This is a genomic window from Streptomyces sp. NPDC098781 (assembly GCF_044759995.1).
Classification (GTDB): Bacteria; Actinomycetota; Actinomycetes; order Streptomycetales; family Streptomycetaceae; genus Streptomyces.
In genome coordinates this window covers 396,228-453,898 of sequence record NZ_JBIWAK010000001.1, presented here as the reverse complement: position 1 = coordinate 453,898, position 57,671 = coordinate 396,228, and the positions used below count along the sequence as shown (strand labels likewise).

Below are 57,671 nucleotides of genomic sequence, written 5' to 3'. Positions count from 1 at the left end.
CGTGACGAATGGAGTCCGCCGTGAGCGCGCTCTTCGAGCCCTGCACCCTGCGCGATGTGACGATCCCGAACCGGGTGTGGATGCCCCCGATGTGCCAGTACTCGGCCGCCCCCGACGGCCCCGCGGCGGGCGTCCCCGACGACTGGCACTTCGCGCACTACGCCGCCCGCGCGGCCGGCGGCACGGGGCTGATCGTCGTCGAGGCCACGGGAGTCAGCCCCGAGGGCCGGATCTCGCCGTACGACCTGGGCATCTGGAACGACACGCAGGTCGAGGCGTTCCGCCGGATCACGCGTTTCCTCCAGTCGCAGGGCACGGTCCCGGGCATCCAGCTGGCCCACGCCGGCCGCAAGGCGTCGACCGACCGGCCCTGGACCGGCGGTGCGCCGGTGGGGCCGGACGCGCACGGATGGCAGCCGGTGGCGCCGAGCCCGATCGCGTTCGCCGACGGGCACCCGGTGCCGACCGAGCTGACGGTCGCCGGGATCCAGGAGATCGTGGGGCAGTTCGCGGACGCCGCGCGCCGCGCCCTCGCCGCCGGGTTCGAGGTCGCCGAGATCCATGGCGCCCACGGCTACCTGATCAACGAGTTCCTCTCGCCGTACTCCAACCACCGCACCGACGAGTACGGCGGCTCGTACGAGAACCGCACCCGCTTCGCCCTCCAGGTCGTGGACGCCGTACGGGAGGTCTGGCCGCAGGGCAAGCCGCTGTTCTTCCGTATCTCGGCGACGGACTGGCTGGAGGAGGGCGGCTGGAGCGCCGACGACACCGTCCGTTTCGCCGCCGACCTCAAGGCCCATGGCATCGACCTGCTGGACGTCTCCACCGGCGGCAACGCCTCCGGTGCCCGCATCCCGGTCGGTCCCGGCTACCAGGTGCCGTTCGCCGCGCGGGTGAAGGCCGAGACCTCGCTGGCCGTCGCCGCGGTGGGCCTGATCACCGAGGCCGAACAGGCCGAGAAGATCATCGCGAACGGCGAGGCGGACGCCGTGCTGCTCGGCCGTGAACTCCTGCGCAACCCGTCCTGGGCGCGGCACGCGGCACGGGAGCTGGGTGCGGACGTGCATGTGCCGCACCAGTACCACCGGTCGGTCTGACCACCCGGCCGGGCGGGCCGTCACCCGCCTCCGCGTCACCCGGCGGTGGCCGGCAGCCGCCCGGCCACCAGCCGCTCCAGCTGCGGCAGGAAGCGCTGGCCGGCCACCGCGAGCGCGATCGACGCCGCCACGCCCGTCCATGCGAGGGGGCCGAGCGGGGTGCAGCCGAAGACGTTGCTGACGCCGGGTGTCTGGACGAGGATCGCGAGGACCGCCGCGGAGCCGAGGGCCGTGGCGCGGACCAAGGGGCTGCCCTGGCGGTCGGCCAGGGTCTGGGCGAGTTGTGTGCCCACCACCGCACACAGCGCCATCGTGGTGGAGCGGCGGGCGGTGCCCGGGGTGAAGCGGCCGAACAACCAGGCCGACGTGGCACCCAGGGTGGTGGTCAGGGCGCGGTGCCGGATCTTGCGGATCAGGGGCGCGCCGAGGGGTTCGGTGGCCCGGACGTCGGCGTCCGGCGACTCGGCCGCGTCCGCCTCGGACTCCTCCGCGGGCTTGGGCGTCACCGCCACCGCCATCGCCGGGAACAGGTCCGTGAACAGGTTCACCAGCAGCATCTGACGGGTGGACAGCGGCGAGGCGCCCGACAGCAGTGTGCCGAGGAGACCGAAGCCCACCTCGCCCGCGTTGCCGCCGATCAGGATGGCGATGGCGTCGGCGACGCTGTGCCACAGGGCCCGGCCCTCGGCGACCGCGTCGATGAGGACCGTCAGATCGCCGTCGGTGAGCACCAGGTCGGCCGCGTTGCGGGCGGCGGCCGAACCGCGGGCGCTGATGCCGACGCCGATGTCCGCGGCGCGGATCGCCGCGGCGTCGTTGGCTCCGTCGCCGACCATGGCCACGACCCTTCCGGCGTCCCGCAGCGCCTCGACGACCTGGAGCTTCTGCTCGGGCGCGACCCGGGCCACGACGCCCACGTCGCGCAGGATCCGCACGCGCTCCTCCCGGTCCGCGGACGCCAGTTCGTCACCCGTGATCACACCGGTGTCCTCGGGCCAGCCCAGCTCCGCGGCGATGGCCCGCGCGGTCTGCGGATGGTCGCCGGTCAGCATGACGGGGCGTACGCCTTCCTCGCGCAGGCCCTCGACCAGCGCCGTGGAGGTGTCGCGGGCCACGTCGGCGAGGGCCAGCAGTCCGGTGAACTCCAGTTCCTCCAGGGGCTGTTCCAGGACGTCCGCGGCCTTGTCGGACGGATCGAGTCGGCGCCGGGCGACGGCCAGGACCCGCAGTCCGTCGCCGGCCAGCTCGTGTGCCTGGTCCGATGCCGACGAGGACAGGCCGGCGCAGGCGGGCAGCACCGTCTCGGGGGCGCCCTTGACCACCAGTACCGGTGAGCCGTCCTCGGCCCGGCCGACGGCGGCGGCGTAGCCCCGGCCCGCCTCGAAGGGCAGGCCCTCGGTCTGGGTCCACTCGGGGTCGGGGGCGGCCGCGTCCAGGACGGCCTCGTCGGTGGCGTGCACGGGCCGGTCGGTGCCGCCGTTGAGCTGGGGGCAGGCGCGTGCCGCGACGCGCAGCGTGCCGTCGGCCTCCGAGGCGTCCGCCGGATGGACCGCGCCGTCGGCGTCGGTGACCCGCACCAGGCGCAGCCGGTTCTCGGTGAGCGTGCCGGTCTTGTCGAAGCAGATGGTGTCCATGCGGCCGAGCGCCTCAAGGGTGCGCGGGGCCCGGACGAGCACACCGCGCCGGCTCAGCCGCCGGGCAGCGGCCAGCTGGGCCACGGTCGCGACCAGCGGCAGTCCTTCGGGGACCGCGGCCACGGCCACCGCGACCCCGCCGCTCACCGCGCGGCGGATCGGTGTGCCGCGCAGCAGCGACAGGGCGGTCACCCCGGCGCCGCCCGCGAGGGTCCACGGCAGGGCCTTGTCGGTGAGTTCCCGCAGCCTGGCCTGCACCCCGGCGGAGGGCGGCTTGCGGGAGGCGAGAGCCACCGCCCGGGCGGCCTCAGTGCGGTCCCCGGTCTCCACCACGACGGCCCGGGCGTGCCCGGCCACCACGGTGGTGCCCTCGAACACCATGCAGTCACGGTCCGGTACCGCCGCGTCCGGTGTCGGATCGGTGTCCTTGGCGGCCGCCAGGGACTCGCCGGTCAGCGCGGACTCGTCCACCTCCAGGCCGTCCGTCCACACCAGGCGGGCGTCGGCGGGCACCACGTCGTCGGCCCGGAGCTCGATCAGGTCACCGGGACCGAGCTTGGCGGCGTCGACCACGCGCGGCTCGGCCGACTCCTCGTCGTCGGTGATGCGCGCCTTCTGTTTCTGCTTGGCCAGCAGCCCGGACAGCGCCCGCTCGGCGCGCATCCGCTGCACGCCGCCGACCAGCGCGTTCAGGTCGAGCGCGCCGACGACCAGCAGGGCGTCCAGGACCGAGCCGAGGATCGCCTCGGCGGCCGAGCCGACGGCCAGCACCGGGGTGAGGGGGTCGTCGAGTTCCCCGCGCATGGCGCGGGCCAGCTGAAGCGGCCCGCTCAGCGGCGCGAACACACGCTGCCGGCCCATCGTCCGGAGCGTCTCCCGTGCGCGGTCGGTGAGTTGCTCACGCACGGTCGGCTCGGGGCCGGTCTCCTCGTCCAGCAGTTCGCGGACCTCGGTGGGCTCCAGTTCGTGCCAGGCCACGCGCGGCCTGGGATGCGGGGCGCGGGCCAGCGCCACGCCGAGGGCCGCACGGGTGCCCGTCAGCAGGGCCCAGGTCGCGCTGGCGTCGACCGGCGTGTGGCGCAGACCGGGCCAGGGCGTGGGGCGGCCCCGCTGCGACTTCCCGATGGCCACCAGCAGCCCGGAGAGCGCGGCACCGGAGCGTGCCAGTACCTGCGAGCGGCGGCCGACCCCGCGCGCGGCCGGGACCGCCCGCAGCAGCCGCCAGACGTCGGCGAGCCCGTGCGGCGCCAGCACGTCCGCGCCCCAGACGACGGCGCCCTCCTGGTCGGTGAGGGCGACGGCCACATCGCCGGCGAGCAGCCCGGCGAGCACGTCCTCGTCGGCCTCCCCCGGACGCGCGATCGTGACGACGACGCCGTCGTCTTCGCGCAGGGCGTTCACCACGTCGCTCAGCGACCGCTCGTCGCGCACGACCTGGTCGGCGAGGGTCGTGAAGTCGGCCAGGGCCGGATCGTCCACCATCACGACCCGCAGCCCCGCCCGGCGGGCCGCGTCCAGCACCACCTCCGCCCACGGGTCCGCGTCCGCGCCCGGGGTGCGCAGCGCGCTCGGATGCAGAACGACCGTGTCGGCCATCTCCAGCTGCCGCAGCCGCTCGGTGTCACGGACCAGGACGCCGGTGCGGGACAGCGCGGAACTCAGTACGGCGTGGAAGGCGGCGGGCCCGTAGCGCGCGGCCTTGGGAGAGCCGGCGAGCACCGCTTCCGCCGCCTCGTTGCCGTCGTGCTTGACCAGCAGCATCGCCGCCGCGCCGACCAGACTGCCGGTCTCGGCGTGCGCGGCGTACTCCTGGGCCGGTGAGGTGCGCAGCGGCGGGCGCGGGAACCGGTCCCCGGCCACGCTGCTTCGCTGCGGCACGCAGACCTCGTCGTGGACCTGGTCGAAGGCGGCCGCGCGCGCCACCGTCTCCGCCAGTTGGAGGCTGCGCAGCGCACCGTCGAGCACCAGCGCGGTCGGGGTCCGGCCGGCGCCGTGCACGGCCGCGTTCGCGATGGCCAGGACCATGTCCATGTTGGAGCGGCCGATCCGCTCGCGCAGCCAGCCGCGGAAGCTCGGGTTCTCCCTCAGCAGCGTCACCAGCGCGGTGACCGCCCGGGGTGTGGTGGGCAGGCGCAGCGCGTATCCGGCGAACGCCGCCGCGATGCCGACCCCGTCGGCGGTGAGCGTGGTGGCGGCGGCCCGTACGCCGGTCGGGTCGGCCGGGTGGGGGACGCCGTCCACCGCATCGTCCGTGCGGGCCAGGCCGTGCCGGGCGGCGATCTCGGACGCCTTCCGTACGACCCGGTCGCCGGCCGACTCCTCCACGGCGGTCACCACGAGCCGCCGCAGACCGCCGTCCCAGTAGGCGAGGGCCACGTCCGGCCGCTGGGCCAGCTCCGCGGCGACCCGGCGTGCCACACGTGCCGTCCCGCCCTCCCGGCGTACGCGTTCCGGCTCCTCGGGCCGCAGTGCGAGGTGCGCCCGGGCGCCCGATCGCCAGGGCCGTGGTCGGCCGGGCAGGGTGTGGCGGGTGACCCGGACGACACGGGCGGCGGAGTCCACGCCCCGCACTCCCGCCCGCGCGGTACCCGCCACCGCGCCCGCGGCCATCCCCACGGCAGGGGCGGCTCCCTTGGCCAGCAGTCGTGGACCGGCCGCGACGATTCCGGCCGCGGCGGCTGTCGGACGGGTGAGCAGTCCCAGAACCATTGCGTGACCTCAGCTGACGTGAGTCCTCGATCGTTCTCGCCTTGCGTGCGGCTCCGGGTTCCCGCAAATCGACGGGTCACCCACCAGCGCGGACGCTGATCGCGCAAGCCGAGCGGCGTGCGGTCGAGCTGATCGCGCAAGCCGAGCGGCGTGCGGTCGAGGCCGTGTCCCTGGTCGCCGTCGGCGGGTACGGCCGGGGCGAGCTGTCCCCGCGCAGCGACCTGGATCTGCGCCGTACACCCCGTCGCGAGGCAGGACCCGGACAGCCCTTGCTTCTCCCCCGCTCCCCCACCGGCGCGGACTGGATTCTTCAGCGGAAAGCGTTGACCAGAAAGCGCTTACCCTCTACGTTCCGTTCAGCAGGCTGACCGAGCCGCCCCACAGCACTCCATCACCGCCAGCCTGCTCGCACATGGAGTTCCAGATCACGCACACCGTTCAGGTACATGATCGTGTCGCTCCTCCCGAAGGGACGCACCCGCATGCGAACTCTCCCCCCACGTGCACGCCCGCAACGAATCGCCCTGGCGACTGCGGCCGCCCTCGCCACCGCGGCCGTCCTCACCCTGCCGGAGCCCGCCGAAGCCGCCGAGACCTCGCCGATCGGGTTCGGGGCGGGCACGACCGGCGGCGGCAGCGCCCCGGCGGTCACCGTCTCCACCCTGGACGCCTTCAGGGCGGCGGTGACCGGCGGTTCGGCCAAGGTCGTCCGGGTCGACGGCCTGATTCCGCTGAGCGGCCAGGTCGACGTCGGTTCCAACACGACAGTGCTGGGCGTGGGTTCGTCGTCCGGGTTCACCGGCGGCGGCCTGCGGCTGAAGAACGTCAGCAACGTCGTCGTACGCAACCTGAACATCAGCAAGCCGGTGGCACCGTCCGACGGCATCACGGTCCAGGCGTCGACGAAGGTGTGGATCGACCACAACTCCTTCTCGGCCGACCGCGATCACGACAAGGACCACTACGACGGCCTGCTGGACATCAACCACGGCTCGGACGGCGTCACCGTGTCCTGGAACACCTTCAAGGACCACTTCAAGGGCTCGCTCGTCGGCCACAGCGACAACAACGCGAGCGAGGACACCGGACACCTGAAGGTGACGTACCACCACAACCACTTCAGCGATGTCCACTCGCGCATCCCCAGCCTGCGCTTCGGCACCGGGCACTTCTACAACAACTACGTGGCCGGCGCGGACACCGCCTGCCACTCGCGCATGGGCGCCCAGTTGCTCGTGGAGAACAACGTCTTCCGCGACACCAAGATCGCCGTCACCACGAACCGCAGCAGCGACGTGGACGGTCACGCCAATCTGCGCGGCAACGACCTCGGCGGAGCCGCGACCGAGATCTCCCAGGCCGGCACCTTCACCACGCCGCCCTACAGCTACACCGCGGAGCCCGCGTCCACCGTCGTCGCCTCGGTGACGTCCGGCGCGGGCGCCGGAAAGATCTGACCACCCCAACCCAACAGAAGGCATCGGGACATGACTTCACCAGCGAAGCCCCGCGCCCGTCGGCGCGCACTGACCGGCGGCCTGGCCGCACTCGGCCTCTCGTCTGTCATGGTCACGACACTCGCACCTCCGGCGAGCGCCGCCACCTGGCCGACACCCACCGGCAGCCAGCCGGTGAGCTCGACCATCCAGGTGTCCGGCGTCCGGGACGGCGGCATGGTCCGCTACTACGGCAGCGGCGACCTGGCCGGCGACGGACAGGAGGAGGGCCAGGACCCGATCTTCGAGCTCGCCGCAGGCGCGACGCTGAAGAACGTCATCATCGGGGCGCCCGGCGCCGACGGCATCCACTGCGAGGGCAACTGCACCCTCCAGAACGTGTGGTGGGAGGACGTCGGTGAGGACGCGGCCACCTTCCGGGGCGGCTCGACCTACACGGTGACCGGCGGTGGCGCGAAGAAGGCCGCCGACAAGGTCTTCCAGCACAACGGGCCCGGCACTTTGAACATCTCCGACTTCGCGGTCAGCGAGTTCAAGACGCTGTACCGCTCGTGCGGCGACTGCTCCACGCAGTACACCCGCAAGGTCAACCTCAGCAACATCGAGGTGACCGGCACCGGCTCCACCGCGCGCCTCGTCGGCATCAACGTCAACCGCAACGACGTGGCGACCCTGCGCGGCATCACGATCCTCAACGACTCCGGCCGCAAGGTCATCCCCTGCCAGAAGTACAACAACAACACGGCGGTCGGTACGGGGCCGGACAGCACGAACTGCCTGTACTCCAGCTCGGACATCACCTATCGGTAGCGCCCGCCCGCCAGTGTTCCCCCCACGGTGAACGCGGCCGTCCGAAGCGTCCCCGCGCGGCGCTTCGGGCGGCCGTCACGTCATTCCCGAAGGCCACGCGCGCGTGCCTCGTCCGCCAACTCCCGCCGGTAGTCCGCGTACGCGGCCCGCAGCGGCTCACCCGGCCAGTCGGCGGGCAGGAGTTCGGGGGGCAGCACCGGATCGGCCAGCAGGTGCCGTACGACGGCCGTGAAGGCGGTGAAGCGGTCGGGCGGGCGGTGGGCGCGGTCGACATGGGCCAGCAGGGCGCGGCCCGTTCCGGCCCAGGTGTCCAACGGCCACAGGGAGGCGGCCAGTTCACGGGCCGGGGCGTCGGGGCGGGCCGTGTAGCCCTGAGCCACCTCACCGAGGTCGTCCGGCAGGGGGCGTTGCAGGTTGGCCGGTCGCAGCCAGACGCCCTCGCGCAGTTCGGCGAGGCGGAGCCGGCTCAGCCCGGTGCGCAGTTCGGCGCGTTCGGCGGGGCCCCGGCCCGTGGCCGTGACCACGACCATCTCCCAGTCGCCGGCCCAGGGCCGGGGCTCGGGGTGGACGGCGTCGTCCTGGCGACGCTGGCGTTCCAGCAGCCGGTCGCTGAGCCGATGGACGGTGTCCGTGCGCCGCAGGTCGCCGGCCGCCACCATCCGGCTGAGCGCGGCCCGCACGGTGGACCCCGCGATCCCGAACGGCTCCACGCCGCGCACCAGCTCCTTCACCGGCAGCTCGGGCGGATGCAGACCCAGCAGCAGGCTCAGGACGACCGAGCGGGCGGACAGCGGGCGCAGCTCCACCTCGTCCGCCCGCAGTGACGCGTTGTTCCGCATGGCCAGGTACCTTACGTGCCGGCTCGACGTATTACAGGATTGCTACACCCGCAGCCGTGGTGCAACACTGGCGGCATGGTCTCGATACTCGCGCAGGAGCAGTCCGGGCAGTACGCCACGCACGACGTAACCAACCAGCCCCCACCGCTGACGCCGTACGACGCGTCGCAGGACACGGCCCTGCTCGAAGGGCTGCGCCGGGAGGGCGCCGGATGGGCCGAGGAGGACATCCGAAGGCTGGGCCTGCGGGCCGGCAGCGCGGAGGCGCAGGAGTGGGGCGAGCAGGCCAACCTGCACGAACCCGAGCTGCGTACGCACGACCGGTACGGCCATCGCGTCGACGAGGTCGACTTCCATCCGAGCTGGCACCACCTGATGCGGGTCGCGGTCGGCGAGGGCCTCGCGGCGGCGCCCTGGGCGGACGAGCGGCCCGGAGCACATGTCGCCCGGACCGCCGGCGGGCTGGTGTGGGGGCACACCGAGGCCGGGCACGGCTGTCCGACGTCGATGACGTACGCCGCCGTGCCCGTGCTGCGCCGCCAGCCCGAGCTCGCGAAGGTGTACGAACCCCTGCTGACCAGCCGGGAGTACGACCCGGGGCTGCGCGTGCCCACCGAGAAGCGGGGTCTGCTCGCGGGCATGGGGATGACCGAGAAGCAGGGCGGCTCGGACGTCCGTACGAACACGACCACGGCCGCGCCGACGGCCGAGCCCGGCGTGTACACGCTGCGCGGGCACAAGTGGTTCACGTCGGCGCCCATGTGCGACGTCTTCCTCGTGCTGGCCCAGGCGCCCGGCGGTCTGTCCTGCTTCCTCGTGCCGCGCGTGCTGCCCGACGGCAGCCGCAACACCTTCCGCATCCAGCGCCTGAAGGACAAGCTGGGCAACCGCTCCAACGCCTCCTCCGAGCCCGAGTTCGACGGCACGGTCGCCTGGCTGGTCGGGCCCGAGGGCCGGGGCGTGAAGACGATCATCGAGATGGTCAACTGCACGCGCCTCGACTGCGTGATGTCGTCGGCGGTCCTGATGCGCAAGACGCTCGTCGAGGCGGGGCACCATGTGCGCCACCGCAGCGCCTTCGGCGCCCGGCTCATCGACCAGCCGCTGATGCGCAACGTGCTCGCCGACCTCGCGCTGGAGTCCGAGGCGGCGACGACGCTCACGCTACGACTGGCCGGGGCCGCGGACCGTGCCGTGCGCGGGGACGACGCGGACGGCACCGAGGCGGCGTTCCGGCGGATCGCCACCGCCGTCGGCAAGTACTGGGTCACCAAGCGGGGCCCGGCCTTCACCGCCGAGGCCCTGGAGTGCCTGGGAGGCAACGGATACGTCGAGGAGTCGGGCATGCCCCGCCACTACCGCGAGGCGCCGCTGCTGTCGATCTGGGAGGGCTCGGGGAACGTCAACGCCCTCGACGTGCTGCGCGCGTTGAGCCGGGAGCCGGAGACCGCCGAGGCGCTGTTCGCCGAACTCGGGACGGCACGCGGGGCGGACACCCGGCTGGACGCCGCCGTCACCCGCCTCAAGACCATGCTCGCCGCCGGTTCGGAGGCCGCCGCCCGACGCCTCGTCGAGCAGATGGCACTGACCCTCCAGGCCTCCCTGCTGGTCCAATACGCCCCCACGGCGGTCGCCGACGCCTTCTGCGCGAGCCGCCTCGGCGGCGACTGGGGCCACGCCTTCGGAACGCTGCCCGATGCCGCCGACATGGACGCGATTCTGGGACGGGCGTTGCCGGGCGGGGTGTGAGGCGGGGAGTGAGGCAGGGCCGGGGACGGGGTGGCACAGGGGTGCGTCGGAGGGGTGCGTCGGCATGACGTACGGCAGCACGCGCGATGCGGCCTCCGGTGGCCGGGCGGCTCCCCGTCACCCCGTGGTGGCCGGGCGGCTCCCCGTCACCTCGTGACAGCCGGGCGGCTCCTCGTCACCCCGTGGTCCGCCCGCCCCACAACGGCCCGAACCGCGCCCACTCGTAGCCCCACCGATCGATGCGCCGGCTCTCCAGCCGGTTGCGGAGTGCCCGGCCCGCGACGAACGGGACGCACGCCGCGCAGACTCCCGCGAGGCCGCCGACGAGGCCGGCCCTGGTGCGCGCCTCGGCGGGGGTGGCGGGCCTGGTCACCAGACGGCCCTGGGGGTCCGTCCAGACGGTGACCGGCGTGCCGACACCGCTGCCGGGGTGGACGCGGGCCTGACCGGCGTGGGCGGAGCCGTCCCGCGCGCTCCAGTGGACCTTCGCCCACACCTGCTCGCCGCTCGACGTGCCGGAGCGCGAGTCGGACCTGCCGGGTGCCTGCTCGCTGAGCAGGGCCACGACGGGCCGCCACTCGACGCGTTCCCTCGCCATCCCTTGCTCCACCGTGCGGGCCGTCGCGAGGCCCGCGAGCACTCCGACGAGGACGGTGAGCACCCAGGCGGCGAGCAGCACCCAGGCATCCACCGCGTCGGCCCGGCGCCGGAGCGGATTGCGCCGCCAACGCCACAGCCACACCTTCGGACCTCGGAACGCCATCGAAGGCTTCCTCCTCATGAGCGCAAGGACATGCCGGACCGACCTCCCTCCCATACGGGAGACGGCGGACGGATGCTCACGGCACCTGCCGGGAGTCGACCGTGGCACGGGTCACCCGGTGCCCGCCGAGGTCTTGGCGAAAGCGCCCCGCGGATCGCGGCCGCGGTCTATCATCGCCGCGCTGACCTGCGACGTCAGCGTTTCCGGGGGTGGCTGTCAGTGGCGGGGTGCAGACTGGCCCGTGTCTGAGACAAAGGCGTCGCGGAGGTGATCGGCATGACCGAGGTATTGCTCGCCGTGGGCACACGCAAAGGCTTGTTCATCGGGCGCAGGCGTGGTGGCACCTGGGAGTTCGACGAGAGTCCCTACTTCAACGCCCAGGCCGTGTACTCGGTCGCCGTCGACACCCGGGGCGAGCGGCCGCGGCTGCTGGCGGGCGGCGACAGCGCGCACTGGGGGCCGTCCGTGTTCCACTCCGACGACCTGGGCCGCACCTGGACCGAACCGGCGCAGCCCGCGGTCAAGTTCCCCAAGGACACCGAGGCTTCGCTGGAGCGGGTGTGGCAGCTGCACCCGGCGGCGGCGGAGCCGGACGTGGTGTACGCGGGCACGGAACCGGCGGCGCTGTACCGCTCGGAGGACCGCGGCGAGACCTTCGACCTGGTCCGGCCCCTGTGGGAGCACCCGACCCGGTCGAAGTGGGTGCCGGGCGGCGGCGGTGAGGGGCTGCACACCGTGGTCACCGACAAGCGGGACCCGAAGGCCGTGACGGTGGCCGTCTCGACCGCCGGGGTGTTCAAGACCACCGACGGCGGCGCGAGCTGGGCGCCGTCCAACTCCGGTGTCTCCGCGGTGTTCCTGCCGGATCCGAATCCGGAGTTCGGCCAGTGCGTGCACAAGGTCGCGCAGGACGCGGCGAGTTCGGACCGGCTGTATCTCCAGAACCACTGGGGTGTGTACCGCAGTGACGACGCGGGCGCCCACTGGACCGACATCGGCGAGGGCCTGCCGTCCACGTTCGGCTTCGCGGCGGCCGCCCACCCGCACCGCGGCGAGACGGCGTACGTCTTCCCGATCAACGCCGACTCCGACCGCGTCCCCGCCGACCGGCGCTGCCGCGTCTTCCGTACGGCGGACGCGGGCCGGAGCTGGGAGCCGCTGTCGGCGGGGCTGCCGCAGGACGACCACTACGGCACGGTGCTGCGCGACGCGATGTGCACGGACGACGCGGACCCGGCGGGCGTGTACTTCGGCAATCGCAACGGCGAGGTGTTCGCGTCGGCCGACGACGGTGACAGCTGGCAGCAGCTGGCGTCGCACCTGCCGGACGTGCTGTGCGTCAGGGCCGCGGTGATCGCGTGAGCCGTCACGGCTTACCGGCCGGCCTTGGCCACTGGTTGATCACCGCTGCCCGTGCGGCAGTAGGGTGACGCCCGTGGCACCACGACCCTTGCATGAAATCGTCGAAGCGGGCTGGGCACAGGCCCTGGAACCCGTTGCCGAACGGATCGCCGCGATGGGCGACTTCCTGCGCGCCGAGATCGCCGCGGGACGCACCTATCTGCCGGCCGGGCCGAACGTCCTGCGGGCCTTCCAGCAGCCCTTCGACGACGTACGGGTCCTGATCGTCGGTCAGGACCCGTATCCGACCCCCGGGCACGCCGTGGGGCTGTCGTTCTCGGTGGCGCCCGAGGTGCGTCCGCTGCCCGGCAGCCTCATCAACATCTACCGGGAGCTGAACACCGACCTCGGGCTGCCGCAGCCGTCCGACGGCGATCTGACGCCCTGGACCCAGCAGGGCGTGCTGCTGCTCAACAGGGCGCTGACGACGGCCCCGCGCAAGCCGGGTGCCCACCGCGGCAAGGGCTGGGAGGAGGTCACCGAGCAGGCCATTCGCGCACTCGCCGCCCGCGGCAAGCCGCTGGTGTCCATCCTCTGGGGCCGCGACGCCCGCAACCTGCGTCCGCTCCTCGGCGATCTGCCGTCGGTGGAGTCCGCGCACCCCTCCCCCATGTCCGCCGACCGCGGCTTCTTCGGCTCCCGTCCATTCAGCCGCGCCAACGACCTGTTGATGAGACAGGGCGGACAGCCGGTGGACTGGCGCCTGCCGTGACCGACGCCGACGGCTTCCTCGCGGTCGACTCCGGCGGGTCCGGGATGCGGGTCGTCGTGGGCACCGTCGACCGCGGGGCCCTGGCCCGGCACGAGTCCCATGAGCCCGTGCGTACCGGGGACCGGGGCATCGACCCCGGGCATTTCCTGGAGCAACTGGTGCCCATGGTGCGGGCGTCGATGGCGCGGAACGGTGTCGGCCGGATCGGTGCGGCGGCGATCGGGGCCGCCGGGCTCGCCAGCCTCGGCGACGGGCTGCGGGCCGAACTGCCGGGCGCGCTGCGGCGGGAGTTCGGCACCGGGCGGGTCGCGCTGGTCGCGGACGCCGTCACCGCGTATGTCGGTGCCCTCGGGGCTCGTGCCGGGGCCGTGGTCGCCGCCGGTACGGGGTTGATCGCGATCGGCACGGACCTGACGCGCTGGCGCCGCGCGGACGGCTGGGGGCATCTGCTGGGCGACTGCGGCGGCGGTGCCTGGATCGGGCGGGCCGGGCTGGAGGCGGCGCTGCGGGCGCACGACGGCCGGTCCGACGGGTCTGCCGCGCTGCTGGCGCGAGCCGAGCAGGTGTTCGGGCCGGTGCGGGAGTTGCCGGGCAGGCTCTACCCGCGTCCGGACCGTCCCGCCGTGCTCGCCTCCTTCGCTCCCGAGGTGGCCGCGTGTGCCCCCGACGACCCGGTGGCCGGGCACATCCTGCGGGCCGCGGCACGGCACATGGCCGACTCCGCGGCGGCCGTCTGCCCCGCCTCCGGAGAGCCCCAGGTGGCGCTCACCGGTGGCCTGTTCAAAATGGGCGACCCGCTCGTCGTGCCGCTGGCACAGGAGTTGGCGAAGCGACTCCCGCACGCACGGCGGGTGCCGGCCGCGGGGGATCCGCTGGACGGGTCGGTGCGTATCGCGACCGATCTCGCGACGGACGCGCTCACTCTGCCGAGCGATGAGGCGATGCTCCGCGTGGTGACCGAAAAGGGGGACTGATCCTCCCGGGCCGTCCCGTTCCACTCTGCACGTCACTCAATCAGACAAAAGCGGACGGATACCGCTCACCTGCACCCTCCCCGAACAGGGGAGCCCAGGAAGCCAGTAACATGCGTCGCCATGAGCTCCCCCACTGGGCCCGCGTCCGGCCTGCCAGTACGAATGCCGCGACCTCGTCAGCCCGGGCGGCACCGCCGACCCGAGCCGTTGGCGGCTCCCGAGGGCGCGCCCGCGCTCGTCCTCGCGGTGCCGGGCACGCCTAGTGCCGCCACCCGCGGCCTCGCCGAGGAGGTCGTGAGCATCGCCCGCTCCGAGCTCCCCGGCCTCGACGCCCGGATCGGGTACGTCGACGGTGACGACGCGGAGTTCCCCACCCTCCAGACGGTGCTGGTGCACACCGCGGAGGAGCGCACCGCCCGCTATGAGCAGGCGCTCGCCGCGGGTGTGGAGGCCAAGGAGCCGGAGGGCCCCGTCGCCGTCGTCGTGCCGCTGCTCGCCGGCCCGGACAACGCGCTGCTGCGTGTCATCCGCCAGGCCGTGATGGACAGCCGTGTCGCGGCCGATCTGACCGATGTGCTGGGCCCGCACCCGCTGCTCGCCGAGGCGCTGCACGTGCGGCTGTCGGAGGCCGGTCTGGCCCGCGCCGACCGTGCCCGGCTGTTCACCGTGGCCACCGCCGCGGACGGCATCATCCTGGCCTCCGTGGGCGGCGAGGAGGCCGTGCAGGCGGCCGGGATCACCGGCATGCTGCTCGCCGCGCGCCTGGCCGTGCCGGTGATGGCGGCGGCCCTGGACCAGGACGGCGCGATCACGGCCGTGGCCGAGCAGCTGCGCTCCTCGGGCTCGCAGCAGCTCGCGCTCGCGCCCTACCTGATAGGGCCGGAGATCGAGCCCAGCCTGATCGCGGAGGCGGCGCAGGAGGCGGGCTGCTCCGCCGCCGAGGCGCTCGGCCCGTACCCGGCGATCGGCAAGCTCGCCCTGTCGAAGTACACGACGGCGCTGGGCATCGCCCCGCAGCAGCCGCAGGGCACGCCGGTCCGCTGACACGCACGTCCGTCGCGCATCGCACAGCTGTGACGCCGTAGGGCCCGCTCCTCACCGGAGCGGGCCCTTCGTCATCCGGTCAGGCGACGGCGGCGGGGTCGGGGCCGATGACCACGCAGGATGCCGCGGGCACCTCGATGGAGCCCTCGTGGCGCGGCAGGCCGGTGTCCGGGTCGACGGCGAACCAGGCCACATCGCCGGAGCGCTCGTTCGCGGCGTACAGCACCCCTCCGGCCTCGGTGAGCGCGCGCGGCCAGTGCCCCGCGCAGGGCACCGTGCCGACCAGGCGCAGTTCCTCGCCCTGGACGGCGAACGTGGACAGCACGTCCTCGCCGCGGGTGGCGGTCCACACGAAGCGGCCGTCGGGCGAGGCGACGATCCCCGAGGGGTAGGCGTCGCCGGCCGGGGCGCCCGGGAGCACGGGCGTCTCCGTCAGCGGCTTCAGCGTGCCGTCGTCGGCGTCCCAGTGGCAGACGGTGACGGTGGGGCTGAGCTCGTTGACCACGTAGGCGTACGCGCGGTGCGGGTGGAAGGCCAGGTGGCGCGGTCCCGAGCCCGGGCGCAGGGCGATCTCCCGGTGCACCTCGAAGGTGCCGTCACTCAGCGTGCACACCCGTACCGAGTCGGTGCCGAGGTCGACGCTGACGGCCCAGCGGCCGCTCGGGTCGGGCTGCACCTGGTGCGCGTGCGGGCCCTGCTGGCGGGGCGTGTACGGCCCCGAGCCGGTGTGCTGGAGGACCACGGGAGGGGCGTCGGAGACGGTGCCGTCGGGGCGCAGGGGGAGCGCGGTGACGCTGCCCGAGCCGTAGTTGGCGGTCAGGACGTGACCGGCGAACAGGCTGAGATGCGTGGGGCCGCCGGCGCCGACCGGGACCGGTGATCCCGCGAGTTCCGGCTTGCCCCTGGTCACGCGGTAGGCGGCGACCGCTCCCTCGGCCGTCTCGCTGACCGCGTACAACGTGTCGCCGCTCGGCGACAAGGCCAGGTACGCGGGGTCGGGCACGTCCCGCACTCCGCTCAGCACGCTCAGCGCGCCGTTGTCCGCGGCCACGGACGCCGTGGTGATGCCGTGGCCTCCGGCCGCCGTGAATGATCCGATGTAGGCCCGTCTCCCCCGCCTGCCGACGTCTGCCAACGCTGTCCCCTTCCGGTCGGATGCCGTCCGGGCTGACGGTAGCAGCGGAACATCATCGGTCTAGACCAAGGTCGCCTGATCGTCGGCGAGTTCGATCGCGTCCAGCGGCGCGTGTGGGGGACGCGCCGCGTGCCCACCCCCGCCGGGTACGCCCGCGGGCCGCTCCCGCGCGGCTCGCGGGCTGGTGGGTCCGATGGCTGCGGAGGTACCCGACGAATGGCCTGATCCACCCTCTGGATGGCCGATGAACATGACTCGCTCGGCGACCTCGGCGGAGACCCGCCGATCTCAAGGAGGTCCGTCGGCCTCTACGAGGCTCCGGCCGAGCGGCTACCGCACCCGCCGGACCCTCAGGCCCCCACCAGCGGCGACCCCGACGGCGTACGCAGCGGCTGCGCGAGTTCCGCGAGGGCGCGCTCCAGGCCGTGCAGATGGGTCAGCGCGGGGTCGAGTGCCGTTTGCTGCGCGGGGACGGCCGTGACGTGCGTGCCGCCGGTCAGGGACTCCACCGCCGCCTCGACGCGCCAGCACGCGGCGGCCAGGCGGGCGTCGTGGGAGGCCTCGGGGTCGGCGGCGACGGCGGCGAGGCCCCGGATCTCCCGGGCGCAGTCGTCGAGGAGGGCCAGGACGCGGCGGGCGCGGCGCTTGCGGGCCGGCATCGGGTTGAGCGGGTGCACGAGCGGTGCGACCGAGAGCCGTACCCGGGCGAGCAGCTGTTCCAGTTCGGCCACGCGCGAGGCGGGGTCGGCGCTCTCGTCGCCGGCCAGGCGCGCGGCGGCCTCGGCGGTGGCCGCGTGGACGCAGCGCAGCGCCCGCTGGATCCAGGTGTCGGTGATGGCGTGGGTGGTGACCGGCAGGACGAACAGCACGGCGAGCACGGCGCCGATCGCGCCGACGCCGGTCTCGGCGAGCCGCAGGGCCAGCAGGGCGGGGTCGAGGACGCCCAGCAGGCCGTAGAGGAGCTCGGCGAGCACCGTGACGCAGAGCATCATCCAGGTGTAGGAGACGGCGGCCGTGTAGAAGATGCCGAAGACGCACAGGGCGAGCAGTACCGCCGTCGGCAGGCCGGCGCCCTCCAGCGGGACGGCGACGAGCAGGCCGAGGCCGATACCGATCACCGTGCCGAGGACCCGGCGGAAGCCGCGGACCAGGGTCTCGCCGCGCGAGGTGGTGTTGACGAAGATCCACCAGGTGGCACCGACGGCCCAGTACCAGCGCTGGCCGGACACCAGCTGCCCCAGGACCAGGGCGAAGCCGGCGCCCGCGGTGGCCTGGATCGCCTGGCGTGTGGTCACCCGGGCCAGCCCGCTGCCGCCCGGGGGCGCCGGGACGGGCGCGGGCGGCATCCGGCGCTCGTAGCACCACAGCCCGAAGCGCACCGCGGACGCGGTGAGCAGGGACAGCAGTACGGCGGCGTACAGCTCGGGCAGCTGTCCCGGGGTCGCGTGCAGGAACTGCGCCACGAAGAAGGTCATGAACGCGAACACGCCGAGGCTGTGCCCGCGCGGCCCCCAGCGGCGGGCATACACCCCGGCGCCGACGACGGCCAGGAAGGTGAGGTCGCGGGCGACCGGCTGGTCGTGCAGCTCGGCCGCCGCCGCGAGGACGGGGAGGCCGACCAGCGGCAGCAGCGCGGTGGTGACCGCCTGCCCGCGGACCGTGGCATCGGTGACGGTGAACAGGGCGAGCAGCGCGGCGAGCCCGCCGGTGACGGCGCCGACGAGGGAGTGACCGGTCAGCGCGCTCACGACGACCGCGAGCCCGATGCCGAGCACGGCCCGCGCGGCGAAGCGCAGCCGCGCCCGCCCCGGGTCCGGCGCCACGAACACCCTCTTCAGCACTCCTACCGTCCCTCCGAATCGGCATGAAAAAGGCGCCGCGGAGGTCCGCAGCGCCATCGACTCCTTCATTGCAGCATCTAGGCGCCACCTGGCTCAAGCGCCTCCTAGAATGGTGGGCCATTGGCACAGACATAGCGGATCCCCTACGTCCATCGGCGAGCCATCGGACCATTGAGGGCGAGGTGCGGACCTCGACGGACGGGAGACCGAGGAGGCAGGCACCATGCCCGTGGACGAGCTCGACACCCGCATCCTGCGGCTCCTGCTGGAGCAGCCCCGCACCAGCGTGCGCGAGTACGCCCGCATCCTCGGCGTCGCGCGCGGCACACTCCAGGCCCGGCTCGACCGGCTGGAGCGGGACGGCGTGATCACCGGCACCGGGCCCACACTGTCGCCCGCCGCCCTCGGCCATCCGGTGCTGGCGTTCGTGCACATCGAGGTCACCCAGGGCCATCTCGACGACGTGGGCGACGCGCTCGCCGCCGTGCCGGAGATCGTCGAGGCCTTCTCGATCACGGGCGGCGGGGATCTGCTGACCCGGGTGGTGGCCCGCGACAACGCCCATCTGGAGGACGTGATCCAGAAGCTGATCAGCCTGCCCGGCGTGGTCCGCACCCGCTCCGAGGTGGCCCTGCGCGAGCGTGTCACGTACCGGCTGCTGCCGCTGGTGGAGTCGATCGGGCGGGCGGCGGCCCGGAAATGACCTTTGACATCCTGGGGCCATGAGCGGACTCGACGGCACCTCGGTCATCTTCGATCTCGACGGAACACTCGTGGACAGCGAGCCCAACTACTTCGAGGCCGGCCGACAGCTCCTCGCCGAGCACGGGATCGCCGACTTCACCTGGGCGGACCACGAGCGCTACGTCGGCATCAGCACGCTCGAGACGGTCACGCTCTGGAAGGACGAGTACGGCCTCGGCGCCTCCGTCGAGAACCTGCTGGCCGCCAAGAACCGCCGCTATCTGGAGCTCGCCCGCACGGCCACGCGCGCGTACCCCGAGATGCGGAAGTTCGTGGAGTTGCTGGCGACCGAGGGCGTCCCGATGGCCGTGGCCTCGGGTTCCTCCCTGGAGGCCATCACGGCGATCCTGTCCGGCACGGGTCTCGACGCCCATCTGCGGACCGTCGTCTCGGCCGACGAGGTCGCCCACGGCAAGCCCGCCCCCGACGTCTTCCTGGAGGCGGCCCGCCGGCTCGGCGCGGCACCGGCCGACTGCGTGGTCGTCGAGGACGCCGCCCCGGGAGCCGCCGCCGCGCACGCGGCCGGCATGCGGTGCATCGCCGTCCCGTACGTGTCCGCCCAGGCGGACGCACCGGAGTTCGCGACGACGGGTCTGCTCTTGCGCGGCGGACAGCGGGAGTTCACCGCGCGAGCGGCGTACGAATGGTTGTGCCGGACGCGGTAAAGCCAGCCCCTGCCCGCAGTGAGGCCCCGGAGGCGGTAAGACCGCTGGCCGCGCAACAAAGCGCCGCTGCGCAGCAATTGGCCGCCACGCACCAAATCGCTCCCGGCCCGTTGACCGTCTCCCGTCCCCTCCCTATCGTCTGGTCGACTGTTCGTACGTCGTTCGCAATACCGAACGCCAGCGCTTCGAGCAAGCCGCCCCCTCATGGAGGAGCACCCATGGCACCGCCCCTCTCCAGACGATCCCTTCTCCAGGCCGCCGCCCTCGCCGTGGCGACCCCCGCGATCAGCTACCCGGCAACCGGCCGCGCGGCGGCGGCCGTTCAGGAGGCGCAGGCCGTGACCGTCACCCCGGCCGCCTGGACCGTACGGCCCTTCGCCCTGGCCGACGTGGCTCTGCGGCCCGGACTCTTCGCCGACAAGCGGCAGTTGATGCTCGACCACGCCCGCGGCTACGACGTCGACCGGCTGCTCCAGGTGTTCCGCGCCAACGCCGGACTCGCCACGGGCGGCGCAGTCGCGCCCGGCGGGTGGGAGGGACTGGACGGTGAGGCGAACGGCAATCTGCGGGGCCACTACACCGGGCACTTCCTGACCATGCTGGCGCAGGCGTATGCCGGCACCGGTGAGCAGGTGTTCGGCGACAGGATCCGCACGATGATCGGGGCGCTGACCGAGGTGCGCGCGGCGCTGCGGAAGGATCCCGCCGTGCTGAGTGTGCGCGGGAGGTTCGGCACCGCCGCCGAGAACGTCCGCGGGTCGTACCAGTACGTGGACCTCCCCGCCGCCGTCCTCGCGGGTGCCTCCGCGATCACCCTGTCCGCCTGGGTGAAACCCACCCACGACGGCAATTGGGCCCGGGTCTTCGACTTCGGGAACGACACCACCCGGTACCTGTACCTCGCCGCCCGCAACGCCGCCGGCGTCCCCCGCTTCGCCATCACGACCTCCGGACCCGGCGGCGAGCAGGGCCTCGACGGCACCGCCGAGCTGCCGCTGGACCGGTGGAGCCACCTCGCCGTCACGATCGCGGGCGGCACCGGAACGCTGTACATCGACGGCACCGCCGTCGCCCGGAACACGGCGATGACCCTCACCCCGGCCGCCCTCGGCACCCTCACCAACAACTGGCTCGGCCGCTCCAACTTCCCGGGCGACCCCGTCTTCGGGGGCGCCTACGACGAGTTCGACGTGTGGTCGCGCGTCCTGAGCGCCGCCGAGATCGGCGAGTTGCAGGGCGGTGGCGCGGCGGGGACGTCGGCCGGGCGCGGCGACCTGGCGTCGTACGCCTTCGACGAGACCTCCGGCGGGGCCTTCGCCGACGCCTCCGGCCGCGGACTCACGGCCACCCTGCGCCGCACCTGGGGCGGGCCCAGTCATCCCGGGTTCCTGGCGGCGTACCCGGAGACACAGTTCATCGATCTGGAATCGAGGACCACCAGCGACTACACGAAGGTCTGGGCGCCGTACTACACCGCGCACAAGATCCTCCGAGGCGTGCTGGACGCCTACCTCGCCACCGGCGACGAGCGTGCCCTCGACCTCGCGTCCGGCATGTGCGACTGGATGTACGCACGGCTGTCCAAGCTGCCCGGGGCCACCCTGCAACGCATGTGGGGGCTGTTCTCCAGCGGCGAGTTCGGCGGCATCGTCGAGGCGATCTGCGAGCTGCACACCATCACCGGAAAGGCCGAACACCTGGCACTGGCCCGGCTGTTCGACCTCGACCGGCTGATCGACAACTGCGCCGCCGACACCGACGTCCTCGACGGGCTGCACGCCAACCAGCACATACCGATCTTCACCGGGTATCTGCGGCTGTACGACGCGACGGGGGAGGCCCGCTATCTCGACGCCGCCCGGAACTTCTGGGACATGGTCGTGCCGCACCGGATGTACGGCATCGGGGGCACCAGCACCGCCGAGTTCTGGAAGGCGCGGGACGTGATCGCGGGCACGATCGGCGACACCACCGCGGAGACGTGCTGCGCCTACAACATGCTGAAACTGAGCCGGACGCTGTTCTTCCACGACCAGCGTCCGCAGTACATGGACTACTACGAGCGGGCCCTCTACAACCAGGTCCTCGGCTCCAAGCAGGACCGGGCGGACGCCGAGAAGCCGCTGGTCACGTACTTCATCGGGCTGACGCCGGGGCATGTGCGGGACTACACGCCGAAGCAGGGGACGACCTGCTGCGAGGGAACGGGCATGGAGAGCGCCACCAAGTACCAGGACTCGGTGTACTTCGCGGCCGCCGACGGCAGCGCGCTGTTCGTCAACCTGTACAGCGCGTCCCAAGTGACATGGACAGAAAAGGGCGTGACGATCATTCAGACCACCGACTTCCCGCGAGAACAGGGCACCACGCTCACCGTCGGCGGCGCCGGCGGGGCCTTCGACCTGCGGCTCCGGGTGCCGTCGTGGGCGACCGCCGGGTTCCGGGTGACGGTCAACGGCCGGGCGGTGAGCGGTACTCCGACGCCGGGCGGCTACTTCTCCGTGTCGCGGACCTGGCGGAGCGGGGACATCGTGCGGATCTCCATGCCGTTCCGGCTCCGCGTGGAGAAGGCGATCGACGATCCCACCCTTCAGACCCTCTTCCATGGCCCGGTCAATCTGGTCGGCCGCAACTCCTCCACGACCTACCTGCGGTTGGGCCTGTACCGCAACGCCGGCCTCTCCGGCGACCTGCTGCCCTCGCTGACCCCGGTGACCGGCAAGCCGCTCCACCACACCCTCGACGGCACGGAGTTCGCCCCGTTCTTCGAAGGCACCGAGGACCCGACGCACGTCTACTTCCGGCGCTCCGAACCCCGGGTGATCCTCGGCAACTCCGACTCCGGCGTGGCCAACCCCGCGAAGCCCGACGGCACCACGCTGCTGGACGAGATCTGGGCCGGGGCACCCTTCGGCGGCAAGGCGGCGCTGGTCACGCGGGTGCGGTCCACGGTGAACGCGTGGGTGACCGCCGGCCTCCTCGGCCGGGCCGACGGGCGGACGATCGTGCGCACGGCGGAACGGGCGACATACGCCCCCTGAGCCGCCGACCGGTTCCCGCGCCGTGCGCCCGGCGTCCGGCGCGGGGATCCTGGAGTGAGCGACGGACCACTTGGCACGACTTCCCCCGGCTGCTCGACATGGTGTCCGTCGCCGGGCCGATGCCGATGCACGTCACCTACGCCTTCGGCGCACACCCGGCCGGCACGCCGGCCCGTATCCGCGTCCGGGGCGGCCCCGGCGGCCTCGCCCGGCCCGCGGAACCGCTCCTGGCCCGCCAGGTCCGCGCCGGCATCGGCAAGGACCTGGGCGACCTGGAGCGCGTGCTCACATCACCCAGGGAGTGAGGGGAGTGTCATGGCGTACGACGAGGGGCTCGCCCAGCGGATCAGGGAGCGGCTCGGCGCCGATGCGGGGGTCGGCGAGAAGCGGATGTTCGGCGGCCTCGCCTTTCTCGTGCACGGAAACATGGCCGTCGGTGTCAGCGGTGACGACCTCATGGTCCGGGTCGGCCCGGAGAACGCGGATGCGGCCCTGGCCAGGCCGGGCGCCCGGGTCTTCGACATGACCGGACGCCCGATGAAGGGCTGGATCCTGGTCGCCGGGGACGCGCTCGCGGACGACGACGTGCTCGGGGCCTGGATCGACGAAGGACATGCCTTCGCCGCCGCCCTGCCCCCCAAGTGAGTCCGCTACGACCTGCGGCGAGGCTTTCCGCGCCGCGCGCCCTTGGCTCCCTTGGCGCCGGCGGTCCCCCCGCGCTGGGTTCCGGACTGGCGGCGTGCGCCGGAGTCCGGGCGCTTACGCTTGGGCTGTTCCGCCGTCGCCGGCGGCTGGGACGTCGTACGGCCGCGGGAGCTGTTGACCGTGCGGCCCCGGACGACACCGATGAAGTCCTCCACCAGGTCCGTCGTCGCGTCCTCGGGCCAGGACAGGGCGATGCCCGACTGGGGGACGTCCACGAGGGTCCGGTAGGTGAGGTCCTTGCGGTGGTGGAGGCGGGCCAGCGACTGGGGTACGACGAGCAGGCCGACGTTCGCCGCGACGAGCTCGACGGCGTCCGCGGTGGTCGCGGGGCGCTCGAAGCCGGGCTCCCCCGGCGGCCGCTCCCAATCGAGGACGTCGTCGAGGGGGTGGAAGACGACCTCGTCGGCCAGGTCCTCGGCGGTGACCTCCTCGACGGCGGCGATGACGTGGTCCTTCGGGACCACGACGACCGTGGTCTCGGTGTAGAGAGGGATCGCGCTGAAGTACGTACGGTCGACCGGGAGCCGTACGAAACCGGCGTCGGCGCCGCCGTCCCGGAGCAGGTCGGGCGCCTCGGCGGCGGTCACCGCGTGCAGGGTCAGAGGGATGTCGGGGAAGCGCTCGTTCCAGATCCGCACCCATTTCGCGGGGGTCACTCCGGGGACGTAGGCGAGCCGGAACGACGGCGCCGCTTCCGGGGCGGGCGGGGGTACTTCCGAGCCTGTCACCTGGCCAGGTTACCGGCCGTGGTCGGCGGCCGTTCACCCGGTCGATACCCTGGGGACCATGACGTCGCACCAAAGCACCCAGACGATGAAGCCCGCCACCGCGGCGAAGAAGCTGGGTGTGTACCTCGAAGCCACCCCCGCCGAGTTCCGGGAGGGGGTCGTCACGCGAGCCGAGCTCAACGCGCTCCAGGCCGAGCCGCCGCAGTGGCTGAGCGACCTGCGACGCGACGGCCCGCACCCCCGTCCGGTCGTGGCGCAGAAGCTCGGCGTCTCCATCGCGGGCCTGTCCCGCGGCGGTGTCACCGAGCCCCTGACCACCGAGCAGATCGAACAGCTCAAGGACGAGCAGCCCGAGTGGCTGGTCAAGGAGCGCGCCACTCAGGCCGAGGTCCGCAAGGAGACGGCCCGGATCAAGAAGCGCAACGCCGAGCGCGAGGCCCAGCAGTCCTGACCCGTCCTCGGGCCGCCCCGGCATGTCAGTCCGTGTCGTCCTCTGCCGGGATCGCCTCCAGGAAGGTGGCCGAGGGGACGAAGAAGAGGGTTCCGGTCACGGCCTGGGAGTAGTCGAGGATCGGGTCGGGGCCGGACTCGGGACCGCCGAGGAACATGTTCCGCAGCATGGCCTCCGGGATCTCGGGCGTGCGGGCGTAGGCGATGAAGTACGTGCCGAACTCGCCGTGGCCGGGCCTGCCGAAGGGCATGGCGCCGCGCAGTACCTCCAGTTCCTCGCCGTCCGGGCCGGTGACCGTGTTCACGTCGATGTGGGAGCCGGGCACATCGAGCTCGATGTTGGTCAGCTTGGAGCGGCCGATCACCTTCTCCTGGGCCTCGACGGCCAGCGCCTCCCAGGCGTCGACGTCGTGCACGTACTTCTGGACGAGCGCGTAGCTGCCGGCCTGGAACGCGGGCTCCTCGTCGCCGGTGATCGCCACCTCGGCCGCGGCCGGGCCCACCGGGTTCTCCGTGCCGTCGACGAAGCCGAGGAGGTTGCGCGAGTCGAAGTAGGCGAAGGCCTGGACCTCGTCCTGGACGGTGACCGCGCCGCGCAGCCGCTTCATGATCTCGGCGGACAGCGCGAAGCAGAGATCCGGACGCGCGGCACGGATGTGGAACAGCAGATCACCGGGGGTGGCCACGGCCCGATGCCGGGGCCCCGCCAACTCCTGGAAGGGCCGCAGCCGCCCGGGGCGGGGGCCCTCGAACAGGCGGTCCCAGGCCGCGGATCCCACACCGGCCACGCAGCACAGCCCTCCGTCCGGACTGGGGAAGCCGACGGCTCGCACCAGCCCCGCGAGCCCGGCCAGCAGATCGCGGACCGCGGGCTCGCCCCCGGGCTCGATCGTGACCACCAGGAACACCGCGACGGGCGCCTGCGGACTCAGCACCGGCTGTGGCAGCGCACCGGCCGAGCGTATGGACGACGGCATGGTTCCCCTCTCACCCTCGGACCCCGCCACCTAACGATGCCCGGCCGAACCGGGAACGATACCCGGCGAATTCGCGCACTTCTGGCGCGTATGCGAGGTGAGTTCGGCCGGTTCCGCCGCAAAAACCCGCATGCGAACGCTCGTACGAGTCTGGGATCATTCCGGTATGGTCCACCGTCTCGAACCCCTGGTCGTCCGGCACACCCGCCGCCTCCCCCGCCCCACCGGCCCCGCCGGTCAGGGGGACGTCGCGGCGCGGCAGTTCGATGCCGCGCTGATGTCCGTGGGCTTCAAGCTCTCGGCCGACCTGCTGGAGCGGCTGTCGGACCTGTCCGAGGGCACCGTCGTCGACACGGCGGTGCGGACGCTGGGCACGGTCCGCGAACTGGTCGGCGACCATGTGGAGCACAACGTCTACTTCGTCGACTTCCCGGCCAACGTGCCGGACACCTACGACTTCTGGATGCACTGCATCGCCGGGGCGCTCTCCGACGACGAGGCGCGAGCCGGCGTGCTGGACCAGCTCGGCAAGGGCGTCGTCGATCTGCTGACCCTGCCGTCGTACGGGCGCTACCAGCACACGTACGCGGAGATGCTCGGCCACCACGGCGAGCTGATCGCCGCGGCCGGCGACCGTATGACGGTGCTGCACCTCGGCGCTGACGCGGAGACCGAAGTCACCGAGCTGTACCTGGCGTTGGCCGGCAGCAGCACACCGCTCGGCGACGACGCCCTGAGGGACCTCGAAGTGCTCGCCGGGGCCTGCGTGGACGGGCCGCAGCCCGAGGAGATCCCCGTCCGGGAGAACCTGGCCGTGCTCAACCGGGCCCGGCTGCGGGCCGGTTCGCCGCCGCTGCTGGACACCGTCACCGATGTGCTGCGGCTGGCCTGCGCGTTGTCGGACGGGGATGTGACCCTGCTGGAGCCGACCAGGTTCCGGGGGCTGTCCCGGCCGCTGCGCCGGGCCCTGCTGGCCGGACTGGACTCGGTGGTCGCCGCCGCGCCCGCGAAGCTCGCGGACGTCCACGCCCATCGCGAGCAGTTCAAGCGCCTGGGCGAGCGACTGCATCCCCATGAGCATCCGCAGTGGCCGCACGCCGCTGACGTGTTCGCCGTCGCGCGTGGCGAGAAGGAGGCGCGGTCGTTCGACAGCCGGGTGGAGGAGCTGCTCGGCAGGCACGACGTCACCGGCGCGGCGAAGCTGCTGAAGTCCGCGCCCGGGAAGCTGTTCCGCTCCCTGGACCGGCTGCTGCGCATGGCCCTCGACCAGGAGGAGCGGGACGCGGTCCGGGCCGCCGCCGAGGAGGTCGTGGCCGATGTCTCCGGCCGGGTCCTGCTGTCGGTCCGCGAGCACCTCGCCAACCGCGCGCGGGACACGGGCGAGACCCGGGTGTTCGTGAACCGGCTCGGCCGGGCCTGGGTCACCGAGGACGAGCGTCCGCCCGTGTTCCCGCCCGAGCGGGAGCGTCTGATCGCCGTACTCGACGCCGAGCTGCGACGCCGGCTGCCGGCCCCGGGCCATCTGCTCATCGACCCGGACGTCCTGGATGTCGCGCTGCCGCTCAGCGGCCGGGCGACCGCCGCCGGGCTCGGCATGCTGCCGCGCGGCTCGGTGTCGCCCGTGGAAGGTGAGCTGCTGCGCTTCTTCACGTACTGGAAGCAGGCCGACCACCGCACCGACTACGACCTGTCGGCGCTGATGCTGGACGCCGAGTACGGCACGGTCTGCTGGCTGGCCTACACGAATCTCAAGGAACTGGAGGGCGAGCACTCCGGCGACATCACCGAAGCGCCCGACGGTGCCTCGGAGTTCATCGATCTGCGGCTCGGGGCCGTGCGGGGCACGTTCATCGTCCCGCAGGTCAACATCTTCGCCGGCGAGGGGTTCGACGAGGTCGAGGAGTCGTTCTTCGGGTTCATGCTGCGTGACGCGGAGCAGCGGGGCCGTCCGTTCGAGGCGCGTACCGTGCGCATGAAGTCCGACCTGCGGGGGCCCGGCCGGGTCGCGCTGCCGCTGGCGTTCCGGCGCGACACCGACGGCCGGTGGCATGCCAAGTGGCTGCACCTGTATCTGAAGGGGAGCCCGGCGGCCAACCAGGTCGAAGGGAACCGGGTGACGGTGGCGACACTGCTGCGCGGCATCATGGAGCGCGAGCAGCTGACGGTGCGCTACCTCACGGGCCTGATGGACGCCACGACGACGACCCTGTGGGACGGCGGGACGGTGCCGGAGGGTCCGGTCACCTACATCGGTCTTCAGCGGCCCGACGGGCTGCACCCCGGGTCGCGGATCGTGGTGCCCGAAAATCTGCGCGACCTGATCCCCGAGTGACTGTTAGAGTCGGGCTGTGGCGAGGCCATGAAGGGGCTTCCTTCTCAACTCTCTCTTCTGCCAGTCCTTTCGCTTTCCTCGCCACCCAAAGCTTCCCGTCGGCTCAGCTGTCGTAGTCGACCGTCAGCGTCTCGGACACGGGATACGACTGACAGGTCAGCACATACCCGGCGGACACCTCGGCCGACTCCAGCGCGAAATTGCGCCGCATGTCCGCCTTGCCGTCGGTGACGAGGGCCCGGCAGGTGCCGCAGACACCGCCCTTGCAGGCGAACGGCAGGTCGGGGCGGGTGCGCTGGGCGCCGTCGAGAATGCTCCGGTCCCTCGGCAGGGCCGCGGTGGTGGAGCGGCCGTCCAGGGTGATGGTGACCTCGCTGACCGGCCCCTGCGGGCCGGCCTCCTCGTGACGGGTCTCCCGCACCGGCTCGTCGTCGGCGAAGAACAGCTCCTGGTGCACCCGCTCGTCCGGCACCCCGAGACCGGCCAGCACTCCCTGCGCGTCCCGGACCATGCCGTGCGGACCGCACAGCCACCAGTGGTCGGCGGTGGTGACGTCGACCAGCGCGTCGACGAGCGCCGCGAGCCGTTCGGCGTCGATCCGGCCGGAGAGCACCTCGGCCTCGCGGGGTTCCCGGGAGAGCACGTGGGCGAGCTGGAACCGGGCCGGGTACAGGTCCTTCAGGTCCGCGAGGTCGTCGGCGAACATCACGGTGTCGGTGCGGCGGTTGCCGTAGAAGAGGGTGACCGTCGAGCGGGAGTCCGCGGCCAGGACGGACTCGGCGATGGACATCATCGGCGTGATGCCGGAGCCCGCCGCGATCAGTACATGATGGCCGGGCGTGGCGAGGTCCGGGGTGAAGGCGCCGGTCGGGGCCATGACCTCCACCGTGTCGCCGGGGCGTACGTCGTTGACGAGCCAGGACGAGAAGAGGCCGCCCGGCACGACGCGCACGCCGATACGCGGGCTCGTACCCACCGGGGAGCAGATCGAGTACGACCGCCGCTCGTCCCGGCCCTCGATCTCGCGCCGCAGGGTCAGCGACTGACCGGGCGCGAAGGCGAACTCCTCCGCCAGTTCCGCCGGGATGTCGAAGCCGACGGCGACGGCGTCCGCGCACAGCGGCTCGATGGTGGCGACACGCAGGGCGTGGAAGGCCGGACGGCGGCGGACGCGCGGGCTTACCGTGGCGGCCGTCTGTGCTTCCCTGAGGCCTTCCATTCAGATCTCCTTGACGTACTCGAACGGCTCGCGGCAGGCCCGGCAGCGCCACAGCGCCTTGCAGGACGTGGCCGCGAAGCGGGAGGTCTCCTCGGTGTCCGCCGAGCCGCAGCGCGGGCAGGCCACCGCGGGCCGGGTGGGCGACAGCACCAGCGGGACGGGGCCGGCGACGCGCGGTGCGGGGCCGGGCGGGGCGATGCCGTGCTCGGCGAGCTTGCGGCGGCCGGCCGGGGTGATCCAGTCGCTGGTCCACGGCGGGTCGAGCACCGTACGGATCTCCACGCGCGGGTACCCGGCGTCACGCAGCCGCGCCGCCACGTCCGCCCGCATCTCCGCAAGCGCCGGACAGCCCGAGTACGTCGGCGTCAGTGCGGCGACCACGGTGCCGTCGTCGGTCAGCTCGACGCCGCGCAGGACGCCCAGGTCGGCCAGGGTGAGCATGGGCAGCTCGGGGTCCGGCACCTGTTCGGCGATGTGCCGGGCGTACCGGGCGTCGAGCAGGGTGGTCACCATGTCGCCTCCGGGTGGGCGCGCGCCACGCCCTGCAACTCGGCCAGCAGCGGCACGAGATGCTCGGTGTGCTCGCGGTCGCGGCCGGATCCGGGCAGCGGCCGGTACACCGGCATGGGCAGTCCGGCTGCCGCGGTGACCTGGCGGATGACCGCGACCACCTCGTCGCGTACGTCGAACGCCGTGAACAACTCGCCGAGGTAGGGGGCCACTTGTTCCTGGGCCCGGCGCATCCGGCGATGCGACTCATCCGTGCCGTCGCCCAGGCGTACGGCCCACTCCGCGGCGTACTGCCGGTGGTAGGCGAGCTCCTTGACGCCCTTGGCGGCGATCGCCGCGAGCACGGGGTCCGGGTGCGACGCCAGCCGTTCGAAGTGCGCGAGGCGCCAGCTGGAGAGCACCAGCAGCCGCACGATGGAGAACGCGAAGTCGCCGCAGGGCAGTTCGGCCAGACGTACGTTGCGGAAGTCGCCGGCGTCGCGGAAGTAGGCGTAGGCGTCCTCGTCGCGGCCGGTGCCGTCGACCTGGCCGGCGCGGGAGTAGAGCAGCCGCGCCTGGCCGAGGAGGTCGAGGCCGATGTTGGCCAGCGCCACCTCCTCCTCCAGCTCGGGGGCGCGGGTGATCCACTCGGCGAGGCGCTGGGCCGAAATGAGCGCGTCGTCGGCCAACGCGACGCAGAGGGCGGCCAGTTCAGCGGGGTCGACGCCCTCGGGCAGGGTGGTGTCGACGCCGTGCAGCGGGTCCTCGAAGCCGGTGCCGTAGGCCCAGCGGGTGTCGTCCTCGTGTCCCTCGGCGAGGGTCATGTAGACGTGGTCGTCGCTCATGCCCTCTCCTTCAGATGTGCGGGACGTCGTCGGGGATGTCGTAGAACGTCGGGTGGCGGTACACCTTGTCCGCGCTCGGCGCGAAGAACGGGTCCTTCTCGTCGCGGGTGGAGGCGGCGATGTGCTCGGAGCGCACGACCCAGATCGACACGCCCTCGTTGCGGCGCGTGTACACGTCGCGCGCGTGGGTGAGGGCCATACGGTCGTCGGCGGCGTGCAGCGAGCCCACATGGACGTGGTTCAGGCCGCGCTTGCCGCGCACGAACACCTCGTACAGGGGCCAGTCGGTGTTGCTCATGCCGCCGTTTCCTTCCGGGCCTGCTTGGCCGCGTGGGCGGTGGCCGCCTCGCGTACCCAGCCGCCTTCCTCGTGGGCGCTTCTGCGCCGCTCCATGCGCTGGGCGTTGCACGGCCCGTCGCCCTTGATGACCCGCATGAGCTCGTCCCAGTCGGGGGTGCCGAAGTCGTGGTGGCCGCGCTCGGCGTTCCAGCGCAGCTCGGGGTCGGGCAGGGTGACGCCGAGCTTCTCGGCCTGCGGGACGGTCATGTCGACGAAGCGCCGGCGCAGTTCGTCGTTGCTGTGCCGCTTGATCTTCCAGGCCATCGACTGCGCGGAGTTGGGCGAGGAGTCGTCGGGCGGGCCGAACATCATCAGGGACGGCCACCACCAGCGGTTCACGGAGTCCTGCACCATCTCCCGCTGGGCGTCGGTGCCGCGCATCATCGTCATCAGCAGTTCATAGCCCTGCCGCTGGTGGAACGACTCCTCCTTGCAGATCCGCACCATCGCGCGCGCGTACGGCCCGTAGGAGCTGCGGCACAGCGGCACCTGGTTGCAGATCGCCGCGCCGTCCACGAACCAGCCGATCACGCCGACGTCGGCGAAGCTCATGGTCGGGTAGTTGAAGATCGACGAGTACTTCTGCCGGCCCTCGATCAGCCGCTCGGTCAGGTCGGCACGGTCCGCGCCGAGGGTCTCCGCCGCCGAGTACAGGTAGAGCCCGTGCCCGGCCTCGTCCTGGACCTTGGCGAAGAGGATCGCCTTGCGGCGCAGGGACGGCGCCTTGGTGATCCACTCACCCTCCGGCTGCATCCCGATGATCTCCGAGTGGGCGTGCTGCGCGATCTGCCTGATCAGCGTCTTGCGGTAGCCCTCCGGCATCCAGTCGCGCGGCTCGATCCGCTGGTCGCGCGCGATCGTCGCGTCGAAGTGCTGGTGGAGCGGCTCCTCGGGGGGCGCCTCGGCGGAGTGTGCAGTCGTCATCGAATCCCGCTTCCCAACCGACCATTCGTTCGGTATCCAGTGTGACGGGTTTCGGCCGGTGGAGCAAGACCCTTCGTCGGGCCCTTCCCGTGCGCGAGAACGGCCCAGGACACCCCCACGGGGTACCTGGGCCGTGCTCGACGCCCGCGCGCGGCCGTTACACGTTCGGCACCTTCAGCCGGTCCCAGCTGACCTTCCCGGGGATGCCGTCCGCGTCCTTGCCCTTGAAGCCGAGCTTGTGCTGCCAGGCGGCGTAGGAGCGGCGGTCGGCCTCGGTCCACTCGGGGCTCGGGCCCTCCTCGTACCGGCCACAGCCCTCGGCGACCAGGCGCCGGCCCATCGCCGTGATGATCGGGGACTTCTGCCCGATGTGGAAGAAGCCGCTGCCCGGGAAGGGCTCCAGCTTCGGCTTGGGAGCGGGCTTCGGGTCCGGCTCGGGGTCGGGCCCGGCTCCCCCGCCCTTCAGCCGCCGCGCGATGCGCCCCCGCATCCCGTCCATGGTGAAGCCGCGCGGGTCCTGCTTGCCCGGCTGCCACTCCTTGTGCCCGATGACCGAGCGTTCGCTCCAGTCGTGGTGGCGGCAGATCGCGGCGGAGACCTTCTCGATGGCCTCCTTCTGCGCCTCGGGCCAGGGGTCCCTGCCGTCGCCGAGGTTGACGCACTCGAAGCCGTAGAAGCGGGCGTTGCCGTCGGTGTCGGCCTCGTTGTCGTGCGGCAGCTTCGACTCGTTGATCACGGCCCGCAGTACGTCGCTGTCGCCCAGACCGGCGTGGTTGGCGCGGCCGTTGCCGACGAGGTGGACGTGACCCTTCTTGTCGATGACGCCGTGGCAGAGCGGGCCGGGCAGACCGGAGTAGCCGTTGTAGCAGATGTTCACCGAGGCCTCGGTGCCCTTGGTGACGGTGTGGTGGATCATCACGCCGTTCACCGGGCCCCAGGCCCCCTTGCTGTTGCGGTTGTGGGTGCGCCAGCTGCGCACCTCGTGGACGGTCAGACCCTCCGCGCGGAGGATCTCCACCATCTTGGACGCGCTCAGGGGCTTCGCCATCACTCGTCTCCTTCCGCCGCGGACTCCGCGTCGGCCGTGGTCTGTGACCTGCCGCGGGACGGGTCCTCCGCCAGCCGCTCCTCGCGCGCCGCCTGTTCCTCCGCCGCGAGCGTCGCCTCGTCCGCCGCCGGGATGCCGCTGGCCAGCGGATTGAAGGCAAGCCGCAGATCGACGGTGCCGCCCTCGCCCTTGACGAGGGCCAGCGGCGCGAAGGACCGGACGATGCCTGAGGGCTCCCGGAGCAGCGGGCGCCGGGCCGCGTCCGTGGGCCATTCGACCCCGCCGGTCGCGGTGCGGGCGGGGACGATCCAGTGGTCGCCGCTCCGGTAGCTCGCGCCCTTGGCGAAGTACACCTCGACGCCGTCCTCCAGCGGCAGCCACTCCCCCTCCGTGACCGGCACGGCGCCGCCCTCGAGGGCGGTCGTACGGCCCTTGCGCCGCGGGCCCGCGTGGTGGTCCCAGCGGCGCAGGTACGGGTTGAGGTGGGGCAGCCGTCCGACGCCCTGGTCGGGCTCGGCGCTCAGCCGGACCCGGCGTCCCGGCAGGTCCAGTTCCTCGACCCGCAGCAGGGGCAGGGGTTCGAGGCGGGAGGCGTAGGCGGTGTCGACGAGCTCCACCTGGTCGCCGACGTCCAGGTCCAGCTTGTCGTCATGGCCGAGGGACGCCAACTGCACCCAGGTGCCGTCGAGTTCGTCGACGGGGAAGACCACCGAGCCGTTCTCGCGGGACCACTTGAAGGTGGCGTCCTTCGCCTCGCCCCCGGCGTGCACCTCGACGCGGTACAGCTGGTTCTCCTGGCCGCGGTAGCGGGCGTCCGGCCTGACCAGGCAGGGGTCCTCGTCGGCGTGGTCGGGACGCTCGCTGCGGGCGGCGAGGCGCGCGGTGGGCGCGGCCTGCTTCCGCGCCCACTTGTCGAAGGCGGCCCGTACGACCTCCCTGGACGGGTCGCTCTCCTCGATGTCCAGCGCGGCCAGCGACAGCGGCAGCACCTGCCATACGACCTTCACGCGGGCGGCCGTGTCCGGCATCGCGGCGCCGAGCGCGACCTCGCGCAGGGCGGGGTCCTCGGCGGCGGAGACGGTCCGCTCCCACACGTTCAGGTACACCACGAACGGCGATGTGGCGGGCGAGGGCAGCCGGTCGCCGGGCTTCTCCGGGTCGCGGAAGCCGTCGGGCTGGTCCCAGTAGGTCCAGAAGGCGGGCGGGGCGGCGGGGGTGTCCTGCTCCTCGGCGCCCTCGTCCGGGACCGGGACGCCGGGTGCCGGGCGGGTCGCGTCGAGCAGGATGCCGTCGACGTAGTACCGGCCGCCGTGGATGTGGAGCGTGTCGATGTCGTGCTTGCCGCCCACGTACTCGATCTTGAAGCCCGCGGCCCGGGCGGGCCCGCCGTACCGGCCGATCACATCGGCGGCGAGGGTGCGGGCCTGGTGCAGCTGGATCGCGGTCTGCTCGTTGATGTCGGCGTCGAGCTGGACACGGCCCTGCTGGGCCACGACCGCCGAGTAGCGCCGCTCGGGACGGAACGTGAGGCGGGAGAGGTCAGCGTGCATGAAGGGGGTCCCCCTGGTTCAGGAAAGTGCGGGTTCGCGAAGTCGGTGGTGGCGGCTCACGTCACGAAGAAGAGGCCGGCGTCGGTGCCCGCCGGGGTGTATTCCGCGAGCCGTGCCCTCAGGCCGTCCTCGCGCTGCGGCCGGTACAGGTCGTGGAAGGCGCCCATCTCGGCGCCGTCGTCCGAGCCGCGCCGGATCTCCTCGGCACAGCGGTCCGCGGGCAGGCCGTACCAGGCCGTTCCGTAGCGCTCGGAACCGAACAACGGACGTACCCGACCGGCCTGTTCGGCGCCGACGAGGTCGGGCTGGCAGCGGTACCGGCGCGGGGTGCGCGAGCCCGGTGGCACGTACGAGTACCGGAGGCAGCCGACGCCACGCCGGGCCACCTGGAGACGGCCGGTGAGGATCGAGTTCTCGGCGATCTTCACCGCGTGGGTGTGGATCTCGCCGATCACCGTGGTGCGGTGCAGGTGCAGCACCGCGTGGGCGTGCCGGCAGTCCGGCGCGGACAGGGCCTCGCGGCCGGGGCCGGTGGCGTCGAGGATGCTGTCGCGCAGATGGATGTCGAGCGGGTCCTCGCTCACCTCGTCGCCGATGACCTCGATGGTGCCGAGGATGCTGTGTTCGATCTGGAGGCACGCGGTGGTGCGTTCCAGGACGATGCTGGGCTCCTCCGGCGAGTGCGGGTCGCACTCGGGCTCCAGCGACCAGCCCGGGACGAGCGTGCAGTGGCGTACGACGACCGCGCCCATGGGGCCGGTGACGTTGATGCCTCGTCCGGCGACCAGCAGGCCGTCGAGGACGATGCGGGGACGTTCGTGCGGGGCGCAGTCCTCGGACACCGCACGGATGTTGAGGGCGTCGGGGCGGTTGCTGTACCAGTCGAGCAGGCGGATCACCGGCCGGGTGCCCTCGGCGGCCCGGACCTCCAGACGGTCGCCGGGGTCCAGGTCGAAGTCGAGCTGCTCCTGGTAGGCGCCGCTGTGCGTGATCTCGATGATGCCGTCGGGGCCGGTCCGGTCGGCGCGGCGGTCGTGCTGCCAGGCCCGGTAGGCGTCCATGATCTGGCGGTACGGCTGCCCCGGACCGACCCGGTAGACCTCGGCTTCGGGGCGCGGCTCCCGGTCGGGGCGCTCGTACTCGCCGCCGCCCAGGTCGGCGCCGAACGCGTACTGGTAGTCCACCCACACGCCCTGCCTGGGCGCCGACCGCGAGCCGAACGCGATCCGGCCGAGCTCGGGGTCGACGGCCACTTGGCCGCGCTTCGGGCGGTAGCGCCAGTCGGACAGGTCGGCGACGACGATGTCCTGCGGCGGTACCGGCTGGTCCTCGCCGTCGCGCCGGATGACCAGGCTCTTGCCGGGGCCGTAGTGGTCGGCGAGCCGGTCGTGGAGCCCGCGGCGCGTGATGAACGCCGGGACGTTGTCGACGGTCGCGATGTGCGTGGGCGACGGCTCCGGGAAGGGCTTGGTGACCAGGGGGGTGTCGTTGCCCAGGATCGAGAAGGTGTAGAGGTTGCGGGCACGGTCGACGCAGTACGCCGGGGACCGCGTGAGCGCATGGGCCTTCAGCCGCCAGACGAACAGCGCGACTCCGGCCGGCGTCCAACCGCCCTGCCGGTGGCCGGAGTCGGCGCGGCGGACGTCGGCCGTGCGGGCCATGGCGCCGAACGGCCCGCCCGCGAGGTCGAGCCCCGAGTTGTCGCGCAGATCGACGAGCCGGCCGCGTCCGCCGCGGTGGACGCCTGGGTCGCCGTACAGCTTCACGGGCTGGGTGTGGGCGACCTGCCGGGACAGCTCGACGGCGCGGGCAGGCCAGCCGGTGACCTGTGCGGAGAGTTCCTCCAGGAGGTGGAGGGTGCCCTTGCGGCGGCGGTTGGCGACGGTGGCGGCGACCTCGCGGCGCGGGGCGACGGCCTCGGCGAGCGCGGCGCGGCCACCCTCGTGCAGGCCGGTCGTGAGCACGCGCTCGTAGCCGGGCAGGGTGCGGTAGCCGACCAGGTCGCCGAGGTACGGCAGCACCCAGGGTGCCGCCGTCTCCACGAACAGGTCCTCGTAGCCCTGCTGGACCCCGTCGCGCACCCGGTCGAGCTGCTCGGCGATCACCGCGAGCAGCGCGCGCAGCGCCTCGCCCTCCTCGGCGTCACGCAGCAGGTGCCGGCGCGGCAGCAGCGCGGCGAGACCGTCCGGTTCCCTGGCGGCCGTCGCCGGGGCCGCGGTCTCCAACTCGACGTCCGGGGACATCACTTGACCTCCGTCAGAATCAGGGTGTCCGCGGCCCTCGGCGACAGCAGCGCGAGCTGCGCCGGGCGGATACCGCGGAAGACGAACACCGAACGGCCCTTCGCCAGGCGCCGGGTGTCGGTGATGCCGGGGTTCAGGCGCAGGAGTTCGGCGAGCGGGACGCCGTACGCGGCGCAGATCTCCGACAGCGTCTCGCCGTTCGCCGCGCGGACCGTGTGGATCTTCTCGTCGTATGTCGCCGGGTGCGCCGGGACCGATGGCCTGGGCGGGCCGGGGTCGGTGAGGATCCCGGTCAGCTCCTCCGGTGTGGCGGACGCGGGGACGCCGGTGAAGACATCGACGTCCAGGTGGTCGACACCGGGCACGGAGTGTGCCGTGGCGAGGACGTCCGACAGACGGGCGGGGCGGCCCAACTCCCGCCCCCCGTAACCGAGTCGGCCGAGCAGGGCCTGGCGCAGGCGCGGCTCCACGATCTCCCAGGCGTGGTCGGGGGCCACCTTCACCTTGGCGGCGATCAGCAGCAGGACCAGCTCGCGTCCGTCCACGCGGACGGGGAGGTTGATGTCCCCGTACCGGGTGAGGGCGCCGCGCAGGGCCTTCAGCGTGTCCGAGTCGGCGTCGATCGGCACATCGTCCGTGCCCGCGACCGTCACATGCAGGACGCGCCGCCGTCCGTCGAAGAGTTCGTGCGCGGCGGCCCGGCCGATGCCGGCGCGGGAGCGGGCGAAGTCCTCGTAGTCGGACGCGGAGACCAGGCGGTCCAGCGCCGACACGGCGAGCGGGATCGTACGGCGGGTCAGGCCGGGGCCGTCCGCGTCCGCGCCGCCCTTGGCGGGGCGCGGGTTGGTCACCTGGGTGACGCCGAGCGGCCGGGTGAGGGGCTGGGTGACGCGCTCGGCGGCGACGTTGGCGGCCCTGCCGGTGCCGAAGCGGTAGCGGGCGCGGATGTTCTCGTGTCCGGACGGGAGACGCGCTCCGTTGACGCCGTCCCCGAACGTCACCGTCGTACGCCCGTCGGCGGTGGAGCCGGTGATGTGGACGCGTTCGCCGGGGCCGCGGCCGGCGAGGCTGTCCACCTCGTGCCACAGCACACCGTCGACCCGGATCTCCAGCACCGGTGTGGCGCCGAGGGGGTTGTCGTCGGCGAGCCAGGTGAGCGGGGACTGCCACAGCGCGAAGGTCTGGTTCACGCGGTCCGAGTCGCCGCTGCCGATGGCCTCCTCGCGGCTCTCGCCGTGGGTGGCCTCGACGACGTTGCCGAGGATCCTGACGCTCTCGCGGCGGTAGCGGTGGGCGAGGTCGGCGGTCAGGGTGAGCCGGGTGTGGACGTGGTCGCCGGGCAGTCGCGGGTCGACGGCCGGGTCCGCGGCGGCGACGGTGACGACCTCCGTGGCGCGCACCCCGGCCACCCCCGGGATGTCACTGCGCTCGCCGCTCACCATGAGGGTGCGGCCGGGCCGCAACCCGTCGTACAGCTCGGCCAGTTCGATCTCGTTGCCGTGGACGTCCTCGCCGAGCGGTTCGTCGGCAAGCCGGAGCGGTTCGCCGGCCGCGTGCACCGTGGTGTCGCGGATGTGGGAGAGCAGGACGTCGAACTCGTCCAACCAGGGTTCGGCGAGGGTGAGTTCGGTGCCGCGTCCGGTGATGCCGTAGTTGGTGTACGCCGCCGTACGGGCGGCGACGACCTGGGTGGTGACGAACGCGAGCTTCGCGTCGCCCGGGATGCCGTCCTGGGCGCCCTTGGCGGGGCGCTGGATCGCGACCCAGCTGCCGACCGTGATGCCGGTGTGGACCGCGTCGAGCTGGAGGACCCGGCGGTTGAGCGGCTCGGGCTTGCTGGCGATGACGACCTCGACGTTGGGCTCGGTGGTGCCCACGGTGTACTTGAGGCTGACCTCGTACTCGCCGTGCGTGAACTGTTCGTTGGCGTTCGGCCGCAGTGAGATCTGTTCGGAGGTGCCGTTGTGCACGCCGACGTGGACCAGGCCCTCGTCGTCCGGCCGGGACACGAAGATCGTGCGCTCGGGCAGGCCCGCGCCGAGCCGGGCCGTGACGCCGGGTTCCTGGGAGTCGGCGGGGCGGCGGTTGAGCCAGTTGAGGTCGCGGTCCTGGCCGGAGCGCACGGACAGCTCGACCTGGCCCGTGCCGAGCGGGAAGGTCACCGGCTGGGTGACGGGCAGGTTCTCGGCGCGCTGGTCGGAGCTGCTGCCCTCGACGTACTGGAACTCGGCCCGGACCGGTGTCCTGCCCGAGGTGTCGTACACGACCCGCATGCTCGCCAGCACGGCCCCTGTGAGCGGCCAGTCGGCGGTACGGATGACGCGACCGCGGTTGTCCTGGACCGGCTTGAGCGGTGCCGTGGCACCGAAGGGGGCGGCGGTGACCCGCATGGCGAGCAGGTCGCGCAGGAGTGTCGGGGTGCCGGGCGCGGCGGTGGTGCGCCAGGCCGGGTAGAGGGTGCCGAGGGAGGGGTCGAGGGCGGTGAGCAGCCGGGCGGTGTCGGTACCGGGGCGCCGGGAGCCGGTGCCGCGGGGCGGGCCGGCGGCCGGGGTCCGCAGAGCGGGAAGCACGGCGCCGAGGGCGTAGAGAGCAGCGGTGCGGGCATCGCCGCTTCCCGGGGGTGCGGGGGACTGCGTGACCGGCCCCGACGGCGCGGCGGCCGACCGCCTCCCGGTGTCTTCCGACTGTGCCGGTGCCAACTCCAGCGCACGCTCGCCGAGTTCCGCCAGCACCGCCTCCAACTGCGCGAACCAGGCGGCGACGTCCGCGTACGGCTCCGCCAGCACCTGAGCCTCACCGAGCCGCGCGACCGGCTCCGCGAGCCGCGCCGCGAGCCGCTCAGGAGTCCTGATGCCGTCCAGGTCGTCCCGCAGGGGGGCGAGCACCTGGTCCTCGAAGTCCTCGACGAGCCGGCTGACCGGCCGCGGGTTGGGCACCTCCGGAGTCGGCGGCTCGTCGCCCGGCTCCCCCGGTGCGGTCGGCGGGGCCGTCCAGCGGCGTACCTCGTCGACGAGTTCCTTCAGCGTCGGCGGAGCGGACCGCGGCAGGGAGATCGCCGTGATCTCATCCTCCCGGTCGATCCGGGCCTTCGCGATCGGCAGCAACTTCCGCTCCCCGCCCGCCTGTTCGCCGAAGACGAAGAGCAGCTGGTCACCGGTCCGGAGGGAGTTGCCCGTGCCCTCGACGAACAGCTCCGAGCGGCGCTCCAGGTCCGCGGGGGTGACCAGGGAGGGCCTGCGGCGGCGCACCTTCAGCTCGTTGAAGTCCCAGCGGGCCGTCAGGTCACGGCTGGTCTCGAAGGTCAGGGACTGCTCGTCGGCCGAGGCCGGCACGCTGTGGCTGCGGGCGCCGCGCGGGATGAGCACGGGCTGCGCCTCGGCACGCGGGTCGCGTTCCAGGGTGTACGCCAGGTGCGTGGCCGCGGCGACGCCGGGGCGTGGGCGGTGGCCCACGAGGCGGCCGAGCAGGACCAGGGAGCGGTGCTCGTTGGCCGTGCGGATGTAGGCCTCGTCGGCGATGCGCTCGGAGTGGAAGGTGAGCAGGTCGCCGAGGACGGCGGTGGCGTCCAGGAGGCCGATGGCCGGGTCGTCCGGGGTGCGCACCGTGAGGCCGCCCAGGGCCGGGTGGGCCGGTGAGGCGAGCCGGTCGAGCAGGGCCGCGCGGAAGGAGCCGTAGTCGCCGACGCGGTAGTCGAGGGCGGTGCGGCCGGGTGGGTTGTGCACGGGGGCCGGGGCGAGGCGCTCGTCGTGGCCGCCGCGGCAGGCGCCCCCGCAGCCGCAGTCGTCGGTGAGCGTGGCCTCGGTCAGCGGGATCCCGGTCATCGGGCACCTCCCAGGGATATCGCCAGCCGGCCGTTCTCCGGCCGGTCCGGGTCGTTGTCGCAGACGGCGATCTCCAACGGGCCGAGCCGCAGCACGCCGTCCTCCCGCTCACCCCGGTCCGGCTCGAACAGCCGTTGCAGCCGGGTCACTTGGACGCTCTCCACGCCGGGCACCGCGGCGGCCACGGCGACCAGCCGGCTGAGCCGGACGGGACCGCCGAAGGTCAGCGCGTCCGGGTGGAAGAAGCCCCGCGCACCGCGGCCGAGCACGCGGTGCAGCTCGGCCAGGATCTGCCCGTGCTGGTGGCCGGGCGCGGCGCACACGGTCAGCTCGATGTCCAGCGGGACGAGCCGCGCGGCGCCGACCACGACGTCGTGGCCGATACGCCGGTACGGCTCCAGCGCCTGCGCGACCGACGCCAGCAGCTCGGCCGTGGGGGCCCCGCTGCCGTACGCGTCGATCGCGATGTGCGCCTCCTGGACGCTGCCGGTCCAGCGCAGGTCGGCCGCCGCCCGCTGGACGCCGGGCAGGGCGGTGGCGAGGGCGGCGTAGTCCTCGGCGGTGACCGCGCGCAGCCGGGTGCGGCGCAGGTCGAGCGGTGCCAACTGGCGTACCTGCTCGACGGGTTCGGGTTCCGTGCCGCCGACGGCGGGCAGCGGGTTGCGTACCACGGCGGCGGGCGGTGGCTGGCAGTCGGACTGGACGACGAGGTGGTTGATGGCCTCCGCGCCGACGTTGCCGGCCGTTCCGCCGCCGAGGCGGTGGTGCGCGGCGAGCCGGGACCCGGGAGTGGGCTTCGTGCCGTGCCGCCCGTCCCCGAAGCGCAGGGCGAGACGGCCGTCGTCCTCCAGCTCACCGACGAAGTGCCGGTCGCGCGGCGCGCTGTCGAGCAGGTCGCGGCCCGGCTCCCAGATCTCGTCCTCGCCCGCGCGGAGCCGTACGGCGGGCAGGGCGTGACGCGGGTCCTGGTCGAGCGCGGCGGTCGCGGAGCCGCGCAGCGCCGGCTCGTCGGGGTGCAGTCCGGCCGCGTACGACGGCCCCCAGCTGTGGGCGATCTCCCAGGCGATGTGCCCGTCGAGGACGGTGCCGGCGCGGGCGCGGGCCGTGAGTACCTCGACCCGGCGCAGCTTGGAGTCGAGCAACCGGTCGCTGCGGTGGAGGAGTTCACGCAGTGCGCGGACCGGGTGCCGGCGCAGCTCGATCCGCTCCAGGATCCTCAGGCCGTAGATCACGGCGAGTTCGGAGATCTCCTCGTCGGCGAGGCCGTCCCGGTCGCGGGCGCTGCGCCACAGCTCGACGAGTCGCTGCCGCACCCGCCCCGGAATCGCGGAGATCCGTTCGGCCTGCCCGGCGGCGACCGTGGCCGGCTCGGGGAAGGGCACCGCCTGGACGACGGGCGCGCGTCCGAGTACGGGCCGGAAGCGGGGTGCGATGCCCGGGTAGGCGGACTGGGCGAGCAGCGTGCGCAGGGCGCCGGCCTGGGCGTACGCGGTTCCCGGCACGACCCGCTCATGCCGCTGGCCGGCGCGTTCCAGTCCGATTCCGGCACGGTTGGTGGCGGCCTCGCCGACCACCTCGAAGAGCTCCCGGACGTCGTCGGCCGTCAGCGCCTCGCCCGATTCCGCCCTGTCCGTGAGGGAGTCGATGAGCCGTGCGGGCGCGTTGGCCTCCGACCGGTCGTGGCAGCCGAAGCCGGGTGGGTCGCAGGGGGCGGCCTCGGCCGGCACCTGCGGCACGGTGAACGTCTCGGGCAGTCCGTGGAGGGTACGGCCGTGGTCCACCAGGACGACGTTGCCGCGGGCGGTCGTCACGTCCTCGACGGGCAGACAGTCACGGCCGCCGCGGGTGGCGAGGCACAGCGGGAAGCGCAGGGCGTCCTCGGCGGCCCAGGTGACCTCCAGGACCGGCTGGTCCTCGATGCGGTCCACGGCCGGGGTCACGGAGGTCAGCCGGACCGCCTGCCGGTGGCTCGGGTCGGCGTCGCCGGGGGTGCCGGTGCGCGGGCCCTTGACCTCCTCCAGGACGAGCAGGTCGCCGGGCCGCAGGTCGAGGCGGCGCTCGCGGCAGGTCTCCGGGTCCACCCACGCGTCCCGCAGGGTGGCGGAGGTGGCGCCCTTCGGCAGGGTGCCGACCTCGCCGCCCCAGGTCCACAGGCGGATCTCGTTGTGGGCGACGCGCAGCTCCAGCGGGTCGGCGGTGACGACGGGTTCGAAGACCTCCACCGAGCCGCGCTCGTCGAGGTCGCCGAGGTCGGCCTCGTCGACGACCGTGCCCGGCTCGGGGCGGTCGTGCGGGTCGAGGGTGCGCACGTCGACGGAGGCGAAGCGGTAGGTGCCGGGGGCGAGGGTGTGGTCGCCGGCGGTCTCGACGGCGACGTAGGCACGCGCCGTGCACCCGTCGTGCATCGCGTAGTCGATGAGCCGCACGTGCCGCCGCACCGAGACCCGACGCCGGGCGGTGTCCAGATAGGCCTCGGTGGCGACCGCGTCCTGCTGGTAGCTGATCCGGTCGCCGGTGTACGCGAGCAGTTCGACGAGGGTCACCCCCAGGTCGGCGGGGTTGCGCTCGACCCAGTCGGGTGTGGTGAGCGCGAGCCGGTCGAGCAGCAGCTTGCGGATGGTGTCGTAGTCGCGGGCGGTGTAGTCGATGACGGGCGCGGCCGGGAAGTCCGGGCCGTCCGGCTCTTCTTCCTCGCAGTCGAAGGGAGTCGGGCAGTCGGGCCGGAAGACGAAGGTCGCGCTGTGGTAGCGCTGGTCGAAGCCGCGGTACGGCTCTGTCCCGGGCCGTCCGTACGGGTCGGCCTCGACGAGGGAGAGGCGGTAGCGGGAGGTGTCGCCGGCCTTGTCGAGGGTGACGTAGAGCCGGTCGTCGAGCTCGGGGTCCTCCTCGCGCTCCACGCTGACGTCCACGGCGGTGATGCCGGTGACGCGCCGGCCGCCGTCCAGGCGCAGGTTCTCGGGGCCGAGGCCGTGCGGGGCCTTGCCGAGGAAGCTGACGGTGAGCAGCAGTCCGTCGTCGCTGACCTCGACGGAGTCGACCCCGTTGAGCTGGGCGGCCCGGACCTTGGTCCGGCGGGAGGTGGCGGTGGTCCCGGTCATGCCGCGGCCCTCCCCTCGAACACGTCGTCGCGCCGGGCGCCGTCGGCGCGGACGACGTACGACAGATACACACGCACGACGTTGTCCTCGCTGATCACGTCGAGGGCCTCCACCTCGATGAGGTCGCCGAGCCAGCGCTGGAGCGAGGCCTGGACGGAGAGTTCGAGGGTGCTGATGAGTTCCGGGCTGGTCGGCGCGAAGACCAGATCGAGCAGCCCGCAGCCGAAGTCGGGGCGCATCACGCGCTCGCCGGGGCTGGTGAACAGCAGTTGTTCGATGAGGTCGTGGACGTGCGCGCCGCGGGTGGCGTGCGCGGTACGGCCCCGGCGGTCGGCGCGGAAGGGGAAGGCGATGTCGCCGCGCGGACGACTGCTGGTGTGGCGGCTCATCGGACGGTGACCTTTCGCTGCGCGGTCTGGACGACGGGCGGTCCCTGCGGCACCAGGGCCGCGCTGAAGCACTGGGCCGCCGAGGTGTCGAGCAGCACCGGCGCGCCGTCGACGGTGATGCCGGTGCCGCCCGCGGTCCAGCGGACCGTCACACAGGGCGAGGGCACGCCGTCGACGGTGTGCGGGCAGCCGGTGACGACGTAGCTGTGGGCTGAGGTGGCGACGGCGCCGGCGGCGAGGCGTACGGCACCGGAGGATGTGGTGGCGGGCGTGACACGGCCGCCGTGCGGACAGCCGATCACGGCACCGGCGTCGAGCAGACTCCCGGACATGGATCCTTCTCCCCCGTCTTCGTTCGTGGCTCTCATCGCGGTCATCGAGGTCATCGCTTGGAGTGCACGGTCAACTGGCCCTCGTTGATGGTCACTTCGTTGCCGCGCAGCAGGACCTCGGCGCCCGCGCCGGTGGAGATGACCACGGCCTCCTTGGTGATGCGGATGTACGCGCCGCCCTGCGCCTGGAGGAGGATCCCCTGCTCGGCACCGGCGGTGTCGTTCATGACGAGCTTGTGCGCCCGGGGCGTCTGCACGACGACGGGCTTGTTCGGCGAGCCGGCCTGGAGCTCCCGCCGCGCGTCGGGCGGCAGTTCGTCCGCCGCCCCGTACCAGCACCCGGTCCACACCGGAAAGCTCGGATCCCCCTGCTCGAACTCCACCCACACACCCGCGCCCGGCGGCGGCACGACGAACTGCCCCGACTGCGGCCCGGTGAACGGCAGACAGGGCAGCGCCCAGGTGGACGGCTCGTCACCGAGGACGTCCGGGACCTCGACGGTGACCCGGCCGATGCGCAGCGGATCGTCGTTGCTGACGACCCGGCCGCGGAACTTGCCGAGGTAGCGATTGCTGGGTGCCGCCATGACGTTGAGTGCTCCTGATGTCGTGCGGGGTGGTTGCGGTCGTTACGGCCTGACGTGGTCGCTGCGGGCTTCGAGGCCCTCCCTGGAGAGGGTGAAGTTCTGCTGGTACGAGCCCGGACGCAGGTTGTGCGTGACGGACTTGACGAAGTAGTCGCCGTCGTACGCCCGTCCGGCGCCGCGGACGCCGACGAGCTGGCGGGGCTGGAGGATGTAGCCGTGCCGGTTGACGTCGAGCGAGCCGGAGCCGGAGACGACGTCGGCGGACACGGCGGCCCGCGCGAGCAGTTCGGCCTCGGCCTGCTCGCGCTGCTGCTTGGCGGTGCCGGAGAGCGTTCGGCGCTTGAGGGCCGGGGTGGGCCGCTTGCCGAGCGGCGGGCGCAGCGGGCTGATGGACGGCTGCGGAAGCAGGTCCGACTGCCGGGTCGCGGGGTCCTGCCATCGGGCCTGCGGCTCTTCGCGGGCGGTGCCGTCGTAGGCGAACGTCAGCTGGTCCACCGTCGAGTTGGCGTCCATGTTGACGTTGAGGGCGTGCTGGCGGATGCCGAGACGGACCTCGGGTCCCCAACGGGCGGAGGACTGGCCGGGGTTGGGTCCCGGTTCGAGGTAGAAGGTGTAGCCGTTGGCCCGCGCGAGCTCGGTGACGTAGTGCAGGTCGGTGCCGGTCTGGTAGTGGACACGGAGGTCCTGGTGCGGGGGTTGGGCGACCTTCTCGGTGTAGACGTCGGGCCGGATGCCGTAGTCGGAGTACCGGCGCAGGATGGCGAGGACGCGTTCGGAGGGCGGCAGGTTCGGATACCGTGCGGTGCGCTCCTCGAGGTCCATCAGAAGCGTCAGGTCCTCGCCGGTGACGGTGAGGGTGGAGTGGCCCGGCTGGTTGCTGGCGCCGACCTCGTGCCGGACGACGAGCCCGTCGAAGAGCACGTCGGGCGTGCCCTTCACACTCACGGTGACGATGAGCCGGGTCTTGGGGTCGAAGAACCCCTCGGGCAGCAGCCGGCGGCTGATGATCCCGTTCTTGGTGAGGTCGAAGGCGAGCTGGAAGCCGCTGCGCTCCCCCGCGGTGGCGGTGATCTGTGCGGACAGCAGCGCCTCGGTCACCTCGGCCGGGACGGGCCGGGCGAGCTTGGGGCCCATCAGGAGCGTGATGTGAACGGGGCCCTGCCCCACGGGCAGATCAAACACGCCGGTCTCCCCTGCCGCCCGGGAACCCGCCGGCCAGCGGAATGTCGATGACCCGTCCGGCCTCGTCGGTCAACTCCCGTGGATCCAGTACGGGGTTGGCGTCGGCGATCTGCCACCACTGGGCGGGGTCGCCGAAGTACCGCTGGGCGAGCAGGTCGGGGCGCTCGCCGGCGGCGACGGTGTGCGGCTGGTTGAGGTCGCTGTCGGGGCCGGCCGGGTCGAGCGGAGGCAGCAGACGGCGCTTGGTGTACCGCACTTCGGTGCCGTCGGGCTGCCGGTGGATGCCGATCTCGGCGTCGTGGTAGCGGCTGGTGCGGGGGTAGGGGTGGGCGCCCGGGATCGCGTCCAGGGCGTTCTCGTAGGGCTCGAGCTCGGCCATGGGTGTCTCCTCAGCCCCTTCCGATCACGACGTTGGTTCCGGTGCCGGTTCCCCCCAGGCCCAGGGAGCCGAGGCCGCCGCCGCGGGCAGCCGCGGCGAGGCGTTCCTTCTGGGCGAGATGAGCCATGTAGAGGTCCGCTCCGCGGTGGCCGGCCGGGAGATCACTGACCGTGAGGATCTTCATCCCGATGCTGAGGGAGGCGCGGATGGGGTTGAGATTCACGTCGAACGCCGACTCGTTGACGGACAACTCGGTCAGCCGCACGGGCATGACCCGCTTGCTCCCCCACGTGAACAGCGTCAGCGGCATCTCGATCGGACTGATCTCGATGGCCCCCTTCTGCGCCAGCTTCATCGCCGCACGGAGCTGAGCGGTGGTCGGTTGCACCAGCATTTCGAGCGTGGCGAGCTGCGGGTGGATCCCGTCGGGCGCGGCGACCTCGAACTGGTCGGTGGCGTCGATCTCGGCGGTGAACTTCCAGGTCTCCTGAGCCGGCCCTTTCAGCCGCAGGGCCTCGTTACGGTCACCGCTCCCGGTACCGCCCCCTCCCGCGTCACCGCTGTCGCCGGCGGACTGGGGGGAGACGCTGCGTTCCAGGGTGTCCGGGTTGAATTGCAGGACGATGATCCGCTGGGGGGTGCCGGTGTCGGGGTTGACCACGACTATTCCGGAGCGAATGGGCTTGGGGATGTCGGCATAGCGGGTCACAGGCGCTCCTCGAGACGGGCGCGGAGGTCCGTGTAGTCGTGCTCGGGGAAGAGCCGGGGGAAGTCGTCCAGCATTTCCCTGAGTCCGGCCACGAGGGGGAAGAAGCCCTCACCGCTGAATTCCGGCGCGCAGTACAGGTATTGCCAGCCGATCACGCCCTTGGTGACCAGCAGGGTCTCCACATAGGCCGGGTAGTCGAGATCCATGGGCATGGCGCCCTGACGCATGTCGAAGAACCAGACCTCGGGGTCGGTCGTGCCCGGCGTGGCACGCAGCAGCGACATACGGCCGCTGCCGGTCTGCGGTGTGTCGTCGAAGATGCGCAGTTCGCTGTACAGGGCGCGCTCCTCGTCGTCCTCGCCTTTCCAGATCTTGTTCAGGCGCTTGTTGACGAGTGCGCTCATGATGTGATTGAGCTTGAACTCTCCGACGAGTGACGAATCGGGCCGCTGCGACCGCCAAGCCGCCTCGATGGCGCCGTACCGGAAGAAGTACTCCTGGATGCGCGGGCTGAGCGGCAGACCGTCGGTCTCGGCGAGATCCTCGAACACGCTCTCCGCGACGTCCATGGCGTACAGCGTTTCTCCGAGCTGCGCCCGGTACACGTCGAACTCGCCCGTCTCCCTGATTTGCCGGAGGACCGCGGCACAGCGTTCCTCGAAGGGGTAGTGGAATTCGGCCTCATTGTCGTCCGTCATGGCACACCTCAACTCCAGCTCACTTCGCCGGCCTCGATCAACTTCTCGTAGTTCTCCACCATGACATCCAGTCCGGCCAAGGAGATCTTGGTGCCCCTCGCGTAGGTTTCCATGACTCTTCTCAACTGGGCCTCGCCGCCTTCCCGCGTGAACCGGCCACCCCTATTGATCATTTCCTTGCGCGCGTCGCGGAAGTGCTCGGCGAGATTCGGGTGCCGACGTCCCAGAAGCCGGGCGTAAACAGCCGGGCTCCCGACCGAGTTGATGGCCAGGCGGGTTTTCTCGTTGTCGGCGATCGGGTCGGGATCCTGGCTCCAGCTCAGCGTCTGACCCTTTTCGCGCCAGTCCTCCCGGCTCTTTCCGGTGCCGCCGACCTTGTCGTAGCCGCCGAACCGGGCGTGGATGCGGCTCGGCAGGTGCGGCCAGTCGGCGTGGTTGAACTGGGCGCCGGAGTGATACCAGATGACGGTTTCCGTGTCCCCGATGGCGCGGTACGCCTTGTCCTCGATTTCTTCGCGGGCCTTGATGTTCGTTTCCGGACCGCGCGCGGGGACCAAGTTGTTCCCGGTGGCCCTGCCGCCGATCCGTTCGGGCAGCAGGTGCATGCGGACCCAGCGGGCGCCTTCGCTCAGTCCACGGTCGACGACGTCGCCCCAGCCCGGTGGCTGGGCGGCACCGACGTCCTGGCCGCCGCCTCCGAAGACCGTCTTGGTGGGCGTGCCGATGAACCGGGACTCATGCTTCTCGTCCGGGCGCCGCTGGTCCTTGCGGAGCGAGATGTTGTGGAAGGGCTGGAGCAGTTCCGGGGGAACGTCGAAGTAGAGGCGGTTGCGCGCCTGATGGGCGAACTGCTTCATCTGGGCGGTGAGTTCCCGCTTGTTCTTCTCGACCTCCCGCTTCCGCTTCTCCTTGTCGGTCTCCGCGGGAATCCTCGCCTGGATGCCGAGGGCCGTCCGATACTCCTGCTCGGCCGCCGTCACGTACTCCTGCTGTTTCGCCTTGTCCTGCTTCGCCTCGGGCCGGTCGAGGTCCCTGCGCCAGTCCGCCATGAACGGCGGCACCTCTTGCGGTGTGCTGTGGATGTACAGGGGTGCGCGGGGGCCACGGCCGTGGAACCGCAGGGTGTGGCGTTCACCGTCGTCGGCGTCGGCGAAGCGCACCTGCGGCAGGTCCACCGGCTCCTTGGTGTCGTCGCGCCGGTCCCGGCTCCGGTCCCGGCCGGGACGGCGGCCTCGGTCGTCACGCATCCGGTCCCTGCGCCTGCGCCAACGGTCCCGCAGACGCCGCAGCCGGTCGTTCAGGCGGTTGCCGAGTCGGCGGCGGGCCTTGCCGTAGAGCTTGCGGGCGGCTCTGCGCGCCCGGTTCGCCGCCGACTTGACGGTCTGACGGGCACGGCGCATGCGGCCGGGCCGGTCGTCGGGACGACGGTCGCGGTCGTGGCCCTTGTCCCGGTCCCGGTCCCTGCCGTCGGCGCGACGGCGATCGTCCGTGCGGTGGGCGTCGGGGCGCTTGTTCCTGGGATCGCCGTCCCGGTCGCGGTCGCGGTCGTCCTTGCGCAGCGTGTCCCGGGCCGGCCCCCGGCGTGCGGGGCGAGTCGTGGCGTCGTCGCGGTCCTTGTCGCGCGTCCTGCGTTCCGCGTCCCGCGCCCGCTTCCTGGCCGCGTTCACCTCGCGGCCGTCCTCGCGGCGCTCGTCGTCGTCGCGGCGCTTCTTCGGGCGGGTGGTCTGCGAGGGGCGCGGCTTCTTCTGCGGGGAGGAGCGCTTGCCGGGGCGGGGCCTGGACGGCGGGCGGGACGTCTGGTTCGGCGACGGCTTGCGCGGGGCCGGGCGGTCGGCCGGCTTGTCGGTGGCGGAAGGCTCGTCGTCCTTCGGCCGGGGGTCCTTCGGCTTCTCGTCCTTCGGCTTGTTCGGGGCCGGCGGCTGCTCCGGCGCGCCCGGCTCCCCCGGCTTGTCCTTCTTCGTGCGGATCTTCTTCAGCATGTCGCCGAGCCGGTCCGCGACCTTGCCCATGAAACGGCCGACGCCCTCGATCAGGAACGTGTAGACGAGCTCCAGCAGCGCCACGACGCCGGCCGCGACCGCCTTGGCGAACGGCAGCGCGCCGTTGCCGCTCTTGACGGACTTGAGGAAGTCCATGAAGAGGCCGAACGCGGCGAGGATCTCGCTGAGGGCGCCCCATGCGGTCTGGAGGGCATCGATGATCGCCATGACCCAGCCGGCGCCGGGGATGAGCTTGGCGACGACCTTCTCGACGACCATCACGCCGATGATGACGGGGAGTTGGGGCAGTGCCTCGTCCCACGCCATCTGGGCCATCTGGTCCACCGTGACGCCGCCGTCGAGCAGCGCCTGGAAGTCCTCCACCGGGATGCCGATGATCTCCTGGACCTTCTGGTTGAACCAGGCTCTGACCGCCGTCTTGATCTCGTCGAAGAGGTGTTCCCTGGCGCCCGTCTCGGCCGCCGCGCCCGCCTTGCTGATCCAGTCGCCGGGATCGGAGACGATGTCGTTGAAGATGGCCGCCCACTCGCCGAGCGCCGCGACGGCGGCGGCACCGAACTCCAGCGCGCCGACGGTGACGGACTCGGCGACGTCGACGGCCGCCAGCAGCCCGGTCTCCAGGATGTCCAGGCCGGCGAGGAGCGCCCCGCACAGTCCGTCGAGCAGCTTCCCGGCGACCTCCTTGAGGGCGTCGGCGAACTCGTTGACCTTCTGTACGGCCCAGTCCCGCGCGCCGTCGATGGTCCTGCGCCACTTGTCGCGCATCGCCGGGTAGTCGGCGAGGAGTTCGTCGCCGAGGGCGATCAGTGCGTCGGCGAAGGTGTTGATCTGATCGATGACCCAGTTGCGGGCGTCGTCGATGAGCTTGAAGACCTGCTGCTTGAACTTGTCGATGAGGTCGGTGACGATCTGCCGGGCCTTCTCGAAGATGCCCTTGATGGCGTTCTTGAGCCCCTCGAAGAACTCCTTCAGCTTCTCGATGGCCTCTTCGAGCCAGTTGTCGGCGTCGTCCTTGCCCTCGTTCTGCTTCTTCTCCGCGTCCTGCTCGGCGTTGGTCTGTTCCGTCTCGATCTTCTTGTTGTCGTCCTCGGTCCGCTTGTCGACGTCCTTGTCGGTGTCCTCCTCCTTCTTCTTGATGTCCTTGCGGACCTGGTCGTACTTCTTGCCCTTCTTGTCGTCGATCTCCGAGACCTTGTCGTCCTGTTCCTTCCGCCACTGGTCGCGGGAGTCGGAGATGTCGGTGCGCCCCTTGTCACGGGCGTCGGCCTGTTTCCTGCCGCTGGCGTCGACCTCCCGCTTGAGGTCCTCGTCGTACTGTTTCCGGTCGTCCGTGGCCTTCTCGTCCTTGGCCTGGCGCTCCTGACCCATCTTCTGGCGGCCGTCGGAGAACCCGGCCTGGATCTGCGGGCCGCGGTCGTGTTCGGCCACGGCGGAGGCCGACTCGATGGGCACGCCGCCCGAGACCGATCGCGGGCCGCTCGCCTTCGCGCCCTTTTTCCCACCGGTCACCTTGCCGGTCAGGGTCTCCCGGGGGACGTCCGGGTAGATCTGGTCCTCACCCATCGGCAGCGCGGCGTCGGCCCGACCGGCCTGGTGCAGCTCGGACCTCCGTTCGTCGAGCTTCTGGCCCTGTTCGTCCGTACGTTGCGGGTCGGAGTCGTTCTCCAGCGGCAGCCGCGGGGCGTCGCCCACGCGGGCGTTGTGCAGGCCCTCGTCCTTGGTCGGGAGTCCGAGGATCGAGTCGATCAGATCGTCGAGCGGCAGGATCTCCTTCAGCAGCTTGCCGAACAGCTGGGCACCGATGGTGAGGGCGATGTCCCACCAGCTCGGCTCCGGCACGTTCGCGCCCGGCACCTCGCCTTCCGGCTTCTGCTCGCCGGCAATCTCGGGGGTCCTGCCCGCTGCCGCCTCCGTGCGGGCGACCTTGGCGTTGGTGTAGGTGCCGGGGGCGGCGGGCGTGGGACCACCTGGAACGGTACGTGGCGAGCCGGACGGACGCTGTGTGGCGGGGGGCGCCTTGCGCAGGGCGCCGCGCTCCTTGTCGACGGAGCGCCCGACCGCGGCATCGACGCCCTTCAGGGTCTCCAGGGCCTGGTGCGGCTTGAGCGAACCGGCCGTGGCCAGGCCGGACTCGGGGGTGGCGTTGGAGACGTCGGGAGCCGGTGCCTCCTTCTTGGCCTTCGCACCGCCGGCGGGCGCGGTGCGGCCGCCGCCTCGGCCACCGGACCGCACGGGGGCGGGTGCGGACGCCGTCCGGCCACCGCCCCCGCCGCTTCGGCGGGCGGTCTTCGCGGCCTGTCGTGCCGCCTGCCGTTTGCCGCCCGTCGGCCGGGCGCGCGAGCCGGCCGAGCCTCCCGACGCCCCGCCGGCTCCCGGCGCCTCCGTGGCCTTGGGGGCGTTGGTCCTGGCCTCCGGGCCGGCGGACACGGGAGCGGGACCGTTGCCCGGTGCCAGCTTCGGGGCGGCGACGGGTCCCGGGGTGGAGACCTTGTCGGGACCGGTCACGGGACCCGGAGACGTGGCGTTGCCGTTGCCTTCGGTCACGTCCTGGTCGCCCGGAGGAGGCGTGGCCGGGGTGGGCTGCGTGTCGTCCTTCCCCTGATCCGTGTCCTTGCCGTCGGGGCCGGTGGCGTTCCCGGCCCGGTCCTGCGAGCCCTTGCCGTCCTGCCGGTCCTGGTCCCGTCCACCGCTCGGGCCCGACTCCGTCCCGCTGCGGTCCTTTGCGCCCGCTTCCGCTTCCGCCCTGCCCGCCGAATCGCCGCTGCTGCCGGCCGGCGCGCCCTGGGCTCCCGACGGCGAACCCGCCGCCTGCGTACGGGCGTCCTCGTCCGCCTTGGCCAACTGCTCGGGCCCCGCCGGCGCACCTGGAGCGGTCGCGGCGCCCTGTCCGGTGCCGTCGGCGGCCCGTGCCTCCTCGTCGCGCCGCGCGGCCTCGGCGTCATCCTGACGCTCCTGCGCGCGCTCCTGCTCGCCGTCCTTCCCCAGGACCGACGTGGACGTCCCACTCGCCGCGGCCCCCAGGGGCAGGCCGAGCCGATCCGATCCGTCGCCCTCCGCGTCGGAATCCCGGTCGCCGGTGATGTCGTCCATGAGGTCCTGGACGGCCCGGCTCTCGGCGTCGTCCTCGTCTCTGCGCGCGGCGCTGTCGGGGACCGTCTCGGGTTCTGCCGTGTCCGGAGCCTCGTCCGCGACCGACGGGCCGTCGGGGAACGTGAGGTTCGGGGCACGGGGGGCGCCCCGCTTGCGCCGCACGAACAGCCGGGGGTCGTTCGTGTCCTCGCCCGAGGGCGCGGTGTCGGCGTCGGCCGGGCGGCCGTCGCTCGCCTCCTCGTCCGTGTCCGGCTCGGCGTCGTCGGCTTCGGAATCCGTCTCCAGACCCAACGGCTCGTCGTCGGCGCCCTGTTCGTTCTCCGGGTCGCCGATGGCGCGAGCGGGGACGGTGTCGCCGCCGGTACGCGACCTCTCGCCGGGCTCCGCGCCGCTCCGGTCCACGGCCGCCGGGGCGGCGGACTGCCGGGGGGCGGACTCGGGCTGCCGTGCCTCCTGGTCGCCGGCCTGCTTCTCCGGTTCCGGCGCGGCCTCGTCCTGAGCGCCGTCGGTCTCCTCCCGCGCCTGCCGCTCGTCGCGCTGGTCCTGCTCCTTCTGCTCCTTCTGGTGGCCCGCCGCGTCCTTGCGTTCGTCCGCAGCGTCCTGCTGCGCGCCCTGGCCGGAGGCGTCGCGCTCCTCCTGCCGGTCCTGGGAGCGTTCCTGCTGCCTCCCGGCGGCCTCCTCGGGGTCGCGAGACGCACCCTGCCCACCGGGCGCGTCACCTTCGTGGTCCGCGCTGTCCTGATCCTTGCCCTCGGGATCCTGCCGATCGCCGGCCGCCTCACCGTCCTGTTCTCGCTGCTGAGGGCCGCCGGTCGCCGTCCGCCCGTCGCCGTCCCCCTCTCGGGACGCGTCCGCCCGCTCGCGCTCCTCCTCGACCTCCTCCGCGGCACCGGGCACGGCCGACGGGGCCGGGGCGGCGTCCGACGGCAACGGGCCGGCCTGCTCCGTCTCCTCCACCGCCCCCACCAGCCGGTCGAGCACCGGTGTGGGCAGCCGCAGTTCAAGCCGCTCGAACACGATGTCCTGGACCTGTGGCGCCATCCGCGCCAGTTGCAGCCGTACCCGCCCCGACCGGTCCTCCGGGTCACCTCGCAGGGAGCGCAGGAGCGTGTTGGCCACACGGTCGACGACGGTCGCCGGGTCCAACTGCTCCATACGCCGTCGGTCGGCGTCGACCGTGGCGTACCGCAGCCAGCCAGGCGTGGCCTGCCCCTCCTCGATGCCGGGCTGCTCGGCGGTCCCGGCCTCCGGCCCCGCCACGAGCCCCCGCGCCGCTCCCTCCGCCTCCCGCTCGATCGCCTGCTGCGGCACACTCACCGCCCCCAGCTCCCTCCCCGCGCGCAGCGCGCCGAGGCCGTGCGGGTTCTGGACGGTGTGCAGCAACTCGTGGGCGAGCAGGCGCCGTCCCTCGTCCGTGTCCGGTTTGAAGGCGCCCTCGGCGAAGAAGATGTCCTGGCCGACGGCGACCGCGTCCGCCCCGAGCAGCTCGGTCAGCTGCCCGGCGTCGCGGCCGGTGTGCAGCCGTACCCGACCGAGGTCGTGGCCGAGCCGTTCCTCCAGCTCCCGTCGCACGCCCGGGTCGAGCGGCTGTCCGGCGCCGCTGACGATGTCCTTCGGCTCGGGCGTACGGGACGTGGCGGCCCGTTCCTTGCGCTTGCGGCGGCGCTGTTCGGCGGCCTGCTCGGCGCGGGCGTCCTGGGCCTGGGAACTCATCGCGTCACCTCCCCGTGGCCACTGAGCCCTTCGTGCACCACGCGGGCCAGTTCCTGGCCGAGGCGGCGGGCGGACAGTCCGGCGGGCAGCGGGGGCAGGCTGGAGAGGGTGTCGAGGGTGAGGGCGCCATCGGCCGCGAGCGGGACACCATGGGCCCGGACCAGACGGGTCAGCTCGTGCTCGAAGGCGTCCGTGACCCGCTCGGCGTCCACCTGGAAGCCGTGCAGGGCGAGTTCGCCGATCTCCACCCGGATCTCACGAGGCTCGTCCCGGGTGTCCGCGTTCACACCCATCCCCGTACCTCCCCAGGAGTCAGGGACCGCTCCAGCTTCTGGTACTCCGTACGAGCCGCCGCCAGCATGTGCCGCATCTGCAACCGGTCGCCCTCCTCGGCCGCGAGGAACGCCCCGGACAGCGCGATGTTGCGGATCGAGCCGCCCGCGACGGTGAGTTGGGCCAGCAGATCGGCGTCGATGCCCTTGACCGGGGCCTGCGACGGCAGCACCCGCCGCCAGATCTCGGCGCGTTCGTGCTCGGCGGGGAAGGGGAAGTCGACGACGAAGCGGATGCGGCGCAGGAAGGCGGTGTCCAGGGCCTTCTTCATGTTGGTGGTGAGGATGGCGAGGCCCCGGTAGGCCTCCATCCGCATCAGCAGGTAGCTGACCTCCAGGTTGGCGTACCGGTCGTGGCTGTCCTTGACCTCGCTGCGCTTGCCGAACAGCGCGTCGGCCTCGTCGAACAGCAGCAGCGCACCACCGCGTTCGGCGGCGTCGAAGACCCGGCGGAGGTTCTTCTCCGTCTCACCGATGTACTTGCTGACGACCTGGGAGAGGTCGACGATGAACAGGTCCAGTCCGAGTTCCTTCGCCATGACCTCCGCGGCCAGCGTCTTGCCGGTGCCGGAGCCGCCCGCGAACAGCGCGGTGACGCCGAGGCCGCGCCGCAGGGTGCCGGCGAATCCCCACTCCTGGTGGACGGTCGCCCGCTGCCGTACATGGGCGACGATCTCGCGCAGGACGCCGGTCTGCCGGTCGTGCAGGACCAAGTCGCCCCAGTCCGCCTCCGGTTCGATCCGGCGGCCCAGCTCGTCCATGCCGATCCGCGCCTCCTCCAGGCCGGCCCGCCATGCGAGTTGGGCGGCGTCGAGGTCCTCGTAGGGCAGCCGGCGGCGTACGGTCGCGGCGGCGGACCGGATGACGTGCGGCGGCAGCTGGAACTGGGCCACTAGGGAACGCAGTTCGATGTCGTCGAGGTCGGCGATCGGGTGCATCGCCTGGCCCCACAGCTCGACCTGCTCCTCGTCGTCGAGGCGCGGGACGGCCACCCGGGCGCCGTGCGGGCGGTCCGTACGCAGGGGGTCCTCGCTGGACACGACGACCGGTACGGCCGCCCCGGCCAGGAACGCCTCCGTCGCCGCCCGCTGGTCGCGGTCCAGGTCGCCGACCTCGACGAGCAGCGCGGCCGGCAGCAGGATCGCCTCGCGCTGCCAGAGCCGGGCGAGCCGGTCGCGTTCGGCGGGGTCGCCGGGTATGTCCTCCGCGCCCATGGCGTACACCCCGAGCCCGGACCGGGCGGCCGCCGTGGCGGCGATGTCGGCGCGGCTGCGCAGGTCGCCGCCGGTCACCTCGACGAGCGGCGGCCCGTCGGGGCTCGCCCCGGTCGTCCAGCCCTCGGCGACCCGGTTCGCGGCCAGGTCGTACGACGGTGGCAGTTGCTCGGGCACCGGGGTGCGGCGCAGGCGGCCGTGCAGCCGGACGTCGAGGTAGGGCGAGCCCAGCAGGAAGTGCAGGATGCGCTCGTCGAGGCGGAGGCGGGAGGTGGTGAGCCGGGATTCGTCGTCGAGTTCGACGATCCGCCAGCGCCGCAGCGGTGCCACGGGGGTGAGCGCGCTCCAGTGGGGGTCGGCCAGCGCGGCCAGGGCGAGCGAGAAGGTCGGGTACGCCCGTTGCGGGTCACCGCTGGCGGCGGCGCAGCGGGCCGCGGTCGTGGGGTCCAGTTCGTCGGCGGCGGTGAGGAGGATCAGGTCGCGTTCGAAGGGGGTGAGGCCGAAGCAGGTGACGAGGGCGTCGAGGGGTGCGGTGGCCGGGGCGGCCAGGGGTGCCGGGCGCTGCGCGGCGGGCTCCGGGCCGTTCGTCTCTCGTTCGCCGGCCGCGTGGGCGTCGACCAGTGACAGGACCCGCCTGATCTCGGCGGTCAGTGTGGAGCCCGCGCCGTGCTGTGCCGTCGAACCCGTTGTGTTCGTCCCCATGTCCTCACCTGCCCCCGTCCCGCTCATCCCGTGTCACCGCTCCGTGTTCTCGCCGCCGCCGTCCGACTTCCGTGGGCCGGGACGTGTCGACCGAGAGGTGCGGGCGGCCGGCTTGCGTGGGCGCGCCGGTGCCTTCGCGACGGCTTTCGTGGTCTTCCCGGCGCCGGCCGGTGGCTTCTTCGCTGCGGCCGGGCTCTTCTCGTCGGGAGCCGCGGACGCAGGCGCCGGAGCTTCGGCCGACGGGTCCTCAGGCCGCTGCCCGGCGCCCGGAGGGACCGGCACACCCGGCGCCCCGAACGGCAGCACCCGTACCTCCGGCCGCTCCACGGGCTTGGCCGGCACGGGCCGTTCACGGCCGTCGATGAGGACCAGGGCCGCCTGGTAGACGACCGACAGCGAGTACGGCGTCTGGTGCAGCATCCCCCAGAGCTTCGACGCCTCGTCGATGTCCATCACCGTGGGCGTGAACCGGATCCGCTGCGCCGCCTCCGCGAGGTCGCTGCCCACCAGGTGCGGGAGATGGCCGGTCTCCTCGATGACGTCCTTCGGCAGGATCGGTGTCTCGTGCAGGGTCCGCACCACGGAGCCGATCAGCCGCTGCCCGACGAGCGTCGTCTCGTCGCCGTAGGCGGTGATGAGGTAGTGCAGGTCCAGCGCGGCGGCCGGCCGTTTCACCAGCGTGCCGTCGGACGCCCGGGTCGGCAGGTCGTTGTTGCGCATCGACGTGTTGGGCGTGACCTGGTAGAGGAACACGTTGAGGGTGGGGTGGTCCGGCGGTTCCGTCGGCGGCTTGTGCGGCTCGACCTTCACGGCCTCGTCGAACTCCGGGCCCACGTTGGACGCGAGCAGCAGCGCGAGGGCCTGGGTGACATGGGCGATGGCGAGTGCGTTGCTCATGGCGTCGGTTCCTCGGTTCCTCGTTCCGTCATGTCACTCCCGCCCTCGCGCCAGATATTCG

44 protein-coding genes (1 of these 44 only partly in view) are annotated in these 57,671 nt (G+C 72.6%); 15 read left to right on the top strand and 29 right to left on the bottom strand.

Annotated elements, in window-relative coordinates; all coding sequences use genetic code 11:
* The first annotated feature begins 20 nt into the window (after positions 1-20).
* Positions 21-1,100 (top strand): NADH:flavin oxidoreductase/NADH oxidase, encoded by a 1,080-nt coding sequence (locus ACIQWG_RS02005; protein ID WP_404089212.1) that lies wholly within the window; start codon positions 21-23, stop codon positions 1,098-1,100.
* A gap of 35 nt (positions 1,101-1,135) precedes the next feature.
* On the opposite strand, the gene ACIQWG_RS02000 is transcribed toward ACIQWG_RS02005, so the two are convergent.
* A complete protein-coding gene (locus ACIQWG_RS02000) occupies positions 1,136-5,443 on the bottom strand; it encodes an HAD-IC family P-type ATPase (protein WP_404089210.1) in 4,308 nt (1,435 codons plus the stop codon).
* A 482-nt stretch (positions 5,444-5,925) separates the two neighbouring features.
* Between ACIQWG_RS02000 and ACIQWG_RS01995 the strand changes: the two genes are divergently transcribed.
* Complete coding sequence (locus ACIQWG_RS01995; RefSeq protein WP_404089208.1) at positions 5,926-6,900, top strand: polysaccharide lyase family 1 protein; 975 nt, start codon at positions 5,926-5,928, stop codon at positions 6,898-6,900.
* A 30-nt stretch (positions 6,901-6,930) separates the two neighbouring features.
* Positions 6,931-7,710 (top strand): pectate lyase, encoded by a 780-nt coding sequence (locus tag ACIQWG_RS01990; protein ID WP_404089206.1) that lies wholly within the window; start codon positions 6,931-6,933, stop codon positions 7,708-7,710.
* 80 nt (positions 7,711-7,790) lie between these two features.
* Here ACIQWG_RS01990 and ACIQWG_RS01985 read toward each other — a convergent pair whose 3' ends face one another.
* Complete coding sequence (locus ACIQWG_RS01985; RefSeq protein ID WP_404089204.1) at positions 7,791-8,549, bottom strand: PaaX family transcriptional regulator C-terminal domain-containing protein; 759 nt, start codon at positions 8,547-8,549, stop codon at positions 7,791-7,793.
* Between the two features lie 75 nt (positions 8,550-8,624).
* On the opposite strand from ACIQWG_RS01985, the gene ACIQWG_RS01980 reads away from it, so the two are divergent.
* Positions 8,625-10,298, top strand: a complete 1,674-nt coding sequence (locus ACIQWG_RS01980; protein ID WP_404089203.1) for an acyl-CoA dehydrogenase family protein — start codon at positions 8,625-8,627, stop codon at positions 10,296-10,298.
* Positions 10,299-10,473: 175 nt separating this feature from the next.
* On the opposite strand, the gene ACIQWG_RS01975 is transcribed toward ACIQWG_RS01980, so the two are convergent.
* Entirely contained in the window at positions 10,474-11,061 is a 588-nt protein-coding gene (locus ACIQWG_RS01975; RefSeq protein WP_404089201.1) for a hypothetical protein, read from the bottom strand.
* Positions 11,062-11,337: 276 nt separating this feature from the next.
* Between ACIQWG_RS01975 and ACIQWG_RS01970 the strand changes: the two genes are divergently transcribed.
* From ACIQWG_RS01970 to ACIQWG_RS01955, 4 genes are all read left to right on the top strand, one after another.
* Complete coding sequence (locus ACIQWG_RS01970) at positions 11,338-12,423, top strand: WD40/YVTN/BNR-like repeat-containing protein (RefSeq protein WP_404089199.1); 1,086 nt, start codon at positions 11,338-11,340, stop codon at positions 12,421-12,423.
* Between the two features lie 73 nt (positions 12,424-12,496).
* Positions 12,497-13,174, top strand: coding sequence for a uracil-DNA glycosylase (locus ACIQWG_RS01965; protein WP_404089198.1), 678 nt, complete (start codon positions 12,497-12,499; stop codon positions 13,172-13,174).
* The gene (locus ACIQWG_RS01960; RefSeq protein ID WP_404089196.1) at positions 13,171-14,148 is read left to right on the top strand and encodes an N-acetylglucosamine kinase; all 978 of its coding nucleotides are present in this window, start codon (positions 13,171-13,173) and stop codon (positions 14,146-14,148) included. Before ACIQWG_RS01965 ends, ACIQWG_RS01960 begins: the two co-directional genes overlap by 4 nt.
* Positions 14,149-14,268: 120 nt before the next feature.
* Positions 14,269-15,192 (top strand): sirohydrochlorin chelatase, encoded by a 924-nt coding sequence (locus ACIQWG_RS01955; protein WP_404089195.1) that lies wholly within the window; start codon positions 14,269-14,271, stop codon positions 15,190-15,192.
* Positions 15,193-15,271: 79 nt separating this feature from the next.
* Here ACIQWG_RS01955 and ACIQWG_RS01950 read toward each other — a convergent pair whose 3' ends face one another.
* Positions 15,272-16,327, bottom strand: coding sequence for a lactonase family protein (locus ACIQWG_RS01950; protein WP_404089193.1), 1,056 nt, complete (start codon positions 16,325-16,327; stop codon positions 15,272-15,274).
* Between the two features lie 350 nt (positions 16,328-16,677).
* The gene (locus tag ACIQWG_RS01945; RefSeq protein WP_404089191.1) at positions 16,678-18,168 is read right to left on the bottom strand and encodes an FUSC family protein; all 1,491 of its coding nucleotides are present in this window, start codon (positions 18,166-18,168) and stop codon (positions 16,678-16,680) included.
* A gap of 223 nt (positions 18,169-18,391) precedes the next feature.
* Here ACIQWG_RS01945 and ACIQWG_RS01940 point away from each other — a divergent pair, with 223 nt between their 5' ends.
* From ACIQWG_RS01940 to ACIQWG_RS01920, 5 genes are all read left to right on the top strand, one after another.
* Positions 18,392-18,871, top strand: coding sequence for an Lrp/AsnC family transcriptional regulator (locus ACIQWG_RS01940; protein WP_404089189.1), 480 nt, complete (start codon positions 18,392-18,394; stop codon positions 18,869-18,871).
* Positions 18,872-18,890: 19 nt separating this feature from the next.
* Positions 18,891-19,577: an HAD family hydrolase gene (locus ACIQWG_RS01935; RefSeq protein ID WP_404089188.1), complete on the top strand. Its 687-nt coding sequence runs from the start codon at positions 18,891-18,893 to the stop codon at positions 19,575-19,577.
* A 218-nt stretch (positions 19,578-19,795) separates the two neighbouring features.
* Complete coding sequence (locus ACIQWG_RS01930; RefSeq protein WP_404089186.1) at positions 19,796-22,618, top strand: beta-L-arabinofuranosidase domain-containing protein; 2,823 nt, start codon at positions 19,796-19,798, stop codon at positions 22,616-22,618.
* A 98-nt stretch (positions 22,619-22,716) separates the two neighbouring features.
* On the top strand, positions 22,717-22,923 hold the full coding sequence (locus tag ACIQWG_RS01925; RefSeq protein WP_404089184.1) for a hypothetical protein: 207 nt from the start codon (positions 22,717-22,719) through the stop codon (positions 22,921-22,923).
* Positions 22,924-22,933: 10 nt separating this feature from the next.
* Positions 22,934-23,263: a TfoX/Sxy family protein gene (locus tag ACIQWG_RS01920; protein ID WP_404089183.1), complete on the top strand. Its 330-nt coding sequence runs from the start codon at positions 22,934-22,936 to the stop codon at positions 23,261-23,263.
* A gap of 5 nt (positions 23,264-23,268) precedes the next feature.
* Here ACIQWG_RS01920 and ACIQWG_RS01915 read toward each other — a convergent pair whose 3' ends face one another.
* Positions 23,269-24,051 carry a LysR family substrate-binding domain-containing protein gene (locus ACIQWG_RS01915; RefSeq protein WP_404089181.1) on the bottom strand — a complete coding sequence of 261 codons (783 nt, stop codon included), beginning with the start codon at positions 24,049-24,051 and terminating at the stop codon, positions 23,269-23,271.
* Between the two features lie 58 nt (positions 24,052-24,109).
* On the opposite strand from ACIQWG_RS01915, the gene ACIQWG_RS01910 reads away from it, so the two are divergent.
* Complete coding sequence (locus tag ACIQWG_RS01910) at positions 24,110-24,502, top strand: DUF5997 family protein (RefSeq protein ID WP_404089179.1); 393 nt, start codon at positions 24,110-24,112, stop codon at positions 24,500-24,502.
* Between the two features lie 25 nt (positions 24,503-24,527).
* On the opposite strand, the gene ACIQWG_RS01905 is transcribed toward ACIQWG_RS01910, so the two are convergent.
* A complete protein-coding gene (locus tag ACIQWG_RS01905) occupies positions 24,528-25,478 on the bottom strand; it encodes a Dyp-type peroxidase (protein ID WP_404089178.1) in 951 nt (316 codons plus the stop codon).
* A gap of 166 nt (positions 25,479-25,644) precedes the next feature.
* On the opposite strand from ACIQWG_RS01905, the gene ACIQWG_RS01900 reads away from it, so the two are divergent.
* Positions 25,645-27,810 carry a hypothetical protein gene (locus ACIQWG_RS01900; RefSeq protein ID WP_404089176.1) on the top strand — a complete coding sequence of 722 codons (2,166 nt, stop codon included), beginning with the start codon at positions 25,645-25,647 and terminating at the stop codon, positions 27,808-27,810.
* 103 nt (positions 27,811-27,913) lie between these two features.
* Here the strand turns inward: ACIQWG_RS01900 and paaE are convergent, their stop codons facing one another.
* The 22 genes from paaE to ACIQWG_RS01790 all read right to left on the bottom strand — a co-directional run.
* Complete coding sequence (gene paaE / locus ACIQWG_RS01895; RefSeq protein WP_404089175.1) at positions 27,914-29,029, bottom strand: 1,2-phenylacetyl-CoA epoxidase subunit PaaE; 1,116 nt, start codon at positions 29,027-29,029, stop codon at positions 27,914-27,916.
* Positions 29,030-29,542, bottom strand: coding sequence for a 1,2-phenylacetyl-CoA epoxidase subunit PaaD (gene paaD, locus ACIQWG_RS01890; RefSeq protein ID WP_404089173.1), 513 nt, complete (start codon positions 29,540-29,542; stop codon positions 29,030-29,032).
* Positions 29,536-30,363: a 1,2-phenylacetyl-CoA epoxidase subunit PaaC gene (gene paaC / locus ACIQWG_RS01885; RefSeq protein WP_404089171.1), complete on the bottom strand. Its 828-nt coding sequence runs from the start codon at positions 30,361-30,363 to the stop codon at positions 29,536-29,538. Before paaC ends, paaD begins: the two co-directional genes overlap by 7 nt.
* A 10-nt stretch (positions 30,364-30,373) precedes the next feature.
* Complete coding sequence (gene paaB / locus ACIQWG_RS01880) at positions 30,374-30,661, bottom strand: 1,2-phenylacetyl-CoA epoxidase subunit PaaB (RefSeq protein WP_404089169.1); 288 nt, start codon at positions 30,659-30,661, stop codon at positions 30,374-30,376.
* On the bottom strand, positions 30,658-31,626 hold the full coding sequence (paaA, locus tag ACIQWG_RS01875; RefSeq protein ID WP_404089167.1) for a 1,2-phenylacetyl-CoA epoxidase subunit PaaA: 969 nt from the start codon (positions 31,624-31,626) through the stop codon (positions 30,658-30,660). Before paaA ends, paaB begins: the two co-directional genes overlap by 4 nt.
* 157 nt (positions 31,627-31,783) lie before the next feature.
* The gene (locus tag ACIQWG_RS01870) at positions 31,784-32,674 is read right to left on the bottom strand and encodes a peptidoglycan-binding protein (RefSeq protein ID WP_404089165.1); all 891 of its coding nucleotides are present in this window, start codon (positions 32,672-32,674) and stop codon (positions 31,784-31,786) included.
* Complete coding sequence (locus tag ACIQWG_RS01865; protein ID WP_404089164.1) at positions 32,674-34,224, bottom strand: DUF6519 domain-containing protein; 1,551 nt, start codon at positions 34,222-34,224, stop codon at positions 32,674-32,676. Before ACIQWG_RS01865 ends, ACIQWG_RS01870 begins: the two co-directional genes overlap by 1 nt.
* A gap of 56 nt (positions 34,225-34,280) precedes the next feature.
* Positions 34,281-36,467, bottom strand: coding sequence for a hypothetical protein (locus tag ACIQWG_RS01860; RefSeq protein ID WP_404089162.1), 2,187 nt, complete (start codon positions 36,465-36,467; stop codon positions 34,281-34,283).
* A complete protein-coding gene (locus ACIQWG_RS01855) occupies positions 36,467-40,288 on the bottom strand; it encodes a putative baseplate assembly protein (protein WP_404089161.1) in 3,822 nt (1,273 codons plus the stop codon). The genes ACIQWG_RS01860 and ACIQWG_RS01855 overlap by 1 nt, the downstream gene beginning before the upstream one ends.
* Complete coding sequence (locus ACIQWG_RS01850; protein ID WP_404089159.1) at positions 40,285-43,386, bottom strand: putative baseplate assembly protein; 3,102 nt, start codon at positions 43,384-43,386, stop codon at positions 40,285-40,287. The genes ACIQWG_RS01855 and ACIQWG_RS01850 overlap by 4 nt, the downstream gene beginning before the upstream one ends.
* The gene (locus ACIQWG_RS01845) at positions 43,383-43,775 is read right to left on the bottom strand and encodes a GPW/gp25 family protein (RefSeq protein WP_404089158.1); all 393 of its coding nucleotides are present in this window, start codon (positions 43,773-43,775) and stop codon (positions 43,383-43,385) included. The genes ACIQWG_RS01850 and ACIQWG_RS01845 overlap by 4 nt, the downstream gene beginning before the upstream one ends.
* Positions 43,772-44,107 (bottom strand): hypothetical protein, encoded by a 336-nt coding sequence (locus tag ACIQWG_RS01840; protein ID WP_404089156.1) that lies wholly within the window; start codon positions 44,105-44,107, stop codon positions 43,772-43,774. The genes ACIQWG_RS01845 and ACIQWG_RS01840 overlap by 4 nt, the downstream gene beginning before the upstream one ends.
* Before the next feature lie 50 nt (positions 44,108-44,157).
* On the bottom strand, positions 44,158-44,694 hold the full coding sequence (locus tag ACIQWG_RS01835; protein WP_404089154.1) for a phage baseplate assembly protein V: 537 nt from the start codon (positions 44,692-44,694) through the stop codon (positions 44,158-44,160).
* A 42-nt stretch (positions 44,695-44,736) separates the two neighbouring features.
* Positions 44,737-45,876 (bottom strand): hypothetical protein, encoded by a 1,140-nt coding sequence (locus tag ACIQWG_RS01830; protein ID WP_404089152.1) that lies wholly within the window; start codon positions 45,874-45,876, stop codon positions 44,737-44,739.
* Entirely contained in the window at positions 45,869-46,255 is a 387-nt protein-coding gene (locus ACIQWG_RS01825) for a hypothetical protein (RefSeq protein ID WP_404089150.1), read from the bottom strand. Before ACIQWG_RS01825 ends, ACIQWG_RS01830 begins: the two co-directional genes overlap by 8 nt.
* 10 nt (positions 46,256-46,265) lie before the next feature.
* Entirely contained in the window at positions 46,266-46,964 is a 699-nt protein-coding gene (locus ACIQWG_RS01820; RefSeq protein ID WP_404089148.1) for a hypothetical protein, read from the bottom strand.
* Positions 46,961-47,662, bottom strand: coding sequence for a hypothetical protein (locus ACIQWG_RS01815; RefSeq protein ID WP_404089146.1), 702 nt, complete (start codon positions 47,660-47,662; stop codon positions 46,961-46,963). The genes ACIQWG_RS01820 and ACIQWG_RS01815 overlap by 4 nt, the downstream gene beginning before the upstream one ends.
* Before the next feature lie 8 nt (positions 47,663-47,670).
* A complete protein-coding gene (locus ACIQWG_RS01810; RefSeq protein WP_404089144.1) occupies positions 47,671-54,465 on the bottom strand; it encodes a DUF4157 domain-containing protein in 6,795 nt (2,264 codons plus the stop codon).
* Positions 54,462-54,758 (bottom strand): hypothetical protein, encoded by a 297-nt coding sequence (locus tag ACIQWG_RS01805; protein WP_404089143.1) that lies wholly within the window; start codon positions 54,756-54,758, stop codon positions 54,462-54,464. The genes ACIQWG_RS01810 and ACIQWG_RS01805 overlap by 4 nt, the downstream gene beginning before the upstream one ends.
* Positions 54,749-56,713, bottom strand: a complete 1,965-nt coding sequence (locus tag ACIQWG_RS01800) for an ATP-binding protein (protein WP_404089141.1) — start codon at positions 56,711-56,713, stop codon at positions 54,749-54,751. The genes ACIQWG_RS01805 and ACIQWG_RS01800 overlap by 10 nt, the downstream gene beginning before the upstream one ends.
* 33 nt (positions 56,714-56,746) lie before the next feature.
* Positions 56,747-57,610, bottom strand: a complete 864-nt coding sequence (locus tag ACIQWG_RS01795) for a DUF4255 domain-containing protein (RefSeq protein WP_404089139.1) — start codon at positions 57,608-57,610, stop codon at positions 56,747-56,749.
* A gap of 33 nt (positions 57,611-57,643) precedes the next feature.
* On the bottom strand, positions 57,644-57,671 hold the final stretch of the coding sequence (locus ACIQWG_RS01790; protein WP_404089138.1) for a hypothetical protein. 716 nt of this gene lie beyond the right edge of the window; only the last 28 of its 744 coding nucleotides appear in the window; the start codon falls outside the window, past its right edge; it ends in the stop codon at positions 57,644-57,646.

Excerpts from the sequence above, each read along its gene's own strand:
- ACIQWG_RS01860 (WP_404089162.1), bottom strand. The coding sequence starts at position 36,467 with ATGTCCCCGGACGTCGAGTTGGAGACCGCGGCCCCGGCGACGGCCGCC.
- ACIQWG_RS01985 (WP_404089204.1), bottom strand. The coding sequence starts at position 8,549 with ATGCGGAACAACGCGTCACTGCGGGCGGACGAGGTGGAGCTGCGCCCG.
- ACIQWG_RS01970 (WP_404089199.1), top strand. The coding sequence starts at position 11,338 with ATGACCGAGGTATTGCTCGCCGTGGGCACACGCAAAGGCTTGTTCATC.
- ACIQWG_RS01840 (WP_404089156.1), bottom strand. The coding sequence starts at position 44,107 with ATGTCCGGGAGTCTGCTCGACGCCGGTGCCGTGATCGGCTGTCCGCAC.
- ACIQWG_RS01995 (WP_404089208.1), top strand. The coding sequence starts at position 5,926 with ATGCGAACTCTCCCCCCACGTGCACGCCCGCAACGAATCGCCCTGGCG.
- ACIQWG_RS01810 (WP_404089144.1), bottom strand. The coding sequence starts at position 54,465 with ATGAGTTCCCAGGCCCAGGACGCCCGCGCCGAGCAGGCCGCCGAACAG.
- paaC (WP_404089171.1), bottom strand. The coding sequence starts at position 30,363 with ATGAGCGACGACCACGTCTACATGACCCTCGCCGAGGGACACGAGGAC.
- paaD (WP_404089173.1), bottom strand. The coding sequence starts at position 29,542 with ATGGTGACCACCCTGCTCGACGCCCGGTACGCCCGGCACATCGCCGAA.
- ACIQWG_RS01910 (WP_404089179.1), top strand. The coding sequence starts at position 24,110 with ATGACGTCGCACCAAAGCACCCAGACGATGAAGCCCGCCACCGCGGCG.
- ACIQWG_RS01900 (WP_404089176.1), top strand. The coding sequence starts at position 25,645 with ATGGTCCACCGTCTCGAACCCCTGGTCGTCCGGCACACCCGCCGCCTC.
- ACIQWG_RS01805 (WP_404089143.1), bottom strand. The coding sequence starts at position 54,758 with ATGGGTGTGAACGCGGACACCCGGGACGAGCCTCGTGAGATCCGGGTG.
- ACIQWG_RS01795 (WP_404089139.1), bottom strand. The coding sequence starts at position 57,610 with ATGAGCAACGCACTCGCCATCGCCCATGTCACCCAGGCCCTCGCGCTG.
- ACIQWG_RS01905 (WP_404089178.1), bottom strand. The coding sequence starts at position 25,478 with ATGCCGTCGTCCATACGCTCGGCCGGTGCGCTGCCACAGCCGGTGCTG.
- ACIQWG_RS01925 (WP_404089184.1), top strand. The coding sequence starts at position 22,717 with ATGGTGTCCGTCGCCGGGCCGATGCCGATGCACGTCACCTACGCCTTC.
- ACIQWG_RS01955 (WP_404089195.1), top strand. The coding sequence starts at position 14,269 with ATGAGCTCCCCCACTGGGCCCGCGTCCGGCCTGCCAGTACGAATGCCG.
- ACIQWG_RS01920 (WP_404089183.1), top strand. The coding sequence starts at position 22,934 with ATGGCGTACGACGAGGGGCTCGCCCAGCGGATCAGGGAGCGGCTCGGC.
- ACIQWG_RS01870 (WP_404089165.1), bottom strand. The coding sequence starts at position 32,674 with ATGGCGAAGCCCCTGAGCGCGTCCAAGATGGTGGAGATCCTCCGCGCG.
- paaB (WP_404089169.1), bottom strand. The coding sequence starts at position 30,661 with ATGAGCAACACCGACTGGCCCCTGTACGAGGTGTTCGTGCGCGGCAAG.
- ACIQWG_RS02000 (WP_404089210.1), bottom strand. The coding sequence starts at position 5,443 with ATGGTTCTGGGACTGCTCACCCGTCCGACAGCCGCCGCGGCCGGAATC.
- ACIQWG_RS01825 (WP_404089150.1), bottom strand. The coding sequence starts at position 46,255 with ATGGCCGAGCTCGAGCCCTACGAGAACGCCCTGGACGCGATCCCGGGC.
- ACIQWG_RS01845 (WP_404089158.1), bottom strand. The coding sequence starts at position 43,775 with ATGAGCCGCCACACCAGCAGTCGTCCGCGCGGCGACATCGCCTTCCCC.
- ACIQWG_RS01855 (WP_404089161.1), bottom strand. The coding sequence starts at position 40,288 with ATGACCGGGATCCCGCTGACCGAGGCCACGCTCACCGACGACTGCGGC.
- ACIQWG_RS01800 (WP_404089141.1), bottom strand. The coding sequence starts at position 56,713 with ATGGGGACGAACACAACGGGTTCGACGGCACAGCACGGCGCGGGCTCC.
- ACIQWG_RS01975 (WP_404089201.1), bottom strand. The coding sequence starts at position 11,061 with ATGGCGTTCCGAGGTCCGAAGGTGTGGCTGTGGCGTTGGCGGCGCAAT.
- ACIQWG_RS01935 (WP_404089188.1), top strand. The coding sequence starts at position 18,891 with ATGAGCGGACTCGACGGCACCTCGGTCATCTTCGATCTCGACGGAACA.
- ACIQWG_RS01940 (WP_404089189.1), top strand. The coding sequence starts at position 18,392 with ATGCCCGTGGACGAGCTCGACACCCGCATCCTGCGGCTCCTGCTGGAG.
- ACIQWG_RS01980 (WP_404089203.1), top strand. The coding sequence starts at position 8,625 with ATGGTCTCGATACTCGCGCAGGAGCAGTCCGGGCAGTACGCCACGCAC.
- ACIQWG_RS01865 (WP_404089164.1), bottom strand. The coding sequence starts at position 34,224 with ATGCACGCTGACCTCTCCCGCCTCACGTTCCGTCCCGAGCGGCGCTAC.
- ACIQWG_RS01990 (WP_404089206.1), top strand. The coding sequence starts at position 6,931 with ATGACTTCACCAGCGAAGCCCCGCGCCCGTCGGCGCGCACTGACCGGC.
- ACIQWG_RS01815 (WP_404089146.1), bottom strand. The coding sequence starts at position 47,662 with ATGACGGACGACAATGAGGCCGAATTCCACTACCCCTTCGAGGAACGC.
- paaE (WP_404089175.1), bottom strand. The coding sequence starts at position 29,029 with ATGGAAGGCCTCAGGGAAGCACAGACGGCCGCCACGGTAAGCCCGCGC.
- paaA (WP_404089167.1), bottom strand. The coding sequence starts at position 31,626 with ATGACGACTGCACACTCCGCCGAGGCGCCCCCCGAGGAGCCGCTCCAC.
- ACIQWG_RS01930 (WP_404089186.1), top strand. The coding sequence starts at position 19,796 with ATGGCACCGCCCCTCTCCAGACGATCCCTTCTCCAGGCCGCCGCCCTC.
- ACIQWG_RS01850 (WP_404089159.1), bottom strand. The coding sequence starts at position 43,386 with ATGACCGGGACCACCGCCACCTCCCGCCGGACCAAGGTCCGGGCCGCC.
- ACIQWG_RS01835 (WP_404089154.1), bottom strand. The coding sequence starts at position 44,694 with ATGGCGGCACCCAGCAATCGCTACCTCGGCAAGTTCCGCGGCCGGGTC.